The organism is Paenibacillus terreus, from assembly GCF_042138595.1.
GTDB lineage: Bacteria > Bacillota > Bacilli > Paenibacillales > Paenibacillaceae > Paenibacillus > Paenibacillus terreus.
The window spans coordinates 286,348-344,018 of the sequence record NZ_JBHIRX010000003.1 but is presented as its reverse complement, the minus strand read 5'-3'; the positions used below and the strand labels follow the sequence as shown (position 1 = coordinate 344,018).

53 protein-coding genes (2 of these 53 only partly in view) are annotated in these 57,671 nt (G+C 50.5%); 36 read left to right on the top strand and 17 right to left on the bottom strand.

What is annotated here, in order from left to right; genetic code table 11:
• The 6 genes from ACE5KN_RS08515 to ACE5KN_RS08490 all read left to right on the top strand — a co-directional run.
• A protein-coding gene (locus ACE5KN_RS08515; RefSeq protein ID WP_375525724.1) for a HipA domain-containing protein crosses the window boundary here: on the top strand, nucleotides 1-482 show its end. It extends 778 nt beyond the left edge of the window; 482 of the gene's 1,260 nt are visible here — the last part of the coding sequence; its start codon lies beyond the left edge, outside the window; it ends in the stop codon at nucleotides 480-482.
• 240 nt (nucleotides 483-722) lie between these two features.
• Nucleotides 723-1,748, top strand: coding sequence for a TIR domain-containing protein (locus ACE5KN_RS08510; RefSeq protein ID WP_375525725.1), 1,026 nt, complete (start codon nucleotides 723-725; stop codon nucleotides 1,746-1,748).
• On the top strand, nucleotides 1,745-1,957 hold the full coding sequence (locus ACE5KN_RS08505; protein ID WP_375525726.1) for a hypothetical protein: 213 nt from the start codon (nucleotides 1,745-1,747) through the stop codon (nucleotides 1,955-1,957). The genes ACE5KN_RS08510 and ACE5KN_RS08505 overlap by 4 nt, the downstream gene beginning before the upstream one ends.
• A 359-nt stretch (nucleotides 1,958-2,316) precedes the next feature.
• On the top strand, nucleotides 2,317-3,693 hold the full coding sequence (locus ACE5KN_RS08500) for a helix-turn-helix domain-containing protein (RefSeq protein WP_375525727.1): 1,377 nt from the start codon (nucleotides 2,317-2,319) through the stop codon (nucleotides 3,691-3,693).
• 320 nt (nucleotides 3,694-4,013) lie between these two features.
• A complete protein-coding gene (locus ACE5KN_RS08495; protein ID WP_375525728.1) occupies nucleotides 4,014-4,202 on the top strand; it encodes an aspartyl-phosphate phosphatase Spo0E family protein in 189 nt (62 codons plus the stop codon).
• 542 nt (nucleotides 4,203-4,744) lie between these two features.
• Nucleotides 4,745-5,170 (top strand): hypothetical protein, encoded by a 426-nt coding sequence (locus ACE5KN_RS08490; RefSeq protein WP_375525729.1) that lies wholly within the window; start codon nucleotides 4,745-4,747, stop codon nucleotides 5,168-5,170.
• Nucleotides 5,171-5,315: 145 nt separating this feature from the next.
• Here ACE5KN_RS08490 and ACE5KN_RS08485 read toward each other — a convergent pair whose 3' ends face one another.
• Complete coding sequence (locus ACE5KN_RS08485; protein WP_375525730.1) at nucleotides 5,316-5,663, bottom strand: hypothetical protein; 348 nt, start codon at nucleotides 5,661-5,663, stop codon at nucleotides 5,316-5,318.
• A 461-nt stretch (nucleotides 5,664-6,124) separates the two neighbouring features.
• On the opposite strand from ACE5KN_RS08485, the gene ACE5KN_RS08480 reads away from it, so the two are divergent.
• From ACE5KN_RS08480 to ACE5KN_RS08470, 3 genes are read left to right on the top strand one after another with little or no spacing between them, the layout of a single operon-like run.
• Nucleotides 6,125-7,360, top strand: a complete 1,236-nt coding sequence (locus ACE5KN_RS08480; RefSeq protein WP_375525731.1) for an ABC transporter substrate-binding protein — start codon at nucleotides 6,125-6,127, stop codon at nucleotides 7,358-7,360.
• Between the two features lie 29 nt (nucleotides 7,361-7,389).
• Nucleotides 7,390-8,256, top strand: a complete 867-nt coding sequence (locus tag ACE5KN_RS08475) for a carbohydrate ABC transporter permease (RefSeq protein WP_375525732.1) — start codon at nucleotides 7,390-7,392, stop codon at nucleotides 8,254-8,256.
• Nucleotides 8,256-9,077 (top strand): carbohydrate ABC transporter permease, encoded by an 822-nt coding sequence (locus tag ACE5KN_RS08470; protein WP_375525733.1) that lies wholly within the window; start codon nucleotides 8,256-8,258, stop codon nucleotides 9,075-9,077. The genes ACE5KN_RS08475 and ACE5KN_RS08470 overlap by 1 nt, the downstream gene beginning before the upstream one ends.
• 123 nt (nucleotides 9,078-9,200) lie before the next feature.
• On the opposite strand, the gene ACE5KN_RS08465 is transcribed toward ACE5KN_RS08470, so the two are convergent.
• Nucleotides 9,201-10,196: an acrylyl-CoA reductase family protein gene (locus ACE5KN_RS08465; RefSeq protein WP_375525734.1), complete on the bottom strand. Its 996-nt coding sequence runs from the start codon at nucleotides 10,194-10,196 to the stop codon at nucleotides 9,201-9,203.
• A gap of 445 nt (nucleotides 10,197-10,641) precedes the next feature.
• Between ACE5KN_RS08465 and ACE5KN_RS08460 the strand changes: the two genes are divergently transcribed.
• From ACE5KN_RS08460 to ACE5KN_RS08450, 3 genes are all read left to right on the top strand, one after another.
• The gene (locus ACE5KN_RS08460; RefSeq protein ID WP_375525735.1) at nucleotides 10,642-12,048 is read left to right on the top strand and encodes an MATE family efflux transporter; all 1,407 of its coding nucleotides are present in this window, start codon (nucleotides 10,642-10,644) and stop codon (nucleotides 12,046-12,048) included.
• A 190-nt stretch (nucleotides 12,049-12,238) separates the two neighbouring features.
• Nucleotides 12,239-13,261 (top strand): LacI family DNA-binding transcriptional regulator, encoded by a 1,023-nt coding sequence (locus tag ACE5KN_RS08455; protein WP_375525736.1) that lies wholly within the window; start codon nucleotides 12,239-12,241, stop codon nucleotides 13,259-13,261.
• Between the two features lie 48 nt (nucleotides 13,262-13,309).
• Nucleotides 13,310-13,765, top strand: coding sequence for a helix-turn-helix domain-containing protein (locus ACE5KN_RS08450; protein ID WP_375525737.1), 456 nt, complete (start codon nucleotides 13,310-13,312; stop codon nucleotides 13,763-13,765).
• A 310-nt stretch (nucleotides 13,766-14,075) separates the two neighbouring features.
• Here the strand turns inward: ACE5KN_RS08450 and ACE5KN_RS08445 are convergent, their stop codons facing one another.
• The gene (locus ACE5KN_RS08445) at nucleotides 14,076-15,026 is read right to left on the bottom strand and encodes a sugar kinase (protein WP_375525738.1); all 951 of its coding nucleotides are present in this window, start codon (nucleotides 15,024-15,026) and stop codon (nucleotides 14,076-14,078) included.
• A gap of 303 nt (nucleotides 15,027-15,329) precedes the next feature.
• Here ACE5KN_RS08445 and kduI point away from each other — a divergent pair, with 303 nt between their 5' ends.
• The 12 genes from kduI (at nucleotide 15,330) to ACE5KN_RS08385 (ending at nucleotide 30,603) form a co-directional block, all read left to right on the top strand.
• A complete protein-coding gene (gene kduI, locus ACE5KN_RS08440) occupies nucleotides 15,330-16,160 on the top strand; it encodes a 5-dehydro-4-deoxy-D-glucuronate isomerase (protein WP_375525739.1) in 831 nt (276 codons plus the stop codon).
• A gap of 22 nt (nucleotides 16,161-16,182) precedes the next feature.
• Nucleotides 16,183-16,830 (top strand): bifunctional 2-keto-4-hydroxyglutarate aldolase/2-keto-3-deoxy-6-phosphogluconate aldolase, encoded by a 648-nt coding sequence (locus tag ACE5KN_RS08435; protein ID WP_375525740.1) that lies wholly within the window; start codon nucleotides 16,183-16,185, stop codon nucleotides 16,828-16,830.
• 107 nt (nucleotides 16,831-16,937) lie between these two features.
• On the top strand, nucleotides 16,938-17,714 hold the full coding sequence (gene kduD / locus ACE5KN_RS08430) for a 2-dehydro-3-deoxy-D-gluconate 5-dehydrogenase KduD (protein ID WP_375525741.1): 777 nt from the start codon (nucleotides 16,938-16,940) through the stop codon (nucleotides 17,712-17,714).
• Between the two features lie 255 nt (nucleotides 17,715-17,969).
• Nucleotides 17,970-19,376 carry a sucrose-specific PTS transporter subunit IIBC gene (locus tag ACE5KN_RS08425; protein WP_375525742.1) on the top strand — a complete coding sequence of 469 codons (1,407 nt, stop codon included), beginning with the start codon at nucleotides 17,970-17,972 and terminating at the stop codon, nucleotides 19,374-19,376.
• An 18-nt stretch (nucleotides 19,377-19,394) separates the two neighbouring features.
• On the top strand, nucleotides 19,395-21,659 hold the full coding sequence (gene bglX, locus ACE5KN_RS08420; protein ID WP_375525743.1) for a beta-glucosidase BglX: 2,265 nt from the start codon (nucleotides 19,395-19,397) through the stop codon (nucleotides 21,657-21,659).
• Nucleotides 21,652-23,025 carry a glycoside hydrolase family 32 protein gene (locus ACE5KN_RS08415; protein ID WP_375525744.1) on the top strand — a complete coding sequence of 458 codons (1,374 nt, stop codon included), beginning with the start codon at nucleotides 21,652-21,654 and terminating at the stop codon, nucleotides 23,023-23,025. Before bglX ends, ACE5KN_RS08415 begins: the two co-directional genes overlap by 8 nt.
• Nucleotides 23,026-23,218: 193 nt before the next feature.
• Nucleotides 23,219-24,043 (top strand): helix-turn-helix domain-containing protein, encoded by an 825-nt coding sequence (locus ACE5KN_RS08410; RefSeq protein WP_375525745.1) that lies wholly within the window; start codon nucleotides 23,219-23,221, stop codon nucleotides 24,041-24,043.
• 74 nt (nucleotides 24,044-24,117) lie between these two features.
• Nucleotides 24,118-25,269, top strand: a complete 1,152-nt coding sequence (locus ACE5KN_RS08405; protein WP_375525746.1) for a winged helix-turn-helix domain-containing protein — start codon at nucleotides 24,118-24,120, stop codon at nucleotides 25,267-25,269.
• Nucleotides 25,270-25,335: 66 nt separating this feature from the next.
• Entirely contained in the window at nucleotides 25,336-26,631 is a 1,296-nt protein-coding gene (locus tag ACE5KN_RS08400) for an MFS transporter (RefSeq protein WP_375525747.1), read from the top strand.
• Between the two features lie 149 nt (nucleotides 26,632-26,780).
• Nucleotides 26,781-28,292, top strand: coding sequence for a spore germination protein (locus tag ACE5KN_RS08395; protein ID WP_375525748.1), 1,512 nt, complete (start codon nucleotides 26,781-26,783; stop codon nucleotides 28,290-28,292).
• Nucleotides 28,289-29,503 carry a Ger(x)C family spore germination protein gene (locus tag ACE5KN_RS08390; protein WP_375525749.1) on the top strand — a complete coding sequence of 405 codons (1,215 nt, stop codon included), beginning with the start codon at nucleotides 28,289-28,291 and terminating at the stop codon, nucleotides 29,501-29,503. Before ACE5KN_RS08395 ends, ACE5KN_RS08390 begins: the two co-directional genes overlap by 4 nt.
• Nucleotides 29,503-30,603 (top strand): GerAB/ArcD/ProY family transporter, encoded by a 1,101-nt coding sequence (locus tag ACE5KN_RS08385; RefSeq protein WP_375525750.1) that lies wholly within the window; start codon nucleotides 29,503-29,505, stop codon nucleotides 30,601-30,603. Before ACE5KN_RS08390 ends, ACE5KN_RS08385 begins: the two co-directional genes overlap by 1 nt.
• An 87-nt stretch (nucleotides 30,604-30,690) precedes the next feature.
• On the opposite strand, the gene ACE5KN_RS08380 is transcribed toward ACE5KN_RS08385, so the two are convergent.
• From ACE5KN_RS08380 to ACE5KN_RS08360, 5 genes are all read right to left on the bottom strand, one after another.
• Nucleotides 30,691-31,572, bottom strand: coding sequence for an NmrA family NAD(P)-binding protein (locus tag ACE5KN_RS08380; RefSeq protein WP_375525751.1), 882 nt, complete (start codon nucleotides 31,570-31,572; stop codon nucleotides 30,691-30,693).
• 21 nt (nucleotides 31,573-31,593) lie between these two features.
• The gene (locus ACE5KN_RS08375; protein WP_375525752.1) at nucleotides 31,594-32,010 is read right to left on the bottom strand and encodes a nuclear transport factor 2 family protein; all 417 of its coding nucleotides are present in this window, start codon (nucleotides 32,008-32,010) and stop codon (nucleotides 31,594-31,596) included.
• Nucleotides 32,011-32,222: 212 nt separating this feature from the next.
• The gene (locus ACE5KN_RS08370) at nucleotides 32,223-33,050 is read right to left on the bottom strand and encodes a carbohydrate ABC transporter permease (protein ID WP_375525753.1); all 828 of its coding nucleotides are present in this window, start codon (nucleotides 33,048-33,050) and stop codon (nucleotides 32,223-32,225) included.
• Nucleotides 33,051-33,072: 22 nt separating this feature from the next.
• Complete coding sequence (locus ACE5KN_RS08365) at nucleotides 33,073-33,948, bottom strand: carbohydrate ABC transporter permease (RefSeq protein WP_375525754.1); 876 nt, start codon at nucleotides 33,946-33,948, stop codon at nucleotides 33,073-33,075.
• A 48-nt stretch (nucleotides 33,949-33,996) separates the two neighbouring features.
• Complete coding sequence (locus ACE5KN_RS08360; RefSeq protein WP_375525755.1) at nucleotides 33,997-35,265, bottom strand: ABC transporter substrate-binding protein; 1,269 nt, start codon at nucleotides 35,263-35,265, stop codon at nucleotides 33,997-33,999.
• A 474-nt stretch (nucleotides 35,266-35,739) separates the two neighbouring features.
• Here ACE5KN_RS08360 and ACE5KN_RS08355 point away from each other — a divergent pair, with 474 nt between their 5' ends.
• The gene (locus ACE5KN_RS08355) at nucleotides 35,740-35,892 is read left to right on the top strand and encodes a hypothetical protein (RefSeq protein WP_375525756.1); all 153 of its coding nucleotides are present in this window, start codon (nucleotides 35,740-35,742) and stop codon (nucleotides 35,890-35,892) included.
• A gap of 162 nt (nucleotides 35,893-36,054) precedes the next feature.
• Here ACE5KN_RS08355 and ACE5KN_RS08350 read toward each other — a convergent pair whose 3' ends face one another.
• A complete protein-coding gene (locus tag ACE5KN_RS08350; protein ID WP_375525757.1) occupies nucleotides 36,055-36,963 on the bottom strand; it encodes an alpha/beta hydrolase in 909 nt (302 codons plus the stop codon).
• 163 nt (nucleotides 36,964-37,126) lie between these two features.
• Between ACE5KN_RS08350 and ACE5KN_RS08345 the strand changes: the two genes are divergently transcribed.
• A complete protein-coding gene (locus ACE5KN_RS08345) occupies nucleotides 37,127-37,603 on the top strand; it encodes an Lrp/AsnC family transcriptional regulator (RefSeq protein WP_375525758.1) in 477 nt (158 codons plus the stop codon).
• 91 nt (nucleotides 37,604-37,694) lie between these two features.
• On the opposite strand, the gene ACE5KN_RS08340 is transcribed toward ACE5KN_RS08345, so the two are convergent.
• From ACE5KN_RS08340 to ACE5KN_RS08330, 3 genes are read right to left on the bottom strand one after another with little or no spacing between them, the layout of a single operon-like run.
• The gene (locus ACE5KN_RS08340) at nucleotides 37,695-39,155 is read right to left on the bottom strand and encodes a PTS transporter subunit EIIC (protein WP_375525759.1); all 1,461 of its coding nucleotides are present in this window, start codon (nucleotides 39,153-39,155) and stop codon (nucleotides 37,695-37,697) included.
• A gap of 37 nt (nucleotides 39,156-39,192) precedes the next feature.
• Nucleotides 39,193-39,699, bottom strand: a complete 507-nt coding sequence (locus tag ACE5KN_RS08335; RefSeq protein ID WP_375525760.1) for a PTS sugar transporter subunit IIA — start codon at nucleotides 39,697-39,699, stop codon at nucleotides 39,193-39,195.
• Nucleotides 39,696-40,580 (bottom strand): PRD domain-containing protein, encoded by an 885-nt coding sequence (locus tag ACE5KN_RS08330; protein ID WP_375525761.1) that lies wholly within the window; start codon nucleotides 40,578-40,580, stop codon nucleotides 39,696-39,698. Before ACE5KN_RS08330 ends, ACE5KN_RS08335 begins: the two co-directional genes overlap by 4 nt.
• 263 nt (nucleotides 40,581-40,843) lie before the next feature.
• Here ACE5KN_RS08330 and ACE5KN_RS08325 point away from each other — a divergent pair, with 263 nt between their 5' ends.
• The 5 genes from ACE5KN_RS08325 (at nucleotide 40,844) to ACE5KN_RS08305 (ending at nucleotide 46,206) form a co-directional block, all read left to right on the top strand.
• Nucleotides 40,844-41,401 (top strand): glycerol-3-phosphate responsive antiterminator, encoded by a 558-nt coding sequence (locus ACE5KN_RS08325; protein ID WP_375525762.1) that lies wholly within the window; start codon nucleotides 40,844-40,846, stop codon nucleotides 41,399-41,401.
• Nucleotides 41,402-41,606: 205 nt separating this feature from the next.
• Nucleotides 41,607-42,425, top strand: coding sequence for an MIP/aquaporin family protein (locus ACE5KN_RS08320; protein ID WP_375525763.1), 819 nt, complete (start codon nucleotides 41,607-41,609; stop codon nucleotides 42,423-42,425).
• Nucleotides 42,426-42,462: 37 nt separating this feature from the next.
• Entirely contained in the window at nucleotides 42,463-43,956 is a 1,494-nt protein-coding gene (gene glpK, locus ACE5KN_RS08315; RefSeq protein ID WP_375525764.1) for a glycerol kinase GlpK, read from the top strand.
• A 222-nt stretch (nucleotides 43,957-44,178) separates the two neighbouring features.
• Entirely contained in the window at nucleotides 44,179-45,867 is a 1,689-nt protein-coding gene (locus tag ACE5KN_RS08310; RefSeq protein WP_375525765.1) for a glycerol-3-phosphate dehydrogenase/oxidase, read from the top strand.
• 210 nt (nucleotides 45,868-46,077) lie between these two features.
• Nucleotides 46,078-46,206 carry a hypothetical protein gene (locus ACE5KN_RS08305; protein ID WP_375525766.1) on the top strand — a complete coding sequence of 43 codons (129 nt, stop codon included), beginning with the start codon at nucleotides 46,078-46,080 and terminating at the stop codon, nucleotides 46,204-46,206.
• Nucleotides 46,207-46,466: 260 nt separating this feature from the next.
• On the opposite strand, the gene ACE5KN_RS08300 is transcribed toward ACE5KN_RS08305, so the two are convergent.
• Both ACE5KN_RS08300 and ACE5KN_RS08295 read right to left on the bottom strand, forming a co-directional pair.
• Nucleotides 46,467-47,147, bottom strand: a complete 681-nt coding sequence (locus ACE5KN_RS08300) for a CidB/LrgB family autolysis modulator (protein WP_375525767.1) — start codon at nucleotides 47,145-47,147, stop codon at nucleotides 46,467-46,469.
• On the bottom strand, nucleotides 47,144-47,515 hold the full coding sequence (locus tag ACE5KN_RS08295) for a CidA/LrgA family protein (protein WP_375525768.1): 372 nt from the start codon (nucleotides 47,513-47,515) through the stop codon (nucleotides 47,144-47,146). The genes ACE5KN_RS08300 and ACE5KN_RS08295 overlap by 4 nt, the downstream gene beginning before the upstream one ends.
• A gap of 426 nt (nucleotides 47,516-47,941) precedes the next feature.
• Between ACE5KN_RS08295 and cidR the strand changes: the two genes are divergently transcribed.
• Entirely contained in the window at nucleotides 47,942-48,847 is a 906-nt protein-coding gene (cidR, locus tag ACE5KN_RS08290) for a cidABC operon transcriptional activator CidR (RefSeq protein ID WP_375525769.1), read from the top strand.
• 64 nt (nucleotides 48,848-48,911) lie between these two features.
• On the opposite strand, the gene ACE5KN_RS08285 is transcribed toward cidR, so the two are convergent.
• A complete protein-coding gene (locus ACE5KN_RS08285) occupies nucleotides 48,912-49,088 on the bottom strand; it encodes a Spo0E family sporulation regulatory protein-aspartic acid phosphatase (protein ID WP_375525770.1) in 177 nt (58 codons plus the stop codon).
• A 203-nt stretch (nucleotides 49,089-49,291) separates the two neighbouring features.
• Entirely contained in the window at nucleotides 49,292-51,148 is a 1,857-nt protein-coding gene (locus tag ACE5KN_RS08280; protein WP_375525771.1) for an LTA synthase family protein, read from the bottom strand.
• Between the two features lie 268 nt (nucleotides 51,149-51,416).
• Here ACE5KN_RS08280 and ACE5KN_RS08275 point away from each other — a divergent pair, with 268 nt between their 5' ends.
• A complete protein-coding gene (locus ACE5KN_RS08275) occupies nucleotides 51,417-53,750 on the top strand; it encodes a helicase C-terminal domain-containing protein (protein ID WP_375525772.1) in 2,334 nt (777 codons plus the stop codon).
• Nucleotides 53,740-54,288: a MarR family winged helix-turn-helix transcriptional regulator gene (locus ACE5KN_RS08270; RefSeq protein ID WP_375525773.1), complete on the top strand. Its 549-nt coding sequence runs from the start codon at nucleotides 53,740-53,742 to the stop codon at nucleotides 54,286-54,288. Before ACE5KN_RS08275 ends, ACE5KN_RS08270 begins: the two co-directional genes overlap by 11 nt.
• 655 nt (nucleotides 54,289-54,943) lie before the next feature.
• Here ACE5KN_RS08270 and ACE5KN_RS08265 read toward each other — a convergent pair.
• Nucleotides 54,944-55,600 (bottom strand): hypothetical protein, encoded by a 657-nt coding sequence (locus ACE5KN_RS08265; protein ID WP_375525774.1) that lies wholly within the window; start codon nucleotides 55,598-55,600, stop codon nucleotides 54,944-54,946.
• Nucleotides 55,601-56,215: 615 nt separating this feature from the next.
• On the opposite strand from ACE5KN_RS08265, the gene ACE5KN_RS08260 reads away from it, so the two are divergent.
• Nucleotides 56,216-57,166, top strand: a complete 951-nt coding sequence (locus ACE5KN_RS08260) for a nucleoside hydrolase (RefSeq protein WP_375525775.1) — start codon at nucleotides 56,216-56,218, stop codon at nucleotides 57,164-57,166.
• Between the two features lie 222 nt (nucleotides 57,167-57,388).
• On the top strand, nucleotides 57,389-57,671 hold the 5' portion of the coding sequence (locus ACE5KN_RS08255) for a DUF2294 domain-containing protein (protein WP_355324891.1). 62 nt of this gene lie beyond the right edge of the window; 283 of the gene's 345 nt are visible here — the first part of the coding sequence; it begins with the start codon at nucleotides 57,389-57,391; the stop codon falls past the right edge of the window.

Sequence of the window (57,671 nt, the reverse complement as noted above, 5' to 3'; positions counted from 1 at the left end):
TGAACCGGATGATTGTCGTGGATTACCTTATTGCCAATGAGGACAGGCATCAAAACAATTTCGGTGTCATTCGGAATGCGGAAACGCTGGAGTGGATCGGAGCCGCCCCGATTTACGACAGTGGCTCCTCTCTTTGGTTTACCAAGCCGCAGGCGCTCATTTCGCCGACAGCCCCATTGACCTGCAAGCCCTTCAAAAATGACCATAACGAGCAAATCAAGCTGGTTACGTCTTTTGACTGGCTAGATTTGTCTCTGCTGCAAGGGCTGGATGAAGAGTTTAGGACAATACTGCAGGATTCATTGTTTATTGAAGAGGCAAGACGCGATGCCCTTTGCTCCGCCTTGCAAAAGCGGGTAGATATGCTGGCCGGGATTGTTCATTCCCGCAAGCCCCGTTTATGGGTGGATGATCGAAGCGCCGATGTCTTGGAGAACACAGCTTACAGCGGTGCGCCATCCGCAGAAGACGGATCCGACTGAGTAGCCCCCGGAGGCCATTGTTGCCGTTTTTTTCGCTTCAATCTATTTTTTCGTCTGTTTGCTTGAAAAAAATGTTTTGTTAATTACTTAAAACCGCTTAGCAGTAGTTAAGCGGTTTTTTCAATTCGGATACGCTATTGGTTAGCAATCACCTGATTACATTTCAGAATAAACAATACTATTCATTTATTTGGTAGTATAATATTGGTTGGTAATTACGATTGCAAAGGAGCAAAGAACGTGGTAATTCCAGTCAAACCGAAAACATTTATCGGCTCATCTAGGGAAGCTATAGAATATGCAAATGCTGTTCACAACCAGTTAAAGCGTCTATCCCATGTTAATCCATGGTACGCAGGTGTATTTGGTGCAAACCAATATACGATGGAATCTCTGGAAACCGAACTGGACAATAATGATTTTGCTGTTTTTATATTTGCTCCTGACGATGTTGCACTTTATCGAGAGAAGTATGTTTTTATTACTAGGGATAATACTTTATTCGAAATGGGCCTTTTTTGGGGTAGACTGAGACGAAAACGTGTATTTGCCCTCATTCCAACCGATGTGCAGAAGCGAACTGACCTTATTGAAGGCGAACCTGTAAAGGAGCTTCACATACTTTCCGATCTACAAGGCATGACTCTGCTGGATTATGATTACAGCCAGGAAAATAAAGATGCTGCCGTTTCAACAGCCTGCCAAGCAATTCAAAAGGTTATTCAGCAGGAAGGCCATTTTGAAGATCCTTTGGAACTTCTGGCTATAAAGGAAGAAGAACTTCAACAAAAGCAGAGTATTCTACACTTTTTCTGGGAATACAATAAGAATGTATCTGTTATTGAAGGAGAGGGGAGATATAATGCCCTCAGTGAAGCTGTTCGTAATTCAATCATTCCTCCCGATAGGTTCCGTGTCACTGGAGCAGCTTTCTGGAAAAAGCAAGGGATTGATGGTCTTGCTCAAGTTGGAGGTAATGTTGGGAAGGGGCGTTTCTTTCCTTTTAATGCCAACCAGAACAAAGCAGATGGGGATCGGCTCATTTATGTTCTGGATGTTTATTTTAGTGGTAAATTTTCTTTTTTTAAAAGACAAGAAGTTGCTCAAGTATATGTGTTATGTTATCCTTTGGATCAAGAACATGTACTTTCTGTGCATTTCACTGGTCAGAAAGGTTTGGAAGAATCTGATTTGCCAGATATCATTACAATTAATGCTGAATTATTAAGTGTAATTACTCATTTAGTTGGAGGGGATTCCGTATGATACGCGATAATTTAACAGGGCGTCATGGAACCACCGAAAATGAAGTTATTAGGATAGATCGTGAGGTCGAAACTAAACTTAAAGGCGTAATTTACCATGATGTTAACAGTGGAAAAAAGTATGTTGGACCTTCTGTTGATGAAGAAGATAAAGTGTATATTAAGGTTTTAAGCGGCGATGTAGATCGGAAAAAACCATCGTTCGCATAAAATAGATAACAGTAGAATGTAGAAACGCCTCTTCTTACTGAAAATCTAAATTCATAAAAAACAAAGGCTACGGTCAGTGAACCGGGCCTTTGTTTCTTATGAAGAATAATTGTATAAGGTGAGGACCGGCATGCACCGGTTCTTTTTCATTTCATCGATAGGTCGATAAAAATTACTGATACATTGGGAACTCTATTATCTTGCCACAAAAGGCGTGGATTTTCTGCTCGGGAGATTTTTAGGTGCTAAATTTAACTCATATATGCTGTTGACCGCTGTTCAATTTGGGGTGTACTATTATCTATAAACAAACACTAAATTTTGGTTTTTGTTTGTGTGGTATAGGGGGTGAGTCTGGTTTGAAGTCAGGCGATACAATTCGTGAAACACTCAGTACATACATGCAGAAACATAATTTAAGTTTCACTCAATTTTCAAGTATTTCTAATGTGAATGCCGGTACGTTGAGTCGGATGCTTCAAGGCACAAAACCTATTTCACTCCGACAATTGGAGTCGATTACATCAGCGATGGAATTACCTGAAGATTTTTTCTTTGAATCATATGTTGAAGAATGCTTCGCTTTTTCCCCGAGCATGCGGCGGATTCGTCCCTTTATTTTTCGGTGTGCGGAACTGAACCGCTTGGATTGCATCGAACGGATTGTTCATCGATTATTGGAGGATCTCTCATACACATCCATTTTGTTTGATGTAGCGGAAGCCCTATTCGCTTCTGATCTAAGACAAGCTGCGGCTTTAATTTATACCCAGGTAAGCGAAGCGGAAAGATTCCAGCACTCAGAAAGATTGGCCATTTGCCGTTATCGGCTGTTCGAGCTCTCGTTGGGGGATGACCTGGAGGAGAATTTAAGATCGGCTATTTTATTTGAGCCGTATGTGAGCCGTTTGGATGAAGCGGATCAGCTTGATGCATTGAAAGAGTTGATTCATGTTTTGATGACCGCTCATAAGTGGAAAAAGGTAGATGAACTGGCAGTGGAAATGCTGCGAGTCGCTACGCTCCAGTATGAGCAGCCTTCAACTGAACGCAAACCAAAACAGCCATTCTATTTTTATATTTTGTATGGTTTGCTTTTTCGTTCCACTGTTTGTGAAGAATTCCAGGATTATGATGGGGCATTAAGTTATGTTTCGAAGTATGAACAAGGAGAATTGTGGGTTCGCGAGGATGACGAAGAAGCACGTCGGTACATCCACCAGTTTGCTGAATGGGCAACTGCCAATAGATTTTTGTACCGGTTACTATCTGGTCAAGCCGAGGCGTTAGGAGAATACGCAGATTTTGTAGCCACTCGTCCAGCGGAAATCTTTATTGCTTTGGGCTATATGGTCAAAGCGGCTAATCGCTTTGATTTTGATATTGATCACATATTGGAGCGTTTTACGGCGTATATTCCATCTATGGAGATGGAGGGGAAATATGGTCCGTATAACAACTCTGTAGTAAAGGAAAAACTCGCCCGATTTTTTAGTGATTTAGCAATATATCGATTCAAAAGGGGCCATGATCATGCAGTAAATTCCATACTCGAAGGTTTGCGACTATCGGTTAGAATCAACAGTATAAAGAACATTCTTAACGGTTTGACACTATTTGAAATGTACCGGGATTGGGCGAGCGAGGAAGAAAAGAAGGATTTCAAATTGCTGTCAGGTGAGGTGAATCGGATCAATGAGAAAAATAAACATTTGGTTATCTTTAGTTACGAGTAGTTTTGTAGTTATAGTTGTTACTACGATTGCATCTACATTAGGTCATGGGGCGGGCGGAGGATAAAGGAGCAGGAATGTAGTTCAGTAGGCGCCGTTCCGGATTGTGAGAAGGCTTCGCCTCCAATAAAAGCTAAAATCTGCAAAGGCATCCTCTTTTGGGGATGTTTTTTGTTTATTCAAGGCTATTTGAGAGAAGCAGCATTATGCCTGGCGGAACGGAGCGGATGACTTTGATTCCAGTAAATGGTGACATGTCTTCCCTATGCGGTTCAATTATTTGACATAAAAACCTAAAATATCACACAAGGAGGGGTGAAGCAATGACAAGCAGTTCCAAAGTAATTCTACGAATCCAAATTGAGCGGGCGCGGCAAAAATTGCATCTGCTGGTGCAGGAGTGCGGTGAACTGAGTCATCCAAGAATAATCAAGCAATCCATGCAGCTGGACGAGCTGATCAATCGGTATAATCGAACAGAGAAAGAGAAACTAAAAAAGCCGATTGCTTAAACAATCGACTTTGGGCGAGAAACTTTTGCCGGGTTCCCTCGCCCTTTTATATTATCAGATATTTGAATGCAGTGGTAATTTAATTTCATTTTTGCCATACAATTTGTACTTTCCAATGTGTAAATTTTTTATAAAAAGAGGTGTGAGCATGCTGGAATCGCTCGAATCTTTGGCAGAGCCCTTAATTCGAACGCGCATAGAGTTATTATACAATCACTTGTCTCATTCGCAGCCAGATTATCGTCAGCAGATCGAAGAATGTGATAGTTACTTTCAAGCTATTGGCCAAGCAGTACCCGACGATTTGAAGCATACGATATTGCTTTACGAAGACACCCAGTTATCCATACAGTCCTACCTGGAAAGAGAAATCTATATGCAAGGCTTCCGGGATGCACTTCAGTTAATTAATGTATTACACCGGAACCGATAATGAAAGGTGTCTTTCTCCTTGACGTTAATGAGTTCCAATAACCGGTGTTACGTCGTCTGGAAAGTCCAAGTTTTGCTGCTATTTGTTTATTATTAAGGGTGGGAGACTCATGAAGCTGATCAGCCGAATAGTAATAGGCATGGTATTTGGTGCAATAGCGTCAATTGCAGCTTCTTTGGTGGTTAATCTTCTCGGCGGAATGGTTGGATATACCAGCTTGAAATTTTTTTCTGCCATCATTCCCGCTGCCATAACATTTGCTGTTATTGGTGCAATTATAACAAAAAAACATTTTTCCAACATTACCCTGTGGGTCGTTAGTGTAATCATAGCTTGGATTTGCGTTTTTCTTATCAATACGGTAGGAACCATAATCAGAAGCTACCTTGATTTTGGTAGCTGGATAACGGATCCGCGATTCTTAATTCCTTATGCTTTACTCATGGCAACGATAATGCTTCCAGTCACTGGACCGCTAACAAGGTACTCCATTTATCTACTTAATCGCTTGCTTCACTGGCTTAGAATTGCATAATGACTTGAGTTACTCAAAAATGGAACAGCTATACAGCGGTCAGGTACTGCCGCCGCAGCAACCTGCTTATGCTCCGTACATGGTCTTGTAAAATGAAACAAGGTGCCCCATACGAAAATGGAGCACCTTGTCAACAGGATCGAAATTATTCAGCAGTTTTGATAAACACACCGTATTCCTTGATAATCTGCTTGGTGTTTGGTTTAACCTCCTGCTTATCATACACCGTTTCTTCGGCAGGAATAGAGGGATCTTCAGACTCTACACGATAAAATTCGCCGTAATGAGTACCAATACTTTCAACTTTACTAAGTAGTGTGTCCATTTCTTCCTCAGATAACACTTTCCCCTCATCAAAGCCGCTAACCCCCGGCAGAATGGTTCCCTCATGTTGTCTGTCGGTATCAGCAAAGGACACTGACTTCACAGCAACGGTTGTCCCAATTAAGGCCACTGCGACTAACGATAAAACAACTAATTCTTTCTTTTTCAAAAAAATGCCTCCTTATTGATAGTAAGCACGTACATACCCATTCCCGGTGGTTTTTCTTGTCTCGCGCTGCTTTCCACGTAATGCACAAGGTAACTATACCCACGGCAATACTCACCAGCTTATCGCTGATCTCCAGGAAATTCTGCACTAATGCAAGAAGTGACACGGTGCCACCCCCTCTCGGGTTAGCTTCACCGTGTCTTTACCCACCGGTTACTCTGTCCTTCCAATTATACCATTATTTCCAGCTATTAAGCTATTTGAATACAAAAGCATATAGTATTGAATTCGTTATTACATGAACTCTTTTTTCGTTGTCTTCCATGGGGGAATACCAAACTGACATCGTTTGGATGTCTATTATTTTGGACATAATTTCTAATTACTGATTGGTTTCTTATATTACGGAATTGGGTAATTGTTTTTGGAAACCGGGAGTCGGAAGGACAGGAGGAATGAGGATGAGAAGAATAGGCAAAATGCCGGCTGTTCTGGCCGCACTGCTGCTCTTGACAACGCTGCTTGCTGCTTGTGGGCAGGATCGGGCAGCGAACGGCAAGGTGCAGGTGGAGTTTTTCCAGAACAAACCCGAGGCGAAAGCATCGTTTGACAAGCTGATTGCCCAATTCAATCAGGAAAATCCCGATGTCGAAGTGACACAGGTGAATCCGCCGGATGCGGAGACGGTGCTCATGACGCGGGTGGTCAAAGAAGACGTGCCTGATGTTATCGCGCTTGGCGCGACAGATACATATTCGGTGCTGGCCAACAGCGGGATTTTTGCGGACCTGACTGCCAGCCCGCTCGTGGACAAGGTTGAACCGGCTTATGTGCAGATGCTGAAGGATGTTACCGGCATGCAGGAAATTACAGGCATTCCTTTCGCGGCAAATGCAAATGGCGTCATGTACAACAAGGCGCTGTTTCGTGACATGGGGCTGAGCGTTCCACGCACCTGGGACGAGCTGATCACCACGGCGCAGAAGATCAAGGATGCGGGGAAAATCCCTTTTTATTATACATACAAGGATGACTGGCAGACGAACCTGCCCTTCAACCAGCTTGCCCCGAACCTGGTCGGGATTGATTTCTTTCTGAAGCGCAGGGAGAACCAGGTCACATTTCAGGAGAAATTCCACGAAATTGCGGAGAAGCAGCTGGAGCTGCTGCACTTCGGACACAGCGATAACTTCGGCAAGTCCTATGCGGACGGTAACCGTGCTTTTGCGAACGGGGAAGCTTACATGTACATTCAGGGCACCTGGGCGATCCCGGAAATCCGCAAGGCCAATCCGGATATTGAGCTTGGATTCTTTCCGCTCCCTACGGGAGATAACGCAGAGAAGAACAAGCTGATCTCCGGCGTGGATACACTGTTTACCATCGCGGAGGATTCGCCGCATAAGGCGGAGGCGGAGCGGTTCATTGATTTCCTGCTCGATCCGGCACACAGCAAGCAGTACATTACCGAGCAGACGATGTTTTCCGCTGTGAAGGGTGTGGTACAGGACGACCCGGCTGTAGCGGGGCTTCAGCCTTATCTGAAGAGCGGGCGGATCGTTGATTTTGCGGACCACTATATTCCGGCGGCCGTACAGCTTAACTCCATCGTCCAGGCTTTCCTGCAGGACAGGGATATCGATCATTATTTGAAAACGCTTGATACCGAATGGGATAAAGTGGCGAACCGCCGTTAATCCGGCGTGATTCCCAAGGAGGATGAAAGATGAGAAAGCGTCTGCTGCCTTTTTACTGGATGACCGTGCCTGCCGTTGTTTTATTCTTCACATTTCTGACCCTGCCCGCTTTGCAGGGCGTGTATTACTCGCTGACGAATTATAACGGCTTTGGCGATAACTACGATTTCGTCGGATTGAAGAATTACATCAATCTTTTTCAGGATAATAATGTTGGCAATGCTTACTGGTTTACGTTCAAATTTTCCGTGGTGGTTACGATCCTCATCAACATTCTAAGCCTGCTGATCGCGCTTGGCCTGAATGCCAGAATCAAGTTTCGCAATTTCTTTCGCGGCATTTATTTTCTGCCCAACATTTTGAGCGTTCTGATTGTGGGATACATATTCAACTATCTGTTCTCGAATGTGTTCACGGTGTGGGGGCAGTATCTGGGGATTGAAGCCTTATCCACCAATATCCTGGGCAGCGAAAGCCACGCCTGGATCGGGGTTGTCATCGTGGCCGTCTGGCAGGGAATCGCTTTTAATACAATTCTCTATCTGGCGGGCCTGCAGACGATACCCACCAGCCTGTATGAAGCCTCGAATCTGGACGGGGCCAGCAAATGGCGCGAGTTCTGGAGCATTACCTTTCCGCTGATTGCGCCGTTCTTCACGATTAATATGGTGCTGGCGATGAAAAACTCGCTGATGGTGTTCGACCAGATCGTCGCCCTGACGAACGGAGGACCCGGGCGCGCGACGCAGTCCATCTCGCACCTGATATTCACAGGGGGATTTGAGGGAGGGGAATTTGCCTATCAGTCGGCCAACTCGGTCATTTACTTTATCGTGATCGCACTCATCTCCTTCGCACAGCTCAGATTCCTGCAGAGAAGGGAGATGAACATGTAATGACTAGGAGACGTACAAATTGGATTGTCATGCTTCTGGTGGCGCTTGGCACCATCTTGATTCTGTTTCCATTATATATGACCGTGACGATTGCGCTGAAAAATCCGGAGCAAATGCGCCAGTCTATATTCGCCTTTCCTGCAGTGCCGCAATGGGATAACTTTGCCCGTGCCGTGGAAATGACCAACTTCTTTCAGGCCTTCGGCAACAGCGTACTCGTCACGACGGCTACCGTCATCCTGACCCTGCTGTCCAACTCGCTGGTTGCTTACGCGATTGCCCGCAATATGCAGCGGAGGTTTTTTAAGGGCTTGTACTTCTATTTCGTCAGCGCCATGTTCATCCCGTTTCCAATCATCATGCTGCCGATTGTCAAACTGGCGGCAGGACTCAACATGACGAATCTTGTAGGTCTCATACTGCTGCATACGGTATACGGTCTGGCTTTCAACGTATTCGTCTATGTGGGCTACATCCGCTCCATACCGGAAGCGCTGGAGGAGGCGGCTCGTGTGGATGGGGCCACGACGTGGGGCACCTTCTGGCGTATCATTTTCCCATTGATGGCGCCGATCAGCGCCACCGTCGGCATTCTGACCTGTTTGTCCACGTACAATGACTTTCTGCTGCCTCTGATCATCATCAGCGACCAGGAGCAGTACACGCTGCCGCTTGTACAGTACGTATTCCAGGGACAGTTCAACACCGATTTCAATCTGGCGTTCGCCTCGTATCTGATGGCGCTGCTGCCGATGATCATCGTGTACCTGTTTGCGCAGAAATGGATTATTAACGGGGTTACGCAGGGCTCGGTAAAGTAATATTGATGAAAAGGGGAGTGCCCCAATGGTCCAACGACTTGGGGCACTATTTTTTTCGTTATTGCAAGACGCTCAAAAGGCGATCTCTCGCTGTTCCGCGCATATCCTGTGCCGTGAGAAAAATTAAGAGAAGCGCACGAGCGTTCTTCCTCGCGATTGTCCCTGTAGAATACCTGCCAGGGAGCCGGGCAGAGCTTCCAGAGACACTTCCTTCTCCACAAGCAGCTCAGGCTGCTGTGGCTTCAGGTCCCCTGCCAGCCGTTCCCAAATCTGCAGCCGCGTATCATATGGGCAGAAGACGGAGTCGATGCCAAGCAGACTGACGCCGCGCAGAATGAACGGATGCACGGTGGTTGGCACGCCGCCTCCGCCTGTAAGTCCGCTGACGGCGACGGAGCCGCCATAGGCGATGCGGCTCAGGACAGCAGCGAGCGATGGGCCGCCGACCGGATCGATGGCGGCCTGCCAAAGCTGCTTGTCGAGCGCCTTGATGCGGCCGCCGTCATAGACCTCGTCCCGGGACAGCATTTCATGCGCTCCAAGAGAGCGCAAGTAGTCATGGGCATCGGCCTTGCCTGTGCTTGCGGCCACCTCATAGCCCGCCCGGGACAGCAGGGCCACGGCTGCAGCACCCACGCCGCCGGTTGCCCCGGTGACGAGCACCTTCCCTTTGCCGGGGGCCATTCCGTGCTGCTCCAGCCGGTCGATTGAGAGAGCGGCGGTAAAACCGGCAGTGCCGAAAATCATCGCCTCCCGCAGCGACAAGCCCTCAGGGAGGGGCACGACCCACTCGGCGGGAACGCGCACATACTCGCTGAAGCCGCCAAAATGGGTGACGCCCAGCCCGTAGCCGGTGACGAGCACCGCTTGCCCTTCCTCATACCGGCTATCTGTGGAGGACACGACTGTGCCCGAGCAGTCGATGCCGGGGACGAACGGATAAGAGGTGACGATTTTGCCGTCCGGTGTGCCCGCAAGCCCGTCTTTATAATTTACGCTGGAGTAAGCGGTCTTGATCAGCACCTCCCCTTCCGGCAGATCCTCAAGGGAAAGCTGGGATATGCCCATGGTGAATTTATCCTTGTTATCAACAACAAGTGCCCTGAATGTCAGAGTCATAGAACGACCTTCTTTCGTATTTTTTTCAGTGAAACGGAGAAGACCTCTACAGAGAACCAATAGTCGTTATCTATGCTAGACCACCCTTTTGCAGCAGTCAAACGATGATATCACACGTAGCCTCCGTTTTTTCAATATTTCTGAAAGTATAAACTTCCTGTCATTGGCTTTCTGAAATCACAAGAAAAACTTCCGCATAAATGCGAGTTGACTTCTTTGAAAATACGACGACAGACGCTTTTCTTACAATAGATGATCCTCAGAAAACGCGGTTCTATAGCGGCTTGTGGCAGGCTATAAACGAACATAATCATTTTTGATGAAAGTGATAAATCATATTTTATGGCTTTTTTCATCTATTTACAAAAATCTGCTGCATTTTCAATTTGGATGTGCTAACATACCCCTTGATCTAAAAATAGCTTAACAGAGAAAGGTGACATCATTGACTGCTAAAGCATTAAATAAAGGCTCGTCGCTGCCGGGGAGCCAGTTGAACATTTTCCGTTTGACCTGGCCTATTTTCCTGGAGTTGTTCCTGTTCATGCTGATGGGAAGCATGGATACCTTCATGCTCAGCTCCGTCTCCGATGATGCGGTATCCGGAGTGGGTGCGGCGAACCAGATTATTTCCATTGCCATTCTTGTCCTGGAAGTCATCGGCAACGGTGCTGCCATCGTTGTCGCACAATATATCGGTTCCAAGAAATTGATTGAAGCGGCCCGCGTCACGGGCACGGCTATTACGTTAAACCTGATGGTGGGTCTGCTGCTGAGCGCGATCTTCCTGCTGTTCGGCACGCACATGCTGCAGTGGCTGAACGTCCAGGGTGAAATTCTCGCTTACGCGCAGTCCTATATGAGCATTGTCGGCGGAGCCATCTTCCTGCAGGCGCTGATCAACGCGCTGGCGGCGACGATCCGTACGCACGGTTTTACCAAGGAAACGATGTATATTTCCGTGCTCATGAATGTCATCCACGTGGTCGGCAACTATGCGCTGATCTTTGGCAACTTCGGCGCTCCTGCGTTGGGTGTGGAAGGTGCGGCCATCTCCACCGTCGGCAGCCGCCTGATCTGTCTCTTGATCTTCTTCTGGCTGATGTACAGAGTGACGGAAGTGCGTGTTCAGCTTATTTATTATGTGAAATTGTCCAAGGATTATATTGTTAAAATATTGCGTATCGGCATTCCGTCGGCGCTGGAATCCATCACATACCAGTCCTGCCAGCTCGTGTTCACCCTCTATGTAACCTATCTGGGGGCTGAAGCGATGGCGACACGGCAGTATGCTTTGAATATTTCCAGCTACATTTATCTGTTCAGCATGGCGGTTGGTATGGGGACGGCCATTATCGTAGGCCGCTTGGTCGGAGCAAGAGAGAAGGACGCCGCTTATGCGCGTGTGCTGAAAAGCGCCAAATGGGCGCTCATCGTTACGGTGACAATTGATCTAATCGTGGTTGCTTTCCGGGTTCCGCTCATGGGGATCTTTACGGATAATCCTGAAATTATCCGTCTTGGCGCACAGGTGCTCCTGCTCAGTCTCCTGCTGGAGAGCGGACGCACCACCAACATTGTCATCATCAGCTCCCTGCGCGCAGCCGGGGATGCGAAATTCCCGGTGTTCATGGGCCTCATCTCCATGGTGTGCATGAGCCTTCCGCTCGGCTATCTGCTTGTGTTCAAGCTCAATATGGGGCTGGCGGGAGTATGGCTTGCCATCGCCGCAGATGAGTGGACTCGCGCGGTCGTCATGTACTTCCGCTGGAAAAGCCGGGTTTGGGAGAAGCATGGACTTGTTGAGCATGAATCTGCCGACAAGCCTGCAGCTGCTGCACCTGCAATTTAACACCTTGCTGCTGTCATTAATAACCTTCGTCTGTCAGAGGGAGCCTCCGATTGGCCTCCTGGCGGCGGAGGTTTTTTTGAATTATTACCCTGTTTACCAAAAATAGAATAGTAAATTTACTAAAAAAAACGTATACTCATTTACGATTATGTTTATTGAACAGGCGATAAGGCCATAAGGGGATTTAGAGATGAAGAAATTGACCATTGCGGATGTGGCACGGGAGGCGGGAGTGTCCAAAAGCACGGTTTCCCAGTTCTTGAATAAACGTTACAAATATATGAGCGATGAGACCAAGGCCAGAATCGAGCAGGTCATCAAGGAATTGAATTATCAGCCTAACGGCCTGGCCAGAAGCCTGAAGCACAATCGCACCTACATGGCAGGAGTCATCGTCGGCAATCTGGAGTATACACTGTCGATCCAAAGCATCCGTGCTATTGAAAATGAGCTGCAGCAGTACGGCATTCAAGTTATTGTCTGCAATGCGGATGAAAATCCCGATAAGGAAAGCCGGCACATTGACATGCTGCTGGCCCGTCAGGTGGACGGACTGGTCATTTTTCCGACAGGGCAGAATGCGGAGACCTACAACAGGCTTGTGGAAGAGAAGTTTCCTCTCGTATTCATCGACAGGCTGGTGGAAGGAGTCAACACGCAAAGCCTGCTTCTTGATAACGAGATGGCCGTCAAAATTGGTATCCAGGAGCTGACCGAGCATGGTCATACCCGTATCGCGCTGGTGACCCTCCCCATCGGGGAGCACAGGATCACACCAAGAGTTGAGCGGGTGAGCGGATATAAAAAAGGAATGGAGGAGCAGGGTCTTCCCCTTCGGCAGGAGTATATGCACAGTGTGCCACGGGAGGAGATTAGCGCCACGTTGGACCGGCTGTTCGCGCTGGAGGAGCCGCCGACTGCCCTGCTGGCCGGCAACGACATTGTGCTGGCCGAGATGCTTCAGTTTGTGAACGCCAGGGGGCTGAGCATTCCGGAGGATGTGTCCATTGTGGGCATCGATGATGCTCAGTTCGCACATATCTATAACCCTGCGATTACGACGATCCGCCAGCCTGCGGCGGATATCGGGAGACAGGCAGCGCGTGCCCTGATGAGCTCCATCGAAGAACGGGACAGCGCCGTACCGATCATCTACCGGTTCGTGCCGTCACTGGTGCGCGGGAAGTCTGTACGCAGCTTGAATGGTGTTTAGAGTGATCTTGCTTGAAAAACATGCTGCTTCCAAACGGGGGGTGAAGTCTTGTTCAAACACGCACTACATGTTGCAACAGATTCCCAAATGACAGATGCTACAGCTTCCGCAAAGCAGATTGAAGAATATTCCCCAGGCCAACTGGCTAAATTCTTTGGTGTTAGTGTCATGACCATCCATAATTGGCTCGATCAAGACCGATTTGTTGGATTTAAAAAAGCTGGCTCGAGAAGACATAATAAACTACCTGATGACACCGAATTTGTTACGGCATCTGGAAAAAGAGTTCTTGTTCGCGATGTCGTCAGTATGTGGCACAAGCAGGAAGCTGAAACCGTTCAAAAAGCAGAAAGTGATTTGGACTATTATACGCGGCAGATTGCCTACTACAAAAAAAAATACGGTGATGCGTTTGAACGAACACTCGGAACAAAAGCAAAATTGACACCTGAAGAAGAGACCGATGCTCAAGTTTGGCAGCACCTGCTTGAGAGGTTAGGCTAACGGTTGCCATTGCGCTTATTCGAGCGAAACAGCGTATGCTTTATTTTTAACGGTTGCAGGCGCGCTTATTTGGACGAAACCTCCTCTTTAACCGCCGAAAAAGGGGAAATAGGCTCGCTGGCAACCGTTATATTTTTTATCCTCTTGTTTTTTGCCCTATTAGCGTCGAGTACAACCGTTAGATTATTTTCGTCCTCTTATATGTTGCCTCATCCGCTGTCCCCCGGTTAAGCTACGATTTCGGTTTTGAGCCTTTTCTTTAACGAAAAAAGGGCTGCTCGAAATGAGCAGCCCTCCTTTTGTCGTCGTATCAAGCACCATGTTCCATAAAAGCCGCCAGCTGCTCACGCGTCGGCAAGCCGTCGGAGTCGCCCGGCGACATAACGGCCAGTGCCCCGATTGCGTTCCCGCGCCGTACAGCCTCTGTGAGGCTTAATCCGTCGAGCAGCCCGCTGATGACTCCAACGGCAAAGCCGTCGCCGGCACCAACGGTGTCCACCACCTGCTTCACCTTAAAGCCTTTCACCATGCCTTCCTCTTCCGCTGTTTTATAATAAGCACCTTCTGCTCCCATTTTAATCACAACAACCTTGACGCCCCGTTCCATATAAAAAGCGGCGATATCTTCTGGTTTAGTAAACCCGGTCAGTATTTTACCCTCCCCGATACCAGGCAGGAACCAGTCGCAGTAGGTGGACAGCTCATTGATCGCATTGGCCATCGTCTGTGTATCAGGCCACAGCTTGGGCCGAAGGTTCGGATCGAAGGAGATCGTTTTCCCCTTTTCCCTCATGAATTTCATGGCATGCAGGGCAAACTCGCTGCAGGATGCGGACAGCGCAGGGGAAATGCCGGTTAGATGCAGATGCCGCGCGGAGGCGAAATAGTCTTCGTCAAAATGCTCCAGGCCAAGCTGCGAAGCGGCGGAATTTTTGCGGAAATACTCTACCTCAGGGTCCCCCTCTTCCACCTTGGATTTAATGAGCATCCCGGTAGGAGCTTCATTCGTAAAGTAAACCGATTTGGTGTCAATTTTCTCCTTCTGTAATGCTTGCTCTATAAACCGGCCGAACGTATCCTGGCCGAGCCGGGTCACAAGGCCTGCGCTCAACCCCAGGCGGGACAGGCCGGTAACCACGTTGGTTTCCGCGCCTGCAAGGGCCTTCGAGAACGAAGTCACTTCATGCAAGGCACCCGTTTCGTTCGCATAAAACATCGCCATCGGCTCGCCAAAGGTTACGACATCCAGCTGTTTAGTCATATCTAAAAAGCCTCCTCATTCCATATCTAACATGATGAAAACATGCACATGTATACTGATCAAATTGAAGGTAACACATAAACCGGTTTTTAACAATAATGAAATGTGCAGCTCCCGAAAATCATGAATTTGTTCTATAATTATTCTATTTTTTGCCACGAAACCGCTTCAAAAAATAATTTTTACGTTAAAACATGCATTATTACATTGACAGGACCTCTAATACTATTTAGTATTTTGCGGTGTAAGGGGTTTTAATTAGTAAATGTAAAATAAAATTTTACCTAAATGGAGGGTTTGGTTATGGATAAGCGTTATGCCATCCATCCGGAGCATGCCAAGACATTTACGACAGAGCAGCTGCGCAGCCAGTTTTTGGTTCAGGATCTGTTCATTCCAGATGAAGTACAGCTGTGTTATACCCTGGAGGACCGTATGATGATCGGGGGGATTTATCCGGTTAACAATTCAGTCGAATTAAAAGGGTATGATGAAATCAAGGCTGACTATTTCCTGCAGCGCCGTGAAATGGGCATCTTCAACGTCGGCGGCAGTGGATCGGTCCGCGTGGACGGAGAGGTCTATAAGCTGCAGCCGAAGGACTGTCTGTATGTCGGACTTGGCAGCAAGGAGCTTGTTTTTGAAAGTGATGCCAAGGACCAGCCCGCCAAATTTTATATTGCATCTGCCCCTGCCCATAAAACCTATCCCACGCAAAAGCAGGAATTTGCGACCGTCCCGGCCGAGGAGCTCGGCTCTTCGGAAACAGCCAACAGCCGTGTTCTGCGCAGATACATCCATGAGGATGGTATTCAAAGCTGTCAGCTCGTCATGGGCATGACCTCCCTGAACAAGGGAAGTGTATGGAATTCAATGCCTACCCATACGCATGACCGCCGGATGGAAGTCTATTTCTACTTTGAGCTGGATGAGAACGCAAGAATGTTCCACATGATGGGTGAGCCGACGGAGACGCGCCATATCGTGATGAAGAACGAAGAGGCCGTCATATCCCCGCCCTGGTCCATTCACTGTGGAGCGGCCACGAGCAATTATACGTTTATCTGGGCTATGGCCGGCGAGAACTACACTTACAAGGATATGGATGCGGTAGCCATGGATGAACTCCGCTAACCCCTGAAAGGAGAAAGATTATATGATCAAAATGAAGGTGCTGCAAAACATCAAGTCACTGGGAGTCGTAGCGGTCATCCGTGCCGATGATCCTGAGTCGGCCTTTAAAATGTCGGAAGCGTGCATAGAAGGAGGCCTCACTAATATCGAGCTTACCTTTACAACACCCGAAGCGGATCAGGTTATCAAGAAGCTGAAGGCGGCGTATTCGGATAAAGCGGTAATCGGTGCCGGCACCGTGCTTGATGCGCATACAGCGCGTATATCCATCATGGCCGGGGCCGAGTTTGTGGTGAGTCCCGCATTTGATGAAGAGACGGCGAAAATGTGCAATCTGTACAGCATTCCTTATATGCCCGGCTGCATGACGATCACGGAAATGAAGGAAGCGCTGAAGCTCGGGGTGGATGTCCTGAAGCTGTTCCCGGGCAGCGCGCTCGGTCCTGATTTCGTCAAGGCTGTCAAAGGGCCGCTGCCTCATGTGCAGATCATGCCGACAGGCGGAGTGGATTTGGACAACATCGGAAAATGGCTGCAAAACGGCTGCATTGCGGTTGGAATCGGCGGCAATTTGACGGCTCCTGCCCGTGACAACCGTTATGATCTGATTACGGAAACCGCTGCCCAATATGTGGCCAAGGCGGCGCAGGTGATCGGGGAACAGAAGTAACGGAAGAAACGGATTCAATATTTTGCCTGTACCGGTGCCATCCATGGTCGGATGCAGGCAAAATATTAATCAATTATTTTAATTTCAAGATAAATGGAGGGTTTATCATGGGATTGGATGCATTTTCGCTGGATTTTTTCAGCCTGAAGGGGAAAACAGCCATTGTTACCGGCGGCAATACGGGGCTTGGACAAGGCTATGCGGTGGCGCTCGCCAAGGCGGGGGCTGATCTGTTCGTCATTACGTATGACCAGGACTGGGAGGAAACCCGCGCATTCATCGAAAAGGAAGGCTCCAAGGCCGTTTTTCACCAGGCTGATCTGACCGATAAGGAGGCCCGCACAGGCGCAGTTAAAGCCTGTATGGATGCGTACGGCAAAATCGATATTCTGGTCAACAACGCGGGTACGATCCGCAGAGCACCTTTGCTTGAATACAAAGAGGAAGACTGGAATGCCGTTATGGAAATCAATTTGAACTCGGTATATTTCCTGAGCCAGGAAGTCGCCAAAATCATGGTGGAGCAAAAGAGCGGCAAGATCGTCAACGTTGCTTCCATGCTCGCCTTCCAGGGCGGGAAGTTCGTGCCGCCATACACAGCCAGCAAACATGCCGTTGCCGGGATTACGAAAGCGTTCGCCAACGAACTGGCCATCCACAATGTGCAAATTAACGCCATCGCGCCCGGTTATATCGAGACAGCCAACACGGCGCCGATCCGCGCGAATGAAGCGCGTAATCAGGAGATTCTCTCCCGTATCCCTGCAGGGCGTTGGGGTCAGCCATTCGATCTGATGGGAGTTATGGTATTCCTGTGCAGCCGCGCTTCCGACTATATGAACGGTCATGTCCTGGCGGTCGATGGTGGCTGGCTCGTCAGATAACAACGAAATAACAAAAAATTGAAATAAAAGTTCGCCTGCACAGCCCGAAGAATTCTTCCGGGCTGTTTTTGCGTTTCACGAGCCCCAAGGCATATATTTTCCGGCCGACAAAAGAAAAGGTCAAAATTTGACCTTAATGTAGTAAAATAATCACGCTATTTGAAAGCGCCACCATGATATTCTTTAAATGCATATTTGGCCAAAATATTAAACAGTACCAAAAGAAGCGCAGCATAGAAGGAAAGGAAGAGACAGATGAGCCTTGAAAAGGAATACGTTAAAATAGCCCGGGATGTCATTAAAGGCCTTGGAGGAGAAGACAATATTATTTCTATGGCCCATTGTGCAACACGGCTAAGATTGGTAGTAAAAGACAGAGACATCATTGATGATGAGTTTATTGAAAATATCGACAAGGCCAAAGGAGTGTTCTTTACTTCCGGACAATATCAAATTATTTTTGGAACCGGTACCGTTAACAAAGTATACGAAGCCATGATCGGCCAGAATGTATCCGCTACATCCAAGGCCGAGCTGAAAGAACAGGCCTCCACGCAGGATGATAACTTTTTCAAAAGAATGATTCGGGTTTTCGGGGACGTATTTGTTCCGATTATACCTGCATTGGTAGCCACAGGGCTATTCATGGGAGTCCGAGGTTTGGTTACTCAGCCTGCGCTGCTTCAGTTATTTGGCCTTACACCGGATGATATTTCTCAAAATTTCTTGTTAATTACGCAAATTCTGACCGATACGGCATTTGCATTTTTACCCGTATTGGTATGCTGGTCGGCATTCAGGGTGTTCGGCGGGACGCCCCTGCTGGGGATTTTGCTCGGATTAATGCTGGTAAGCCCTTCACTGCCTACATCTTGGGATGTCGCACAGAAGGTTCAGGACCCCCTGCTGTTTTTCGGATTTATCAAAATTGCAGGCTATCAAGGATCCGTTCTGCCTGCGTTCATTATAGGAGTCATGGGGGCGATGCTGGAGAAGCGAATCCGGAAATCCGTTCCCGAAGCATTGGATCTGATTTTAACGCCGTTTTTGACACTGCTGGTTACACTTGTACTGGGTTTGTTCGTGATCGGACCTGTCTTTCATGAAGTGGAAGTTTTAATTTTAGCGGCGGTTACAGCGATTTTGAAATTGCCATATGGCATTGGCGGGTTTATTTATGGCGGTATCAATCAGCTTATTGTCGTTACCGGACTGCACCATGCATTGAACCTCATCGAAATCCAGATGCTGGTGGACACCGGCCGGAACATGGTAAACCCGATCAGCTCGGCGTCCATTTGCGCACAAGCGGGCGCGGCACTTGCCGTCGGTCTGAAAGCCAGAAATGTAAAAACCAAATCCATCGCCTATCCTTCCGCCATGTCTGCGTTATTAGGCATTACGGAACCGGCTATTTTCGGGGTGAATATCCGTTATGGCAAGCCGTTCATGATGGGGTTGATTGGCGGGGCGGTTGGCGGCTTTTTCGCACGTATATTTAACATTCAGGCAACAGGCATGTCGATTACGGCCATTCCGGGTATGCTGCTGTACCTGAACAAGCAGATCATCCCGTATATCGCTGTTTGTCTCATCGGCTTCGCTGTGGCCTTTGCACTCACATGGCTCTTTGGATTTAAAGAAAAAACAGAAACCAAATAAAACGATGTGGAGAGAAATATGGACAACAACTTACTGCTTGAGAAATTGGACAGCCTCTCGATTGAAGAGAAAATCGGCCAGTTGGTCCAGCTGACGGGGGACTTTTTTGAAGGAGATATGGATACCGTCGTGACGGGGCCTCTAAAAAAGTTAGGGTTGAACACCGCTTACAATGTTTACAATACAGGTTCCATATTAAACGTGACCGACCCGGATAAAATTATCCGGCTGCAAACGGACTACTTGGAGAAATCAACTCATAAAATTCCACTGCTGTTCATGGCAGATATTATCTACGGGTATCGAACTATCTTCCCGATTCCGCTTGCTCAAGCCTGCAGTTGGAACTATGAGCAGATAGAGCGTGCCGCTTCGATTGCTGCCCGGGAATGTTACGATGAAGGCATTCATGTGACTTTCTCCCCGATGGTGGATATCGTTAGAGATCCTCGCTGGGGGCGGGTGATGGAATCGCCTGGAGAGGACACATTGCTGGCGCAGAAATATGCTGAAAGCACGGTGCTGGGCATCCAGGGAGGGAATTTGGAGAGTGCCCAAGGTGCCATACCTGCTCATAAAATTGCCGCTTGTGTCAAGCATTTTGCCGCTTACGGGGCACCTGTCGCCGGACGTGAGTATAATGCCGTGGATATGTCGGAGCATATGCTGAGGGAGTATTATTTGCCAGGGTATAATGCTGCTATCGCGGCGGGGGCAAGACTTGTTATGACGGCCTTTAATACCTTGAATGGCGTCCCTGCGACAGGGAACGAATGGCTGAACCGCGACGTGCTGAGAAGGGAAATGAATTTTGACGGTGTGCTGATCTCGGATTATGCCGCTATTGAAGAGCTGATTATGCATGGTTATGCAGAGAATGAGGCTGCCGCCGCCAGACTGGCCTTGTTGGCTGGTGTGGATGTGGATATGAAGACAGCCGTATATGCCAATCAATTGGCGAAAGTAATATCCGGTGACGAGCATATGCTGGGACTGCTGAATGAAGCTGTATACCGTGTGCTGAAGCTGAAAAATGATCTGGGGCTGTTTGAGGACCCGTTCCGTGGATTACAGGAAACCTTGCAGCGGCAGAAAAGCAGTGTTCTGTCAGATGAACATAAACAAAATGCGCTATCCTTGGCTGAAGAATCCGTAGTTTTGCTGAAAAATGATCATGAATTGCTGCCCTTGTCAAAACAGGCCAAGGTTGCTCTGATCGGTCCATACGCGGAAGAAAACTCCACCTTGGGCATATGGGCCATCAAGGGGGATGAGGCGGATACCGTCAATTTGAAAACAGGGATGTTAAAGCATATTGATCCCGATCTTCTCTCGGTATGCCGTGGGGCGTACATGCTGCCTCTGGATGAGAGGCAGGCCCTTGGCAAATATGCGGACAAGCTGCCTGGTGAAACCGTCGCTGAGGAGGACCTGCTGCATGAGGCGCTTCGGGATGCGGGCGAAGCGGATGTCATCGTCCTCGCCTTGGGTGAAAGCATATATCAGAGCGGAGAAGGCGGATCGCGAACGAATCCGACGCTTCCCGAGCCGCAATTGAAGCTGCTTCATGAGTTAAGTTTATTGGGCAAAAAGCTCGTTGTGATCGTTTATAGCGGAAGACCTTTGATTCTCACCGAAGTTGCCGGCAAAGCAGATGCAATCATCCAGGCCTGGTATCCGGGAACGATGGGCGGGGAAGCGCTGGCCAATATTTTGTACGGAAAAACAAATCCGTCGGGGAAACTGGCGATGACCTTTCCGCGAAGTGTCGGACAAATTCCAGTGTATTACAATGAGCTGAATACAGGCAGGCCAAACTTACCGGAAAACGGCTCATACCGGTTCGCATCCAAATATATAGACGAAGTGAACGAACCCTTGTATCCGTTTGGTTACGGTAAATCATACACTTCATTTGAGTACAGCCTGCAGTCCGTCAGCCGGAAGGAAATGAAAGCAAATGAGCCGATTCATATCAGCATATCTGTTACCAACACCGAGATTTATGACGGGAAAGAAACGGTACAATTGTATATTCGCGATAAATCGGCAAGTGTGGCAAGGCCGGTCATGGTTTTGAAGGACTTCAAAAAAGTTTTGTTGCGAAAAGGCGAGACCCGAAGCGTACAATTTACCATCCGTGAAGAGATGCTTAAATTTTACGGAAGCCGGATGGAATACAAAAGCGAGCCGGGCGAATTTGATGTTTATATCGGCCCAAGCTCGCATGAAATTTTACTGAGCTTTAGTTTTGTTTTATTGCCGGAGGGGGAACATGAATAGAAGCGATGCTTATAATTTGAAATATCATATCACTCCGCCTTACGGTTTATTGAATGATCCGAACGGGCTTGCCTTTTTCAAGGGGCAATACCACGTGTTCCATCAATGGAATCCCAGCGGCACCGAGCATAGGAATAAATGCTGGGGCCATGCGGTGTCCAGTGATCTGGTGCATTGGCACAGGAAAGGCATCGCGCTGGAGCCTTCGGAATGGTATGACAAAGACGGCATTTATTCCGGCGGAGGTGCTGTTCATAATGACAAGCTGTATTTGTTTTATACGGGAAATGTAGTCCGGGCTGATGGAGTAAAAGAAAGCTATCAGTGCGCCGCCGTTTCCGAGGATGGGGAGAGTTTTTACAAAATTGGCCCATTGTTCGAGCATCCCACAGGTTATACGAGGCATGTCCGGGACCCGAAAGTATGGAAGGATCAGAGGGGAAACTGGTGGCTGATTGTTGGCGCGCAAAGAGAGGATTTAACGGGTGATACACTTGTATATAAATCCGAGGACCTGTCCAGCTGGACATGCCTGGGATCATTTCTGGAGCATGATGATGCGTTTGGATATATGTGGGAGTGTCCGGATGTGCTTCAATTTCCCGAAAACGATGTGTTTGTTTTTTCTCCTCAGGGTCTGTCGGAGGCGGGGGAAAATTACAAAAATCCTAACCAATCGGGATATATTAGCGGAAAAATAACGGAGACAGGGAAATTTGAGGGAAAGCTGTCCGAGTTTAAAGAGCTGGATCGTGGATTTGATTTTTATGCGCCACAATCGTTTGAGGCTGGTGGTAGAATCATTATGTTCGGGTGGATGAGCGCCATGACGGAGGAAGTGGAGAGGGCCGTCCCGACCGTTCAGGAAGGCTGGATCCATGCGCTGACTCTTCCCAGAGAAATCGAATGGACGGACGGTGTGCTGGTTCAGAAGCCATTACGGGAGTTACAAAGCTTAAGGCTGGATGGCATACAGGGAGATATTCAACAAAATGATGTATGGTTGCTGCCTTCTTTACAAGCAGAACTCCTCATAAGATTTTCAAAGCTCGCGGGAAATTTCAGAATGGTTGTAAGGGATGCGGCGCAAATTGAGTATGATCGGGAGCACAACAGTCTGACGGTCTGGCGGACCAACTGGTTGACCAACGAGCAGGAGTACAGAAAAGCAGTACTAACTCATAAGTTATCGCAACTGCAAATTTTTATTGAAAGCTCAAGTATAGAGATATTTGTGAACCAGGGTGAAGAAGTGTTTTCCTTGCGTTATTTCCTGGAGGATGGCGAACAACGCAATCTGCTGCTTGAGGCAGGCGATAACGAAGGAGAACTCAGCATGTATCGGCTGCAGGAATGTGTGGAATAAGTAAAACCATAGCTTAATCATTCGTCTGCAGAGCTTGCAGACCAGGGAGGGCTGTTCATTTCTTCGCTTGGCGGGAGGAACAGCCTTCCTTTTTGCCTTGGCTGCTGAATGGATTGCAGCTTGTCCGGGCATTTTACTATCGGTATAGTATGAGTATTAACGGATTGCTCATGGCTGACTGATGAGGTGTCATATGAAGAAAATATATGAGCATATTGAAATAGACAGAAGAAAGATGATCAACCTCTTTATGTTTCAGGCAAAAGATACGGAGAGAGTCATTCCCATGCATTTCCACAGCCATATGGAAATGATCTACTGCATTAGCGGGAGCCTGAAGGTGTGGCACGAGGGGACGGTCACCATTCTAATGAACAATGATATGCTGTTCATGAACAGCAATGTTCCGCATTCCACACAGAGCATTACGGAGAACCGGGTTCTGGTGCTGCAATTTCCGGGTTCCTTTTTTGCCAATGAACAAGTCACCATACAATTAAATACTCAAGAAAACCATATTGAGGATGCAATACTTTCCAAATTAAGAAGATTGTTAATGGATATTTATGAGCTGCATATTTCCAAGGGGGAATACGATTACATTTTGGAACAAAGCCGAATTATCGAGCTTAAATATATGCTTGTCAATCATTGCAGTCAGGCGGCAGACATTCCGCCTCAAATATTTAGTGAAAAGCAGCAGAAGATTAAGACCATCATGGACTTCATTAAAGAGCATTATACCGAAAATATCAGCTTGGCCGAAACAGCCCGCTTCTGCGGTTATTCCGAGGCTTATTTATCTCGCATGTTTCATGAATACACAGGTCAGACGTTTACCGAATACAAGCAGATTCTTGGTTTGGAAAAGGCCATCGATTTATTGGATACCACGAATAAGTCGCTTACAGACATATCCTATGAGACGGGATTTCCCAACGTAAAATCGTTTAGAAAAGCTTTTAAGGAAGTCATGGGCAAAACGCCTTATGAATACAAAAAATCAAATTCGATATAACACCTTCACCTCATGACCGTACGGAGCGGAATATGATATGCTCTGCTTATGCGGGATAGAGCGGAGGTACGGGAATGGGCGGGTTAAAATTTGAAGAAGATGGCTTTAAAGTAACGTACGGTGCGGAAAGGGAAACGCTGTTGGCCAAGGAATTTGCGCTGCTGCGTTTTTTGTACGATCACCGCAATCAGGTGTTCACCAGGGAGCAGCTGCTGGATCATGTATGGCCCTTGGAGTATCCGGTGGAGCGGACGGTGGATGATCATGTGTACAGGCTGCGCAAGAAGCTGAGCCGCTGGAGCTGGTTATCCATCCGCACCGTCAGAGGGCTGGGCTACAAGCTGGTCCTGAAACAGTCGGAGAAGAGGCTGCAGCCTTCCCTGAACGATCCGCAAATGCATGAGGCGGTACACACACTGCTGCGAAGATATCATCTGCTGGGGCAGGGGACCTCACTCCTGGCGCTTGCCGCACAGGAGGAGCAGCTCGGCTTTGAGCTGAGTCCCTGGTATCGGATGTATGCCCGGTTTGTGCAGGCGGATATTGCGTGGTTTCTGGAGGAGGAAGATATTCCTGCTGCGGAGATTCTGTTTTGGTGCCTGCTCCTTTATTGGGCTACAGGGCCGGTCACGCCTTATACAGTGCAGCAGTGTGAGCGGGCGCTCGCGACAGGCGCTCTTCCTCCACCGCATGCCAGGGAGCTGCGCCTCCTGAGCATTTTGGAAGCGCATATTGAGAACGGAGAGCCGGAACGGGCGGCCGCGCTGCTGCCTGAAACACGTAATAGTGTGGAGAAGGAGGGCTTGGACGGGTTTGTGCTTCCTGTTGCTATATTGGAAGTTTATTTGTACTTGTCCGCCGGGCAGCCCAGCAAGGTTCGCGAACAATTCGAGCGGGTTGAAGCGATGCTGGAAGAGATGCCCTACCTGCGGGAACGGGGGCGCTATACGATTTTCAAAGGGTTGTGGTATCTCTGCGAGGGTAACGCCAAAGAGGCAGAAAAGCTGATGGATGAGGGCATGGATATTCTGCACACAGCAGGGCAGGAGCTTATGAAGATCAAAGCGGTATGCCAAATCATCAGGTATTTGGAGCTGCACTGTCCACACGAACGGCTCGAACATAAATACAAACGGATCTATGAGCGGCTGGACCGGGAAAACCGGCTTTCCGTCCTGCGCCCCAAGCTGGCGTCCTGGCTGGAGCATGCTCTGGATACTGTCTGATATTCCTCTGACAATCTTCCGTTAGCATCATCTCTATCAGAAGGATACAGGAGATGAGCATTATTTATGAAAACGGAAGAAACGGTAAAACAGAACCCTCGTATCCGGAAAGCGGGCATTTGGAGCAGCCGCCCTTTCCGCCTCATGTTTGCTGCTCACGCGGCTGCTTCGTTTGGCGACTGGTTTGATGCGATTGCCATTCAGGTACTGGTAGTATACAGGTGGGGAGCCGATCCGCTGCTGGTCGCCCTGATCCCGGTTGTGATGGCGCTGCCGGGGCTCGTGCTCGGATCATTCGCCGGGGCGCTCGCCGACCGTGTCCGTCAGGCGCGCTTGATGATGGTCTGTGATCTGGCTGCTGCGCTGCTGACCCTGTTGATTTTGTTCGTGCCCGGCATTGCCTGGCTGCTGCCGCTGCTTGCTGTGCGGGCAGCAGCAGGTATTTTTCAGCTGCCTGCCCAGCAGGGCTTGACCCGCAGAGTGGTGGCGGAGGAGGAGCTTTTGCAGGCTTCGGCCTGGAACGGCCTGGTGAACCAGAGCGCGAAGGTGGCGGGACCGCTGCTGGGGGCGGCGGCGCTCGCGCTTGTGTCCCCGCAGGCCTGTATTGTGATCAACGCTCTTATGCGCCTGTCTTCCTGTGCGCTGCTCTGGCCCTTACGCCAGATTGGCGGTACCGTGGGTGTGGGCGATGGTGGACAGGAGGCCGTGAAAAAGCATTTTCTGACCGAATGGCGCGAAGGGTGGGCGTTCCTGCTGAGCAGCCGGCTGCTGCTCGCCACACTGCTGTTTGTTTTCGTCGGCATGACAGCCATTCTGATGATCGATTACCAGTTTTCTGTACTATTGCGCTTTCTCGCGCCAGGGGATGAATCGCTGACAGGCTGGCTGATTGCCGCCATTGGCGCCGGAGGCGCAGGCTGCATGCTTGTCATGAAACGTCTCGCACACGTGTCCCCCGGCTGGGGCCTGGGTGGCGGGGCGCTGCTGATCGGGAGCGGCATTGCCGCGCTGGGCTTGATGAAACCAGGCGTCGGGCTGCCTCTTTTATTGTCTGTCGGGGTGATGATCGGGATCGGGAATGGAATGAGCATGATCACGCAGACGTATACCCTGCAGACAGGTACGCCAGCAGCGATGGTGGGCCGGGTGTTCGGCATCCAGAATACGGTGATGGGAGTCATTATGGTCACCGCACCGCTGATCGGCGGTCTGTGGATACGGGAAGCCGGGGTCGGCACGGCCTTTTTCTGGATAGGCTTAACGGTGACCCTGCTGGGACTGGCCGCTTTTCTTCTCCGTTCCCGACTATGGGGGAGAGCGGGTAAGGTAGAGGCACAGAGAGAAAGAGTATCTCTCTCCTGAGATTTGACGGTCTGGAAAGGACGTGCAGTAGGGATTGTTCTCACCATGAACTGGGTGGGGGCAATCCCTTTTTGTTGGAGCAGAGCTGGCTTAATGTGCATAATTTCCCGGTCTTGGGACAGCATATCTAGTCCAAAGGAGGGACATCCATGTTCTGGGACCAATGGTTCGGCAAGCGGGGCCAGCAGGGGGCAGTAAAGTACAAGATTCAGCCTTTGTCTGATCCCGAAATTGCAACCGTGCTGAAAAAAGGGCTGTCTGACAATATCGAGACGCTGCAGCAGAGCTTCGAGCGCTGCTCGGATATCATTTATCGCAAAATCAGTATTCATGGGCATAATCGGGTTTGTCTTGTTTATATCGAAGGTATGAGTGACACCCAGATGCTGAATCAGATGCTGCTGGAGCCTCTTTTGACGGAAGGTCTGCATGATGATGCCCCGGAGGAAGGGGTTTTGCCCGCTATTCTGGAAAAGCGTCTCATTGCTGCTGCACAGATCAAGAAGGCGTTGGATTATCAGTCCTTGGAGGACGGTATACTGAGCGGCGAGATCGCGGTTCTGTTTGAAGGAGAACAGCAAGCCTTGCTTGTGAATTTTATCAAGATGGAGCAAAGGGGAATCGAAGAGCCTACTTCGGAAAGGGTAGTGCGCGGCCCGCGGGACTCCTTCACGGAAATGCTGAGCACGAACACAACGCTGCTGCGCAGGCGAATCCACAGTAGCCGCCTGAAAATGGAATCCCTGGTCCTTGGGAAGCTGACCGGAACGAGGCTGATCATTGCCTATATCGAAGGATCGGCGGACGCCGGTTTGGTGCAGGAGGTTCGGCGGAGGCTTCAGAAGATACAAACAGAGGGTATCGATGGTTCAGCGAAAATCGAGGAACAGCTCGAAGACGATCCTTATTCTCCGTTTCCTCAGGTTCAGAATACGGAACGTCCGGATGTGGCGGCCTCCAGTCTGCTGGAAGGAAAAGTGGTCATTATGATGGACCAGTCCCCATTTGTCCTGATTGTGCCGATGTCCTACTGGGCGGGTCTGCAATCGGCGGAGGATTATCATGAACGGTTCTTTTATATGACCTTCGTGCGCTGGATCCGTTATGCTTTTGTGCATATGTCTCTGCTGCTTCCTTCCCTTTATGTGGCATTAACGACATTTCATCCGCAGGTGGTCCCCACCTCTCTGCTGGTCAGCATCCTGTCGTCCCGTGAGGGGGTGCCTTTTCCCGCGGTTATTGAGGCGTTATTCATGGAGCTTGTCTTCGAGGGACTGCGGGAAGCAGGCATTCGCCTGCCGCAGCAGGTTGGCCCTACGGTCAGCATTGTCGGTGCGCTGGTGATCGGACAGGCCGCGGTGGAAGCGGGCATTATATCGGCGCCTATGGTCATTATTGTGGCTACCACGGGAATCGCCTCCTTCGTGTTCCCGCGGTATGATATGGGCACAGCGTACAGAATGCTGAGATTTCCTTTGCTCATTGTAGCGGGCTTCATCGGTTTTTATGGGATCCTGCTGTTTTTGATCGCGCTCAGCGTGCATATGGTCACTTTAAAACCGTTTGGCTTTCCTTACATGGCTCCGGTGGCACCGGCCATCAAGTCACGGTTTAAAGACGTGTATACCCGTGCCCGTTATAAAGGCGGGGAGAGCCAGTGAGGAAAGCGATAGCCAGGCTTGCGTTGGTTGCGGTGCTTTTAATCAGCTGTACAGTGACCACAGGCTGCTGGGATCGGCTGGAGCTCAACGACCGTGCCATTATGCTGGGATGGGGAATGGACCTTACCAAGGACGGCCGATATCTGGCTACAGCCAACATTGTCGTCCCTGGCAACTCCAGATCCGGTAGTACGGACGGGGAAGAGAACAGCTTCCTGATCGAGAGCGCATACGGAAAGTCGGTGCTCGATGCCGCGCAGAATATGCAGAAAAAGCTGTCACGTGTCCTTTTTCCGGGTCACCGGCGCAATATTTTTATCGGTGAGGAGCTGGCAAAGCACGGCCTGGCAGATGTGCTGGACGAGTATGTCAGAAATCCGATGGCGCGTATGCGTACCAATATTTTTGTGGTCAAGGGGGATTCGGCCCAAAGAGCGATGAGTATGACTTACAAGCTGGAGCGGAACCCGGCGGTGGCCATACAGAAGATTCAGGAAAAGATGGGTGTGCCTGAGGCCCGGTCATTGCTTGATTTCTTCATTATGCTGAACGGAGAAGGAATGCCTGTCGTGCCTTCAGTCCGGATTGTTCAGCCCATCAAACCGCCAAATGGCAAGCCTGAGAAGCCCAATGCCCCTACAGAAATTGTACAGTTCGATGGAACGGCGGTATTTGGCAGGGATTTGAAGCTGCGGGGATATATCGACTACCAGGATTACTGGGTCAGATTGTGGACCACTCAGGGTTTGAGCGGCAGGTTTTTTTTCATTAAGATGCAGGATAACCAGAATGTCGCTGTTAGAGCGGAAAATTTAAAAAGTAAAATCATACCGGACCTTCGCTCGGACCCGTTTCGCTTTCATATAGAATTGAAAGGTATGGCGGCTGTTCTCGAAAATAATACCCATCTTGATGTGGGCAGGCCGGAAAACGCCAGAAAAATAGAGCAGGCATTTAACCGTCAGGTTGAGGAGCAAGTTGAAAAAGTAATAAAGAATACGCAAAAACAGCTGGGGACGGATATCTTCGGATTGGGCCGTTCCATTCATCATCAGTACCCTTATCAGTGGAAGAAAATCAAGCCTGTATGGGATGAGGAATTTGTGCGCGCCCGGGTTACAGTACAAGTCAATGTGTCCATTATTTCAACGGGTGTGGACGGCCCTTCAATGATCCCGAAGCCTGATCACGAAGACGGGAGGGAATCCTGATGCAGATCAGCAATCGACAGCTGTGGTGGATCGTACTGATTTTGGAAATAGGCATGAATTTGCTATTGTCCCTGAAACCGGCAATCACAGAAGCGAGACAGGATGCCTGGATATCCTATCTTGCTGCCGGCTTATTCGGACTGGCAGTAGGGTATATCGCTGCACAGACGAGCCTTTTGTACCCCAAGCAGACACTTGTTGAATTCAGCATGACCATTCTGGGGAAATGGCCGGGCAAGCTGGTCGGGCTGCTTTTTCTTCTTCAGTGGTACTGGGTCATCAGCGCGATTTTGCGTGATGAATATAACTTTATCAGTGTGAGCATGCTTCCGTACACTCCGCCTTACGTCATTTTGCTTGGTATGCTTGCAGTGATCGTTTATGGTCTCCAAAAAGGGGGGATTGAGGCGATTGGCCGCTGCAGTGAGCTGTGGGGGCCGCTGCTGCTTATTATTCTGGGACTGATCTTTGCGATGACAATGCATAATTTGGATATTCATTCACTGGCTCCGGTGTATGCCGATTCGGGGCTGACTGCCATTGCCAAAGGAGCTCTGACGCCGGCCTCGCTTACAGGCGAGGTCACTTTGATCATGATGCTGTTTCCTTTCGTAGATCAGCCTGGGAGCACGACACGAAGAAGCGTTCTGAGGGGGGTGCTGCTGTCCTCGATCATCCTGCTGCTGGGCTCCATGTGGGTGATCATGACTTTTGAACCTGCGGTTGCCTCCGCGATGTATTTTCCTTTTTTTGAAATGGTCAAGATTGTATATCTGGTGGAATTTATTCAGCATGTGGATCTTTTAGCCGTTGCCGTTTGGCTGCTCAGCGTGTTCATCAAGCTGTCGGTTTATGTATTTATAGCCAGCTACGGCACCGCACAGTGGATCGGGAAGCAGGAAAACTGGCGCAGGATGGTGTGGTTTGTGGCTGTTGCCGTTTTTATCATATGCATGAGTCTGATCAGCCTTAATCCTTCCCCCGAGGAGCTGCTGAGAAGGGTGTGGATTTATTATGTGATGCCTGTACACATGGTGGCTCTGCCTTTGCTGCTGTGGATTGCGGGGAGTGTCAGGAAAAAGAAGGGCCACACGGGATGAGGAGGCATCAGTATGGCGGCTCCCCATCCGGTGTCGCGAAAGCAGACCGGTCATGCGGATCTGCCATTCGTGTGGAAATGGCCCGGTTTACAGTGATGGCGACGGATGTTCTCCGGTTGGCATCCAGACTGCTGTATGCTCGGCGACAAAGTCGGACAGCGGCTTCGGCCGTCTTCCCGTAACCCGTTTCACCGTATCCGTCACCTGATCCTCCACGCCACCCTGGCGAATCCCTTCATCCAGACTTGCGAGAAAGGCCGCATATTCTTTCGGGATGCCCGCTTTGGCAAATCCGCTGCTCAGTTCATCTACGCTGATTGGCTTGTGCCTGATGCGGATACCGGCTGCGCCCCCGATAATCCGGGCGGCATCCGCATAGCTGAGCGCTTCGGGACCTGTAATGACATGGGCCCGGTTATGCGGCTGCTCGTCAATCAGGGCACGGACGCCCACCTCGGCAATATCATCCGCATCGACAAAAGCCACCCGTCCATCCCCGGTTGCGGTAACCATGGTTCCATCGTTCCGAATCGTGGCGGCATGCTGTCCCTCGGTAAAATTTTGCATGAAATAGGAGGGCTGCAGCACTGTCCATTCCGGTGCCAATTGCCGCAAGGCCTCGTGCACTCTGCCAAATACAGGGCCTCCTTCGGGTACGGAGGCGCTGCTGAGCATCACGAATCTCTTTACCCCGGCTTGGATGGCTTTTTCCACAAAAGGAATCATGACCTCTTCCGGATGCATGACTGCGATAGGGCCAACTAAGTATATTTTATTCACGTTGTTATAAGCATTTTCGTAAGTTGTGGGGTCATTCCAATCGAAATGTACGTGCTCGGCTCCGTGTGCTCCCGGGCGGCGGCCAGCGGTCCGAACCGTGTATCCGAGCTGGTCCAGTCTGGCGGCAATGCGGCTGCCTGTCTTGCCTGTAGCGCCGAGCACCAATATTTTATCCTGCTTAGTGGTCATATTCGTGATCTCTCCTTTGTTTTAATTTACAAGCGGATTGCTTTCGCCGGCAGATTCGAGTACAACAAGCGGGTTCCAGTAATCCTTGTAGCGTATTATTTTACCGTTCTTCGTATGAATGACAGATATATAGGTCTGGTTGTAGGGCTTTTCAGAAGCGGTCATAGCCCCTTCACAGGTGAACTCGATTACGATCACGTTCGAATTTGCAGCCTCATGAATCTCTGGCCCACTGAACCGGTTGATCCGGATGAACTCGGGGAATTTCTCTACATATTCCCGGATGGTGTCCTTGCCTTCCAGCTTTTCCGGATAGCCGGGGGGAGCGAAAGGATATTCGAACACGGCCTGCTCGTCGAATAGCTCGGCAAAGCGGGCGGCGTCATGGTTCAGGATAGACTCGGTGAACTCGTGGAAAATTTTCTGTGCTTCAGTCATCTTATTACTCACCTCGGATATTTTTTGAGTGGAAGCTTCCTGACACCATCGTAACCATTCCAGACCAAATAGTCAATAAAAAAATAGACTGTTTGGTCTGGAATTTTTTTATGCAGCAGAAATAACCCTTGAACGCTCTGATTGCTCAAGGGCTGATTGTTGGAAATCGATTGGACTAAAGAGAGGCGTCTGAATGATTTTACTTGGATTTCTTAATCTTTGACGGCACCTGCGGCAATGTCGGAAATGAACTGGCGGCTGATGAACAGGAACAGAATAATCAGTGGCAGCACGGCCAGCAGAGTCCCGGAAATGACCATGGCATAATCCGTATTGTAAATTCCGTTCAGCTGGGAAAGGGCGATTTGCAGCGTGAACTTGCGCTCATCCGTCAGCACGATCAAGGGCCATAAATAATCATTCCAGGCCCCGATGAATGTGAAGGCGCCGAGAAAGGCGAAGGCCGGACGGAGAATGGGCAGGGCGACGTTCCAGTACAGCCGGAAGAAACCGCACCCGTCCATGCGCCCCGCGTCCAGCAGCTCGCTCGGAATAGATTCCTCTGCATACTGGCGAATCCAGAAGATGCCGAAAGCATTCACCATGCCGGGGATGATCAAGGCCTTGAATGTGCCGACCCAGCCGAAGGTGGCCATCATGACGAAAGAAGGGACCAGGGACAGCTGAGAGGGCACCATCATGGTGGCCAACAGGACAATAAATAAAGCTTTTTTTCCCGGGAAATCAAATTTGGCGAAGGCAAATCCGGCCAGGGAATCAAAAAACAGCACCAGCAGGGTTACCGATCCGGCTACAAACAGGGTGTTGAAAAAAGCCCCCGCAAAGTCAATCTGCTGCATAACCCGTGAAATGTTGTCCCAGAACTGACCCCCGAACCAAAGCTGTGGAGGGAAGTGGTAAATGTCCGAAGTGGTGCGTGTGGACATAACCATAAGCCAATAAAAAGGGAACATGGAAATGATCATACCGGCCAGCAGTCCGGCATATAACAGAACGGTCCTTGTTTTTGCCTGCATCATGCCGCAGGACCTCCTTTTTGTGTCATTTTTTCCCCTGCACAAGCTTCCAGTTCAGAATGGAGAACAGCGCGATGATCAGGAACATGCCCCAGCCGACCGCTGCTCCGTAACCGAAGTAGTTGTTGACGAATGATTCCCTGTATAAATACAGCACAATCGTCATGCCACTGGCTCCAGCCCCGCCGTCATTGCCCACCAGCACCTGCGGTTCGGTGAACAGCTGCATGCCGCCGATGGTCGATGTAATAACCGTGAACAAAATGACAGGGCGCAGCATGGGAATGGTAACGCGGAAGAAAGCTTGCACGCCGGTGGCTCCGTCGATTTTGGCCGCTTCATACAGCACATGCGGAATGCTCTGCAGGCCCGCCAGGTAAATGATCGCATTATAACCGGTCCATCTCCAGACGACCATGGAGGATATGGCAATCTGAATTCCCCAGGGGACATTCAGCCATTGAATCATCGGCAGCCCCAGCTGCTGCATGATGAAGTTGAGAAAACCGAAATTGTTGGCGAACAGGGCGCCGAAAATAATGGCTACGGCAACAATGGAGGTTACATTGGGCAGGAAGAAGCCGACACGCCACAAGGTTCGCAGTTTTACGAAAGGGGCATGCAGCAGGAACGCAATGACCAGGGCGAAGAAGAGCATGGGAATGGTGGAGTACACCCAGATCAGCAGCGTATTGCCGACAGCCTGCCAGAATTCATTATCAGTCACCATATAGCGGAAATTGCCCCACCCGTTATAGGTCATTGCCCCAATGCCATCCCACTTGTGGAACGCCAGATAGAGGGAGAAGGCGACAGGAAAGAGGCCGAAAACCGCAAACACGATATAAAAAGGCGAAATGGCGGCATACAAAGCCCGGTGCTTCCATATTTCTCTCAGCATGTTGATCACCCTTTTCACAAAGATTTCGCTCTTCTGGTCCTGGCGCCCCTATCGCTGCAGCTCCCGCTCAATGCGGTGCAGCGTCTCGGTCCATACCGTCTGCGGGTCGGCATTCTGTTTGGCGATATTAGCCAGCCGGCGGGTGACGATGCCGTGGATGACGGGATGGCGCTCGCCGAAGAAGACGGTTTTGACGTTGCGCGCCGATTCGGCGAACACGACACCGGTAGCCTGATTCCCGAAGAAGGGCTCAGGTTTAGCCATTGCCGGGTCCTCGAACACACCTGGTGTGGATGGAAAGAGAGCGATACTTTGATAGGCTCGCAGCTGATTTTCCGGATTTTGCAGCCAGGTCAGCACCTGGAAGGCTTCTTTGGGATGCTTGCTGGATTTGAGAATGGAGAGAAAGGAACCGCCCTGATTGCCGTCGGCTTCCGGAGCGCGCGCCACCCGCCATTTGCCCGCGGTGTCCGGGGCGGCTTCCATAAGCACCTGCTTCATCCAGACGGCGCCTACGAAGGAGGCAATCTTGCCGTTGTTCATGGCAGCATTCCATTCCGGCGTCCAGCCGTCTGCGTTGGCCAGCAGCTTGTGCTGGTGGAAGCTAACAGCCGTCTGCCAGCCGTGCTGAACCGCTTCCGATTGATCGCCGATAAAGGTGCCGTCAGGCTTGAAGTACAGCTCGGAGGCTTGCCCAAGCACCTGGTTGTAAACGTTTCCAATATTGTCAGTCAGAAATACTCCGCTTCCCAGCTTCTGCTGCAGCTGCTCGCCAGCGGCCATGTAATCGTCCCAGGTGCGGATGGAGGCGCTGACTTCTTCCGGCTCACCAGGTAATCCGGCCTGCTCGAACAGGTCCTTGCGGTAAAACAGGGCCGTCGGTCCGGTGTCCATCGGAAAAGCGATCATTTGGCCTTCAGGCGTGACGCCCTGCTGCCATTTCCATTCCAGATATTGATCCTTCAGGTCGGCTGCTCCCAGCTCATAGAGATCATAAAAGCGGTCCGCGCTTGTAAACAGCTCCGGCATCCAGTCGTTCAGCGCTACGATATCCGGTTCGCCCGTGCGGGCGGCAAGAGTGGTCTTTAGCTTGGCTTTGAAGTCTCCGCCAATCTTCTGCGCATTGATTTGGATGTTGGGGAACTGTTTTTCAGCCTCGGCAATCAGTTTATCATCGATGGAGCGGTTCCAATACCATAGTGTAAGCGTTATCTTTTTTTCGTTTGACGAGGAATCACCAGGTGAGTAAGACGGACTGCACGCGCTCAGCACACAGAGAATAAGAAACAGCAGAGCAAGAATTAAGATTAATTTCACACAACATACCCCCTTGAAGTCTGAAAATCACCATTTTCCGGTGTGTTTGTCCACGGTGCGGCGGCGAATGCGATGTATGCTGCTTATGTATTGCTATTGTATGAGCTTTGTACCGGATGATGTGCGTTATTTGTGCGTAAAAATTCAAATATGGAGTGCATAGCGGATAAAAGGGCTGTACTTTCAGACTTCCACGAAAGTTTAAGCTTTCGAGCTGATCATGCGTCTGCCTGAAATCTAACGGGTGTAGCAGCTGCTATTTTACGAAAATAAGACCTTTTCCAATTCTAACGGTCGTGATCGACGCTATTTGTCATAATCCATGCGAAAATGCTCCGCTCAAGTGAAATAAGCGACATGGCAACCGCTAGAATTTGAAATCAACGTTTTTGGATCCAATAGCGGCTGTGGCAACCATTAGAATAGTTTTGTCGTCTGAAACACGAGGGAAATGGATTACCTGAAACCTTCGCCATGTATGATCAGGATGGCAAGCTTGTACAAGAAGTCCAAACGACAGCGAATACGATGAAAAGCAAACCAATTGGCTATGACAGCGGCCAGTTGTTCTTGTTGACACCTGCTGGTGAGGGGAAGGCCCAAGTCTCTGCTGTAGATTTGAATTGACAGAGCCGCTTGTCTATGAAAATGCCCTTTAGCTCGCCCACTCACTGAAAGAGGGCCCAATCTAAAGGGCATTACTGTTCAAAGTTCAAAGCAAATCCGGGCTTACATCAGCTTCTTAATCTCATTCTTCAGGATTTCATATTTGGTTGTTAGAAGAATTAATTACTGGTTTTCAGGTTGCCGTTTTTCATAAAGCTCGTTCATGAAAACCCCGGCACTTAAAATTCCTGCTTTCGCTTCTTCAAGGAAGGAATGACAGCACAGCCAGTTATGAATCATGGCAGGCCAGGAGCTGAAGCGGATATCCACCCCTGCCAATGCCGCTTGTGTCACGAACGTTAAAGACTCGCTCAACATGATTTCAGCTTCGCCAACCATGACGTAGATAGGGGGCAGTCCTCTAAGATCGCCGTACATAGGCGAGGCGTATGGTACAGTCGGAGAGACCCCTTTTAAGTAATTATCAGCCAACTGTTTGATTGCTTCCTTGGTATTTACCGGATCTACAGCTTCTTTGGTGATATAGGTTTCCCCGCTTTGCGCCAAATCAATCCATGGAGAAATCATGACCCCGCCTGCCGGCAAAGGTGTCTTTGTATCCCGAATACTCATCAAAAGGGCTGCAGTAAGATTGCCGCCTGCCGAATCACCGGCAATAATAATATTTTTAGGAGAGTATCCTTGGTCCAATAACCAGTCATAAGCTTTCATCGCATCTTCAATGGGGGCGGGGAAAGGGTGTTCTGGCGCCAGACGATAATTTATGGATAATGTACGGGCTTTGGCAGCTCTCCCCAATTCGCTGGATTCCCCACGGTGTGTAGCTATACTTCCATACATAAACCCGCCGCCATGCAAATACAGCAGTACACGCTCTTCTCTGGACTCCGGAACGATCTGCCACTCGCCTTTCATTCCATGAATATCTACTTCCTCTGTAATCAAGTCACTTGCTACGGGAAGCAGGGCAAACATGGCTTCTATATGTTCTCGAACCTCTTCAACGGATGCAGAATAACTTGGCAGATTGTCCTTGAATAAGCGATGTGCTTTGTGTAATGATGCCTTCATGAATCCTTCCTCCTTTGATCGTTTGCTTCTTTTTTGAGACAAGTTTATTGTATTAAGGAAATCATCTGTTTTACATGGTGCAACCATTTCATTACTTTCATTTCACTAAGAAATACTAAGAATTATGTAGACATAGCTTTGAATTTAAAGGAGGAGCACGAAAATGGATTCAACAGATAAACAAATCCTGTTTTATCTTCAGGAACAGGCGAGAATATCGATGACGGAGCTGGGGAAATGTGTGGGGCTGTCCCAACCCGCTGTAACGGAGAGAGTCAGACGCATGGAGGAAAAAGGGATTATTATGGGTTATCGTACAGTCCTTTCTCCGGAGAAAGTAGGAAAAAGCGCAGCGGCTTATATGCTTTTCCGTACCAGCAATTGCCCTGCATTCCTTGATTTCGTCCGTTCATCTCCTTACGTCAAGGAATGTCACCGCATCAGCGGAGATCACAATTATTTATTAAAAATCGTAACTGACTCCATAAGCGCTATTGAAGATTTCGGTGTTCAATGTGACAAATATGGCACTTATACCACTCTGATCATCATGTCGTCACCTTTAGATCATGCCCCTCTCATTCATTCCCTGGAAGAAGCATGCGGCGTTGCCGGCAAGAACGAGTTGGCTGACCTCTGACCTCTGACCTCATAAGAAAAAGCCCCTGGTTCGTTCGCCCTTTGAAGGGGGTACGAGCTAAGGGGCTTTTCATTTGAAACAGGTTAGAAACCTACATCAGCTTTTTAATCTCATCCTTCAGAATTTCGGATTGGGTACCAAAGATGACCTGCACGGCTCCGCCGCCGAGCCTCATAATACCGGAAGCACCAAGATTCTTAAGCGCCTGGTCGTTTACGGCTTTGTCGTTCTTGACCACAAGGCGCAGGCGGGTAATGCAGGCGTCGATGCTTTCGATATTGTCCGCGCCTCCGATCTCGGCGAGCACCTGACTGGCCTTACTGCCTGAAGCGGACGCGGCTGCAACGGCAGGGGAATCCCCGCGGGCATCGGCATCGTAGACATCATCCTCGCGTCCCGGTGTTTTCAGGTTGAACTTAACGATGATGAACCGGAACAGGAAGTAGTAGACGACCGCAAAAGCGAGGCCGACCGGAATCATGAGCAGCGGATTGGTCGACAGCTTCATGTTCACCAGATAATCGATCAGGCCAGCCGAGAAAGCGAAGCCGAGCTTAACATTCAACAGGTACATAACCAGCCCCGCCACCCCGGTCAGGACGGCGTGCACCACATACAGCAGAGGTGCGGCAAACATGAACGAGAACTCAAGCGGCTCGGTAATACCCGTTAAGAATGAGGCCAATGCCGCGCCGATAAAGATGGAAGCGACCATCTTGCGTTTTTCAGGCCGGGCAGTATGAATAAAGGCAAGTGCTGCCGCCGGCAGAGCGAACATCATGATCGGGAAGAAGCCGGACATGAACATGCCTGCAGTAGGGTCGCCGGCGAAGAAGCGAGTCAGGTCGCCATGTACGACTTCCCCGGACGCATTGGTGTAATCTCCGATCTGGAACCAGGCGATGGAGTTGATGACATGATGCAGGCCGAGCGGAATGAGCAGGCGGTTGGCGATCATGAACACCATGGAGCCAACGCCGCCGAAACCAACAATCCAGGCACCGAAAGCGCCGATTGCATCCTGTACCGGGCTCCAGATCATGCCGATCAGGATGGCCAGGATCAGCATGGAGCCGGCGGTGACCATCGGCACAAAGCGTTTGCCGGAGAAGAAGCCAAGCCAGTCGGGCAGCTTGATATTGTGATATCTTTTATACATGTAGGCTGCAAGCAGCCCGGCAAAGATACCGCCCAAGACGCCCATATCCAGCTTGACGTCGTCCGGAATATAGCCGAATACGCCTGGAACCGCGCCCAGAATCCGTGTCAGTACCATATAAGCGATCAGGGCGGAAAGCGCGGCAACCGCATCCCCGGCCAACCCGATCGCCACACCGACGGCGAAGATGAGTGCGAGATTGCCAAAGATCGCACCCGCCCCCTCATTCAGGAACGGGGCTACATACTGATTGAGAAATCCCCCTACCACGGGTCCGAGCGGAATATCCTTTTCATAATTCAGCAGGCCGAAGCCTTGAAGAATCCCGGCTGCAGGCAGTGTAGCCACAGGCAGCATCAGGGATCTTCCCAGTTTTTGCAATGCTTTCAGCATATGTATCTTCCTTTCTGTTCCTTATTATTGGTCTATATTATTTGGCCAAGGTGATTTTCATGATGGAGCCCTGACCCGCTTCCTTGCTGCCGTAGACCGGCTGCATCTCCCACGGCTGTTCAGCCGCATTCGCAACGAGAACGGGAGTGATGACGGGATATCCGGCGGAAGCGATTTCATTCAAATCGAAGTCGATTAAGGTCTGGCCGACCGTCACCCGGTCCCCGGTCTGTACCCGGGGAGCAAAGCCCTGTCCCTTCAGGCTGACGGTATTGATGCCGACATGCAGCAAGAGCTGCAGCCCGGAGCTGTGCTCGATCATCACGGCATGGTGCGATTTGATCAGGTGCACCACGGTTCCGTCGATCGGTGCGACCAGTCTGCCTGCCGTCGGGATGACAGCGGCTCCCGGTCCCATCAGGCCCTGCGCGAATGCCTCGTCAGGCACCTCCGCAAGGCTGACGCAGGTTCCGGTAAGCGGGGAGGCGACAGATATGGCTTCAGATGCGTTAGAAGATTTGTTGTTTTTCCATTTCCAGATCATTGCGTGTTGTCCTTCCCGTTGTGTAATTTGGCGTGTGTCTGATAGAGACGATATAAATGCATGGCGAGAAAAGCGGTTTCTTCTTCAGGTACCTCCGTACCCAGATCCTCTGCCATGACTGCGCTAAGCTTCTTCGCCAGCTGATATTCGGACGGATACTCGTTGCGTACATACTCGGCGAAAGTCGGAGCCGTCATGGGCTGTTGGTACAGACGCTCCATGGAAAAGCGCAGGTGAATCATGAGCCTTGCCTGGCTAAGGCTGCCCTGGGCAAAGCGGATGCCTCCTTCCTCTTCAATGATGGACTGCAGCTTGCTGATCACATTCGACACCTTCACCAGCTGTCCGACAGGCACGTGGTTGACGGAGGAATACACATGATATGTCAGGAAACCCGCTTCATCCTCCGGAACTTCAACGCCAAAGGCTTCCCCGATCATGGCCGCGGCTTCCGAGGCAATCTCGAATTCCTTGGGAAAGCTGAGCTTCGTCTCCAGCAGGAAAGGGTTCAGAATTTCCATGCCATTGCGGAGCCTGTATAAGGTAAATTGAATGTGACTGGGCAGAGCAAGGTAGATTTTGTCATTCAGCTTGCCGGGAAACTGCTCGGCAATCAGGCGGATAATCCGGTCGGAGATGTCAATTACCTTGGGGTCAAGGTCCTTCATCAGCTCTTGTGCCTGGTTCCATTCTTCCCGGTCCTCCAGCCGGAATCTTTTCTCGATCCGCGGGTCATCGGCCTGAACGGTACTCTCCCCCTTGAATGCAAATCCCAGCCCTTTGCCGATCAGCACATATTCTTTGGTATTCTGCCGTGACCGGGCCAGAACAATGTTGCTGCCGACAACCCGTTCTACCTGCAGCAGCATTCCTTCACTCACGGTTCACCGCCTCCTTGCTTTTTAAATTGAATGCCTATGCTATTATGAACGGCAAAAAGAGCCAAGAAGCGAGTATATTCTCATGTTCGCTTCTTGGCTCATGCCCTCTGGGATGGTAACACGCCAATTAATATATAGTACGTTCTTCCTACATCATATAGAAGCCTATCTGACACCGTCAACCCCAATTTTGTTATTCCCTCATTCGTCGGTTAATATATGATTAATATCACACAGAAAAGAAAACCTGAACGGAGGCGGACATGGCTTTTTACGGACAGCAGATTTTACCGGCTGCTAAGAATATGAAGCAATTTGACTCGATATTGGAGAGCAGCTACAACTATGGCGTATTTCTCGATACGCATGTGGCGCAGCTGCGCAGTCTGTACCAGATGGCCCGCGGCAGGGAGAAGAATATGCTGCTGCATGCCGATCTGGTGCATGGACTGAAGAATGACGAATTTGCGGCACAGTATCTGTGCCAGGAGATTAAGCCGTTCGGCATCATTTCCACCCGCGCAGGCGTCATTGCCACAGCGAAGAAAAAGGGGATTTTAGCCATCCAGCGTCTGTTCCTGCTGGATACCATTGCCCTGGAGAAAAGCTATGCGCTGGTTGAGAAAACACAGCCGGATTTTATTGAGGTGCTGCCTGGTGTCATGCCGCACATGATTACTGAAGTCAATGAGCGGACAGGCATCCCCATTCTTGCCGGCGGGCTGATCCGCAGTGTCGAGGAAGTGGAATTGGCGCTTGCTGCCGGGGCAACGGCAGTGACCACTTCGAATAAGAACCTGTTTGACCATTATCGTCTGTGAAAAAAATCATGTTGACACCGCTTTCATGTTACGATATGATCAACTCAAGTTAATACACCGTGACGGAGACGAGGAGAGCCACACAGACATCCCATGCTGCAGCGTGGGGGGCGTTTTGTGACGGCTCTTCTCTTTTTTGTGCGGTTGAAAATTTGCATGAAGTTTACATGAAGTCAAGCAGGGAAAATAAAGGAGGTATATGAGTATGACGCCGATTTTTGCTGAATTTATTGGCACCATGATTCTGATCACTCTCGGCGCGGGAGTTTGCGCGGGGGTTACACTGAACAAATCGCTCGCGCAGAACTCCGGCTGGATCGTCATCGGCATGGGCTGGGGATTGGCGGTGGCGTTTGCGGTTTATGCGGTTGGGGGGATTAGCGGAGCGCATCTGAACCCGGCGGTTACGCTGGCGCTGGCATTCCAGGGGACATTCCCGTGGGCTGAGGTGCCTGGCTACATTATTGCCCAGGTGCTTGGGGCGATGGTAGGTGCAGCGCTGGTATATCTGCATTATCTGCCACATTGGAAGGCCACGGAGGACCCGGGTGCGAAGCTTGGCGTGTTTGCCACCGGACCGGCCATTGACCATCCGTTCGCGAATGTGCTCAGCGAGATGATCGGAACATTCATTTTTGTGCTCGCTCTGCAAGCCATGGGAGCCAATGCTTTTACTGAAGGGCTGAACCCGCTGATCGTCGGCTTTCTGGTCGTCAGCATCGGTTTGTCTCTGGGCGGAACGACAGGTTATGCTATCAACCCGGCCCGTGATTTCGGACCGCGTCTTGCCCACTTTCTGCTGCCGATTGCGGGCAAAGGAAGCTGCAACTGGAAATATGCGTGGGTTCCGATTGTCGGTCCGCTGCTGGGCGGTTCATTCGGAGGGCTCTTTTACAGTGCTGTGTTTAAAGGGGTTCTCACTCCCGCGTTCTGGGTGGTGCTTGCGCTGATCGTTGTTGTGCTCGCCATCGCTCTGCAGGCCGGACGCAAGCGCGGAGCCAGCACAGGCAAGCTGGCAGCTTAATTACAATTAATGATTAACTATATAGGAGGGCATACTCATGGAAAAATATATTTTGTCGCTGGATCAGGGAACAACCAGTTCACGGGCTATTCTTTTCAACCGTAACGGTGAAATTGTATATACGGCGCAGCAGGAATTTCCGCAATATTTTCCCCATCCGGGCTGGGTGGAGCAGAATGCCAATGAAATCTGGAGCTCCATTCTCGCGGTCATCGCGTCCTGCCTGTCCGAGTCGGGAGTCAAAGCTTCACAGATTGCCGGCATCGGCATCACCAATCAGCGTGAAACCGTTGTGGTATGGGACAAAGAAACAGGTCTGCCAGTGTATAATGTCATCGTATGGCAGTCCCGTCAGACCGCTGACATCTGCGAAGAGCTGAAAAAGCAGGATCTTAACGATGTATTCCGCCGTAAAACAGGGCTGCTGATCGACCCTTACTTCTCCGGCACGAAGGTGAAGTGGATTCTGGACCATGTGGAAGGCGCACGTGAGAAGGCCGAGCGCGGCGAGCTGCTTTTCGGAACGATTGATACGTGGCTCATCTGGAAGCTCTCCGGCGGCAAGGCGCACGTGACGGATTATACCAACGCCTCCAGAACGCTGATGTACAACATTCATGAACTGAAATGGGATGAAGAGCTGCTGGACATTCTGGGTGTACCGCAAAGCATGCTGCCACAGGTCCGTCCTTCTTCCGAAGTGTACGCTCATACGGTCGATTACCATTTCTTCGGCCAAAATGTGCCGATCGCGGGAGCAGCCGGGGACCAGCAGGCAGCTCTGTTCGGGCAGGCATGTTATGACAAAGGCATGGCCAAGAACACGTACGGCACAGGCTGCTTTATGCTGATGAACACCGGGGATCAGCCGGTCGAATCCGAGCACGGGCTGATTACCACCATCGCCTGGGGATTGGAAGAGGGCAAGGTGCAGTATGCGCTGGAGGGCAGTATTTTCGTGGCAGGCTCGGCCATTCAATGGCTGCGCGACGGACTGCGCATGTTCAAGGAAGCGAAGGACAGTGAAGCCTATGCTACTCGCGTGGAGTCGACCGACGGCGTGTACATGGTCCCTGCCTTTGTAGGGCTGGGCAGCCCGTACTGGGACAGCGATGTCCGCGGAGCCATGTTCGGATTGACACGCGGCACGACCAAGGAACATTTTATCCGGGCTACACTGGAGGCACTGGCCTATCAAACGCGGGATGTGCTGGCAGCCATGGAGAGTGATTCAGGGATCAAAATGAAGACGCTCAAGGTGGACGGCGGCGCGGTGCTGAACAACTTCCTGATGCAGTTCCAGAGCGATATCCTCGGTTCTGTCGTAGAGCGGCCTGCCGTTCATGAAACGACGGCGCTGGGTGCGGCTTCCCTGGCGGGCCTGGCCGTGGGTTTCTGGAAGGACATTGATGAGCTGCGCTCTCATATGAAGGTGGAGCGCTCCTTCGAACCGGCAATGGATGAGAATACCCGAGAAAGCCTGTATGACGGATGGAAAAAGGCGGTTCATGCCGCGATGGCCTTCAAATAATGGGCATTCAATTAAAACAGGAACGGTAATGCGGCGGATTTATCATTTATTTTTCCAAGGCAGTATGGTACGATAATCACAAGTTAATATCCTTGTCAGGAGATTGGGAGAGACCACGATGCACCCGGCATTACTGCTGCGGTGAAGTTCGTGGTCTCTTTTTTTTCGGACTATGACCTGCTTGCATGGCAGTTATCAACTAAAAAAACGGAGGGAATCGACATGACTACAGTGCAATTTGCAGGAAACGAGCGGGCCAAGCTGCTGCGGCGGATGGCAGGAGAGCATTTCGACGTGCTTGTGATCGGCGGCGGAATTACAGGAGCGGGGATTGCGCTCGACGCGGCTACACGGGGGATGAAGGTGGCGCTGGCGGAAATGCAGGATTTTGCAGCAGGAACATCCAGCCGATCCACGAAGCTTGTTCACGGCGGCTTGCGCTATTTGAAGCAGTTTGAAGTGGGAATGGTAGCTGAGGTCGGCAAAGAGCGGGCGATCGTATACGAGAACGGTCCGCATGTCACCACACCGGAACGCATGCTGCTGCCGATGCATAAAGGGGGAACATTCGGCAAGTTCACAACCTCCATCGGACTGCAGGTATACGACCGGCTGGCGGGTGTCAAGCACAGCGAGCGGCGGCGGATGCTTGATGCGCAGCAGACGCTTGCCAAAGAGCCGCTGCTGAAGCGCGAAGGCTTGAAGGGCGGCGGCTCCTACGTGGAATACCGGACGGATGATGCCCGGATGACGATCGAGGTTATGAAAAAAGCAGTCTCTTCCGGAGCGCTTGCTGTAAACTATGCCAAGGTCTCCAAGCTGCTCTATGAGAACGGCCGTGTGGCCGGGGCACATGTGACGGACCGCGTGTCGGGCGAAGGTTATGATGTCCGCGCAACGCTGGTCATCAACGCGGCTGGGCCATGGGTGGATTCGCTGCGCGAGATGGATGGGTCCAAGAAGGGCAAGACGCTGCAGCTGACCAAGGGTGTGCACCTGGTCTTCGACCAGCAGCGCTTCCCGCTGCGTCAGGCGATTTATTTCGATACACCGGATGGACGGATGGTGTTTGCGATTCCGCGGGACGGCAAAGCCTATGTCGGAACGACGGATACGGTATACAAGGCGGATACGGCCCATCCGCGCATGACTACGGCAGACCGCACTTATATTATCAATGCGATCAATTATATGTTCCCGGAAGTGAAAATTACTGCCGAGGATGTAGAGTCCAGTTGGGCGGGGGTGCGTCCGCTCATTTACGAAGAGGGCAAGGACCCGTCGGAAATTTCCCGCAAGGATGAAATCTGGGAGTCGGCTTCAGGGCTGGTCACCATTGCAGGGGGTAAGCTGACAGGCTATCGTAAAATGGCGGAAATGGTGGTAGACCGGGCAGCTGAGCTGCTGAAGGAACGCACAGGCACCTCCTATGGCGGTGCAGTGACCAGAGAGCTGACCATGTCCGGCGGTGACGTGGGCGGCTCCAAGGGCTTTGACAGCTTCGTGCGCTCGGCCGCTGATAAGGGCGCCTCTCAAGGTGTGCCGCGGCAGCTGGCGGAAGCCTGGGCCAAGCGTTATGGTTCCAATGCCGAGCGGCTGTTCACCATCGCCGCCCGTCCGAAGGAGGGGCAGACCGAGGAGTCGCTGCCGGACGAAATAAGAGTTCCGCTGCTGTACGCGTTGGAAGAGGAGATGGCGGTTACACCGGCTGATTTCTTCATCCGCCGCACCGGCGCTCTCTTCTTCAATATCGCCTGGGTGAAGCAGTGGAAGTCACAGGCGATTGCCCTCATGGCCGAACGGGCAGGCTGGAGCGCGGAGCAGCGTGAGCGGTACACGGAGGAGCTGGAAACAGAGCTGCATTATGCCGTGGTGCCTGAGGACGAGAAGAGTGCAGTGACGGTTGGTTGAATATGTATCTTGAAAGGGGGGACCGTAATATTGCGGTCTCCCAGTTTTGTAGGGAAACCCACTTGAAGCGGGGATTCACGGATAAAGAGGAAATAGTTAGGATAACAGAGAGATTAATAGCCTAGTCTTCGGGATTGATGGTATAATTGGAAGGACAGGGTAACCGGTGGGATAAGACACGGCGAAGCTAACCCGAGAGGGGGTGACGCCGTGTCACTTCTTGAAGTAGTGCAGCATTTCCTGGAAATCAGCGATAAGCTGGTGAGTATTGCCGTAGGCGTAATTGCCTTATGCAGTGCCTGGAAAGCCGCACGAGACAAGAAAAACCACCGGGAATAGGTTGGGATCCTAGAACGCCCGGTGGTTTTTCGTAATTAGTATGAAATACTCGCCGTGGTCACCCGCCGGCCTTTGTCGTAGCCGCGATGTTACAGCATCGCGGTTACTTTTATTTTACCCTGCAAAATCTATCTTCATGATACCATATTTAGTACTACTCCCACAAGGCAGCACATTTATTGTATAGCGGATAACCGGAGACCCTGGTTATCCGCTTGCTGCTATCACACAGGATATAGAGAGATTCCATAACTATGTTGTTATTGCAGTAACAGACTTACAAGAAACGGGGCGCTTGCCAATGTGAACACCGCAGCAAGCACCATGGAAATGCTCGAAATCGTGCCGGTCAGCGAGCTCAGTTCGAACGCCTTGGAGGTGCCAGTGCCGTGAGCCGCCGTACCGAACAGAACGCCGCGCGCGATCTCATTCTCAAAGCGGAACAGGCGCAGCGTAAGCGGACCGACGACCAGTCCGCTCAGACCAGTCAGGATAACAAAGACGGCCGTAATCGTCGGATTGCCGCCGATGGTCTGTGATACGTTCATCGCAATCGGTGTAGTGATGGACCGTGGAATGATGCTGTTCATGAGCGACGCATCCAGATGCAGCCAGCGGGCCAGCAGCAGCGAGGACACAACGGCGATCAGGGAACCGCTCAGCACGCTCGCCACAATTTCGCCGGAATGCTTCTTCAGCACAGGAAAATAGCGGTGCAGCGGGATGGCAAAAGCAATCGTGGCTGGCTGCAGCAGCAGGGAAAGCCAATGTCCGCCCTCATTGTACGTGCTGTAAGATACGCCTGAAAGCATGAGAATGAGAATAATAACGACAGGCGTGATCAGGAGCGGGGACAGATACACTTTGGGCAGCTTCCGGTACATTTTTTTGGCCAGCACATAGATAGCGATGGTCAGGATAAGACAGAGAAGTCCGGTCATGAAGCTTTTCGCTCCTTTCCTTTGGCAATGATCGTGGCAACAAGGCCGGTAACGGCCATGACGATAAACGTTCCTAACAGCACAATGAGTAGAATGCTCATGCCGTTATGCTCAAGCATAGGGCCGTAGTCCATAACCCCCACCGCCGATGGAATGAAGAACAGCAGCAGTTCGGCCAGCAGCCAGTTGGCTCCGGCTTCGATCCAGCTTAAGCGGACCACGCCGGTCTGCAGCAGAATGAACAGGATCACCATGCCGATGATGCTGCCCGGCACAGGCCAATGCAGCCAGTTTACCAGTGCGTTGAGCGCGGCTGAGAAGGCGAGCAGCAGAGCTATTTGAATCACGCTGCGCAACACAGTTTTCATAAACCATCGCTCCTTGTTTGTAATAGAGGTAGTTCAAAAAGTCATCTTTTGATCACGAAGGAAATCAGGAAGCAGACTCGACATCGAATCTTGAATTCAGCCGGGACTAAGCGTATGCTTACGAAGCATGTTTCCTGCGGAAACATTTCAGGTGCTCACGTACCCCAAGTACGCTCCGCTCCTCAGTCCCTAGCTTCATCCAACTCCAGCGTTTTGAAAAAACGCACTTCGGAAGCATAGGCTTCGGTGCTGAAAACCTGACTTTTTGAACACGCATTTATAGTTTGTATGCTTTATGGATCAGAATTCCTTTGCGGGAATCGCTTCGTTTTCATACTGTATTGAAATTTTACAACACATGTTTTCATGGGTAAAATGCATATTAAGAATGTTTTGTATTCCATTTAGCTATGGAAAGGAGTACCCATGGATATCCGGCATTTACAGTATTTCCTGGAGGTGGCGCGGCAGCGGAGCTTCACGAAAGCGGCCCAGTCTCTGTTCATCACTCAGCCAACGATCAGCAAGACGATCAAGGGGCTTGAGGATGAGCTTGGCGTTGTGCTGCTGGACAGGATCGGAAAAAAAGTCGAGCTGACGGATGCAGGCCGCGTTATCGAAACGCAGGCGCAAGATATTGTGAAGGCGTTTCAGAATCTTTCCTCAGAACTGGGGGATTTGATGAATTTGCGGAAAGGTCATATCCGGATCGGTCTGCCGCCCATGGTCGGGTCCAGTTTTTTTCCCATGGTCATCGGTGAATTTCACAAAGAATATCCGGAAGTCACGCTGCAGCTTTTTGAGGACGGGGCCAAGAAGGTGGAAGTCGACGTAGCTTCGGGCGCTTTGGATATCGGGGTGGTCGTGCTGCCGACGGGATCGGATGTATTCGATTCTTTTTCATTTGTGAAGGAAAAGCTGAATCTGCTTGTGCACCCGGAGCATCCGCTGGCGGGCAGACCCAGGGTGGCCTTGAGTGAGCTTGCAGAGGATGCCTTTATACTTTTTCAGGAAAATTTTGCCCTGCATGATCGTATTATTGAGGAATGTGTGCGGGCAGGCTTTCAGCCGCGGGTGGTATACGAGAGCTCGCAGTGGGATTTAATATCGGAGATGGTGGCCGCCAAGCTCGGTATCGCGCTGCTGCCGGAAACGATCTGCCGCGACATGGACCCGAGAAGGGTTAAAGTCATCCCGCTTACAGATCCCGTGATTCCCTGGCATCTGGCGATGATCTGGCGCAAAGACCGCTACCTGTCGTTTGCGGCGCGCGAGTGGATTTCCTTTACCCAGTCCATGCTCCGGAAGAGCAGCCGGGAAAGCGGCGAATAATGGTGAGCAAGGGGAAGAACCACGAAAAAAACCGCTGTCTCCCGGACAGCGGCTTTCATTATTTTTAATTCAAGGGCGGGCGGAAGGCCGCAAGCTTGGCTCGGTTGTATATATCCAGAATCCGGTCCACCTTAAGCGACTTGTCCAACACACGCTCGTCTCTGAGTCCATGCTGATTTGCCATCTGATTCAGTTCCTGACGCTCTTTTTCCAACAATTGTTCAAGTTTTTTGAGGTTCACAAGGGCACCTCCTCATAAGATGTCATGCTTTTACACTGCTGTTGATAAAAACATGTACATTATGCTTATCGGCATTTTATCATCAATTTATAATATTTTACCATAACTTATATCATTTATTTTAATTTCTTTTTAATAGAGAACCTATTATCACGCTCGCGAAGGCTGGCGTTCTGATCAGATCACCAACCCCGCTCTTGCGTTCATTCGGGGAGATCAGGCAGCTGCCGGATGTAGCTGTCCGACAGCTGCAGCAGCTTTAATGCGCGCTGATACTCGCTCTGGCTTAGCGCTCCCTGCTCCTGTGCTTCCCCGCCGCGCAGACTGTAAAAACGCCCGTCCTCATAGCCCGCTCCCGGAATAAACAGGGTGTGGTCATTCAATACGGTGCCTGAGGGCAGATAATAGCGCTGCGGCAGGAGGTTTGGTGCAGACGCGAGCAGGTCCTGGCCGAAATGCGGCTGCCCTTGCAGGGAAATGCCAAGCAGGTGGGCTGCAGTCGGCAGAATGTCAACCTGTCCGCCTGCGCGGGTAAGCTGCCGGTGCTGCAGAATACCGGGAGCGGCTATAATAAGCGGGACATTGATCATATCCGCGCTCCGGTATTCGCGGCCGTATATTTCATTCATGAGCGCCTGATCGCTACTGTCCAGCGAGTATACGGGCAGCCCCTGATGATCGCCATAAATAAAGATGATGCTGTTATCCCATACGCCGTTTTTCTTCAAGTCCTCAATAAACAGACCCAGGGCATAGTCGGCATAACTCTGGGCGCGGAGATAGTCTCCTGCCAGAGTGCCCTCGAAACGGGCGGGCAGCTTTATTTTATATTTGGACTCAGGGATGTCAAACGGGTGATGGGCTGACATGGTAATAATATGTGCATAAAATGGTTTATCCCCCCGGTCCAGCTTCGCCAGCTCGCCCGCTGTGCGGGAGTACAGGACTTCATCGGAGGCGCCGAAGGCGACGGTGTCTTCCGTGCCAAAAAACGACCTGTCATAATAACGTTCGAATCCCAGCGCCCGGTACAGCTCCTCCCTGTTCCAGAACGACACTTCATTGGTATGGAACGTGACAGCTATATAGCCATGTTCGCCCAGCAGCCGGGGCAGGCTTGGCAGCTCCTTGCCGCTGTAAACTCCAGATGCCGCTCCCCTTGGCGGAATGTACATTGAGGTATTCGTTACAAACTCGGCGTCCGACGTATTTCCCTGGCCTACCTGCTGATAAAAAGAGGGGGAATACACCTGCTCCCGGGCCAGTTTGTTCATGTTGGGTGTCACCGGCTGTCCGTCTATGGACAATCCGATCAGAAAGTTTTGGAACGATTCCATTTGAATCAGAATGACGTTCTTTCCTTTCGCCGCCTTCCAGTATGGAGAATTCCAAACTTCTGCGCTGATTCCCTTGAGCCTGTTGATATCCGCCTGCGTCACTTGCATTGCCGGGACCTGAACAGGCCCGTTGTTCATAATCACCGTAAAAGCTTCATAATTAAGAATCCCCATTTTCTCCGCTTGTTTGATTTCATTCATGCTTGCGCTGTTGGGCCATACATTCAGAAGACATACGGCGAGGGAAAGCATGAACAGCACAGGAATGCTCTTTCTGCGGAGCCTTTTGGCGCTGAGCAGGAAATAAAAGTGCCGGCGGCGGGTGAGCAGAAATCCAAGCATGGCAATGTCGGTAAAAATCAGCAGATAATACGGGTCGAGCAGGGAAAACATGCTGCTTTTAACGGAAGCAGCCAGATTCATCTGAGACAGCGCATGATATGTAACGATAACACCGTAATATTTGAAGTACATGATAGCTGCGAAAAAGATGCCGGTAAGCAGCAGGTTGACGGACATGTAATACCAAAGTCTTCTCTTGGCTGCGAACCATTCAATGAAGGAGAAAATCAGCCATATAAAAGGCAGCTCCGTCAGCATGGGCCGCCAGAGTGAAATTTCGCCGAAGATCGAATTCCAGGCCAGGCTGCTTTTGAATATCATCAGGATTGTAAACAGGATGAACGGGCTTTGCAAAAGCCGGACCAACCGCACGGACAGCAAAGCTGGAGCCTCCTCTCGGCAAATGATACTTATGGAGAACTACGTTAAACAATCATGGAGCAGTTTGCAAAAGCAGGACGGGAACAGCTGCTCACCGTCGCCGCCCTTGTTACTTCTATAATGTGGTGAATGTCTTACTTATTTACCCGTTTTTTTGAAAATTCATCACCTTGGCGTCCATCTGAAACCGGCTGGTTCATTCGGATCACTTACGTTTTCCCCCGAGGCATGGTAAAGTGAAAGGATAAAGATCGGAACGGGTGATCCCATGAAACCGAGAGCAACAGTTCATATTTCAGTTAGGCCGCTGGTTGAGTATGTATATCGGAGCGGCAGCATTATACCCGGGTTTCGCTCCGCTGGCAGCATGCAGGAAGGGACAAGGGTGCATCAAAGCATTCAGGCGCAATATAAAGAGACGGACAGAAAGGAAGTGCTGCTGAAATCGGAGCTCGTTCACGAGGATATTCTCTTCCTGGTGGAAGGACGCTGCGACGGCCTCATCGAGCTGGATGGCGTCCTGACGGTTGATGAAATCAAGTCCTTCACAGGAGCGGCCCGAGAGCTGGAAGGAGACGGGCTGCCTGTGCACTGGGCTCAGGCTATGCTGTACGCTTATATTATTGCAAAGGACGAAGGTGTACCTTCCATGCAGGTCCAGTTAACCTACGTCCAGCAGGAGAATGGAGAGACGAGGCGCTTCCGGCGGCAGCTTTCGCTACCCGAGCTGGAGGATTTCGTACGCTCTCTGCTCGCGGCCTACGCGCCTTATGCGCGCCTCCTGGCGGATCACAGGGAGCGCAGGGATGATAGCATCCGTACGCTGGAATTCCCATTTGAGCAGTACAGGGCAGGACAGCGCAAGCTGGCAGGTGCGGTGTATAAAACGATCGCCGAAGGCGTGAATCTGTTTGCGAAGGCGCCAACCGGCATCGGCAAGACGATATCCACCCTCTATCCGGCATTGAAGTCGGTGACGGAGGAAGGGATACAGCGGATTTTTTACCTGACCGCACGTACCACCACCCGCGCCGGGGCAGAGGAAGCCTTTGCCCGGATGCAGCGTCATGGCCTGCATATTCATGTCATTACTTTGACAGCCAAGGATAAAATTTGCTTCAAGGACGAGAATCAATGCGATGCCGGGGAATGCGCGATGTGCGATGGATATTATGACAGGATCAACGGTGCGGTATTGGACATTCTGGGCAATGAGACGATCATGACCCGTCCGGTTATAGAGTCCTACGCCCGCAAGCACAGAGTATGCCCCTTCGAATTCTCTCTGGACGTGGCATATGCCTCAGATGCTGTGATTTGTGATTACAACTATGTGTTCGATCCGCGAATCTCCCTGAAACGTCAGCTGGAGGAGCACAAGCGGAAGAGCGTGCTTCTGGTGGACGAGGCGCATAATCTGGTGGAGCGCGGCCGTGACATGTATTCGGCGGAGATCGGCAAAGACGCTTTCCTTGAGCTGAAGCGAGCATTCAAGACGGTGAATCCGGGGGTTGCCGCCGCAGCCGGTACAGTAAACACTTATTTCATTAATTTGCGCAAAGCTTTGAAGGAAGCCGGTTATGAGGTCTCCGAGGAGCAGCCTCATGAGCTTATCGAGGTGCTTGCCTCCTTCGCGGGGGCGGCTGAGCGGGAGCTGCTTGAGCCCGCAGGAGGGGATGCCGAAGCGCAGGCATTGCTGCTGGACACTTACTTTGCCGTGCAGAATATGATTCGGGTCTCGGGTTTGTATGATGAACGTTATGTCACCTATTCGGCGGACACGCGCGAGGACCTGACCACACGGCTGTTCTGTCTGGACCCTTCCGCTCTGATTGCTTCCGCGGTTAAAGGTTACAGATCTGCCGTCTACTTCTCGGCCACGCTGACGCCGCTCTCTTATTACCGGGACATGCTGGGCGCGGGAGAAGACGACTATACACTGCATATTCCTTCCCCGTTTTATCCAGAGCAATGGGATGTCCGCCTCCTGCCGCTTTCGATACGCTATCGGGACCGCGAGCGTTCAAGGGGACCGATTGCCGACATGCTGGAGACGCTCGCGGTGGAGAAGAAAGGCAATCTGCTCGTCTTTTTCCCGTCCTATCCTTATTTAAGAGAAGTGGCCGAAGAGTTTATGAGCCGGGATACGGACACAGAGATTCTGGTGCAGAGTCCGGGGATGCGTGAAGAGGAGCGCGATGCTTTTCTGGCTGCGTTTCAGCCTGGCCCGGAGAGGACGCGGATGGGTTTTGCGGTACTGGGAGGAGTGTTCGCTGAAGGTGTCGACCTGCCCGGAGATCGGCTGAACGGTGTAGTTATCGTTGGAGTAGGGCTGCCGCAGATCGGCGCTGAGCGCGATATTCTCCGCAGTTATTTCGAGCGTGCAGATAAGAACGGATTTAATTATGCCTATGTTTATCCCGGTATGAACAAAGTGCTGCAGGCGGGAGGCCGGCTGATTCGGACGGAAGCGGATGAAGGGGTGCTCGTGCTGGTGGATGACCGGTTTGTGAAGGAGCCTTATGCTTCGCTTCTGCCGGAGGAGTGGAGACATTATCGATTTTTGGGCAAAGGAGCGGGAAGGATACAGGATGAATTTTAATTTTCATAACGACTCTATTCGCGGGATTCTCCGCAACCTTGGACATGAAGAAGCGGATATATCGGATATTGAAACTTTCCTGGCATTTGCCAGACTGGCGAACGGGATTTTCCGCGAAATGAACAGTGATCTGGCCAAGCGTGGAGCCTCTCAGGGCAGGGTTATCGTACTTAGCCTGTTGTCCCGGAATGCTCCCCATGATATGACTCCTTCGGAGCTGGCGCAGCTGGCCGATGTAACACGCGGAACGATGACAGGGTTAATCGACGGGCTGGAACGGGACGGGATGATTGAACGGGTGGCGCACAAGGGCGATCGGAGAATGGTGACGGTACGGTTGAAGGAAGACGGGCAGGCTTTTCTGGATGATATTCTTCCCTACTATAAGAATCTGTTTAAGGAGCTGCTGTCTGATTTTACGGAGGAGGATCATGAGATGATGAGGCAGCTTCTCGCGAAAATGAAAACCAGCTTCGACCGGATATGGCAGGTTCCCGAGTGCAGAGGGCTGGTCAAGGAGGAGCCGCCTGAGAAATAGCCTGCTGCTTCATTATTAGGTGTACGGAGAATTTACTGGAGCTCTCGGAGGGGAATCGGTTTTTGAAAAATATCTGTGTATTTTTTACGGTTATTGTATTTGTCCTTCTCTTTCTTATTGTTATTCCATCGAATGTATTTAATCTTCATCGTTACTTTCCGATTTGGCTTATAAACCATTTTATAGGTATTTTAGGTGGAATAGCTTGTGTTATCCTCGCTTTCCTTCGAATTGAAAAGGAGGAATACAAAAAGCTAAATCTGTCAACAGGGGTAAAGATCTGTTTTGTATTAACCGGTGTTTTCATCTTCTTTTTTTGCTCGTACAAATCGTACGTAGGAGTGAAGGATTTAGGCCCTTATTTCACAAAGGACTATCAAATCGTCCACGGGACGGCTAACGATATTTCTAGCAGAAGTCGAGGCTTACATGATCAAGAAATTGAAATCAATGATAAGGATTTTACGAGCTATCGATATATATCTCCCTCGTACACGGGCAAGTTAATTGAAATTACATATTTACCCCACTCAAGGTATGTCCTGAAGGTCAGAGTGATGGAATAGACAGGAAATATGGGAGAACCCAACCAAAACCTTAGCTTGCCTAGGGCTTGGTTGGGTCCTTAGTAGCCACGACAGTAACAAATAAGGCTTTAAACACGGATGCGGGGATTGCTTCTGTTCAGGATTCTTTCGGGCGGTTCTTCCTGCTCTGAAGCCTGCTTTGTCCGGCCTTTCGGTCCCGGAGGAAGCAGTTGGATTACACGGCCTGCCGGTATCGGCTCAAGCGATGTCTGCGGCACGTTCCAAGCGGCCGCGTTCTCCGCTGCGGCGCGTTGCTGCATAAGGCGCTTGGCAACCTCATAACACTCGTCAACATGCCGGTTGCCAATCACACGCATAGCTGTGAAACTGAGCGTGGCGGCCAGCCCCTGACCCAGGATGGGCACGAACTTGGCGGCATGCTTGGTGGCGAAGCGCAGGCCAAGCTTTTGAAGCAGATGTAAAATGATTTCTTTTGTTACGACACGACCGATCAGACTGCTCCCTACAGAGGTGATCAATCCGTATACCATGGACTTGGTTTCCGCATCCAGGCCGGACAGGTCCTTTTCGGACAGACCGAATTTGGCGTTAATGGCAGGCAGCAGCTGCATCAGAATGCCGACATCAGCGAAGACATCCGCGCCGGGCAGCGGAATGAGAGCCGTCCCGCCTGAAGCGACGGCCCGTTTCGTTACCATGGCTCTGCATTCCTGCCGGATGCGGTCCAGATCCTCAACCGTAAGCAGTGTCGTTGTCATTCTCATTCTCATTCTCCTTTCATGGCCCTGAAGCTCTTTTTATTAAGGTAACTTGCGGCCCTGATCCTTTCGGATTTCTGCAAAAGCTTAGGTTTCTAGCAGACAGTGTGTCCGCCGGAAATCTAACGGGTGTAGAAGCTGCTATTTCGCGAAAAAAGGGTCTTTTCAAATTCTAACGGTCGTGATTGACGTTATTTACCCTAATCAAGGCGGAAATGCCCCGGGCAAGCGAAATAGGCGACATGGCAAACGCTATAATTTGAAATCAACGTTTTTGGAACCAATAGCGGTTGTGGCAACCGTTAAAGGCAGCTGTTAGAACAGTTTGGTGGTCAGAAGTGCATCCTGTCAGATTTGCTGCAACGTTACTGAAGCGATAGATGGTAATACTAAATAAATATTTAAAAGAAGCTAAACCTATGTGCCGAAAAGTGATGGTTTATAAGAAAAACGTCTATCGACGTAGTTCTCGGAAGCCAGACCGCGTTTAGCGGTAGTGAGCATGGCTGCCAAACACGGAGGGCTGCGTTTTCCAGCAGGTTCGAGTTTACTGCAAACGGCAGATGCCTCATAATTGGTTCTGACTTGCATATTTGCGCGAAGGAAGGAAGAGAATTACATATGACACTGAAAAACGTATATTTCAACCATGACGGGGGCGTAGACGATCTCGTTTCGCTGTTTATGCTGCTGCAAATGGAGGATGTGCGCCTGACAGGTGTGTCCGTTATTCCGGCAGACGGTTATTTGGAGCCTGCCACGGACGCCAGCCGCAAAATAATCGACCGCTTTGGGGATGGAACCGTCGAAGTGGCCAAATCCAACTCCCGCGGTAAAAACCCTTTCCCGGCCGCCTGGCGCATTCATTCATTCTATGTTGACGCCCTGCCGATACTGAATGAGTCGGGCTGCATGGATGCACCGCTGTCTGCACTGCCTGCCCACCGTCACCTGATTGAAAAGGTCCGTGAGACGGAAGGCAAAACCGTGCTGCTTTTTACCGGTCCGTTAACCGACCTGGCCCGTGCTCTGGATGAGGCGCCTGATATCGAAGATAGAGTTGAGAAGCTCGTCTGGATGGGGGGAACTTTCGAAAGAGGCAACGTTGAGGAGCCCGAGCATGACGGTACGGCGGAATGGAACGCGTTCTGGGATCCGGAAGCTGCGCTGCGTGTATGGCAGAGCGGGCTCGAAATCGATCTGGTCGCGCTGGAGAGCACGAACAAGGTGCCGCTTACTCCGGCCGTGCGCAGACGCTGGGCGTCGGAACGCCGCTATGAAGGTGTTGATTTCCTTGGCAACTGCTATGCAGGGTGCCCGCCGCTTGTCTATAGCGAAACCAATTCCACCTATTATCTGTGGGATGTGCTGACGACGGCTTCTGTCGGCCGACCTGATTTGGTTCGTAAGAAAACGGTCAACTGCACGGTGATTCCCGATGGGCCAAGCCAGGGCAGAACAGTTGCTGTGGAAGGTGGACGTCCGGTTCAGCTGGTGTACGACACCGAGCCTGAGGCTTTCTTTGACTATATGACCGGCCTTGCGAAAAAAGCAGCTCCACAGCGCTATTAGTCGCGTGCCCTAGGCTGATTGGAAACAACAGGGAGTTACTTCTTTTGCCCCTTGTTGAATGTGAAAAGTAGGACCCATTTCATCATTTTTCGACATATTGTTCGTCTTTCACGCAGAAAAGTTACATTTGTCGTGCCGCGGGTTGCCATTTCACGAAAGTTTATGTATAATTCAAGTTGCTGGTGTTGAAAATGTACGGTAGTCCTTGATGAGGGTGGGTTCATGAAGCTGCTGGACAGTAATGAGAGTAAGAAACGTTTATACCGGATTTACAATGATATTTCGAAGGATTTGTTCGGATTCGGCACCACGCTGTTGCGGGCAACCGTTGACGACAATCTGATTACCCTCGTTGCGAAGCATCGGCGTTCTCCGCGGTCTGAAGCCCTGGAAGGGGAAGCCCCCGGCTTGAAGCTGGAAGTGGATTTCCGTATGTCCTTGCTCTATAAGAAGAGGCTGCGCGAGAAGCTGGAAGAAGAATTAGGGCTTGATATTGAGGTCCTGC

Excerpts from the sequence above, each read along its gene's own strand:
- ACE5KN_RS08505 (WP_375525726.1), top strand. The coding sequence starts at position 1,745 with ATGATACGCGATAATTTAACAGGGCGTCATGGAACCACCGAAAATGAA.
- ACE5KN_RS08495 (WP_375525728.1), top strand. The coding sequence starts at position 4,014 with ATGACAAGCAGTTCCAAAGTAATTCTACGAATCCAAATTGAGCGGGCG.
- ACE5KN_RS08490 (WP_375525729.1), top strand. The coding sequence starts at position 4,745 with ATGAAGCTGATCAGCCGAATAGTAATAGGCATGGTATTTGGTGCAATA.
- ACE5KN_RS08480 (WP_375525731.1), top strand. The coding sequence starts at position 6,125 with ATGAGAAGAATAGGCAAAATGCCGGCTGTTCTGGCCGCACTGCTGCTC.
- ACE5KN_RS08475 (WP_375525732.1), top strand. The coding sequence starts at position 7,390 with ATGAGAAAGCGTCTGCTGCCTTTTTACTGGATGACCGTGCCTGCCGTT.
- ACE5KN_RS08470 (WP_375525733.1), top strand. The coding sequence starts at position 8,256 with ATGACTAGGAGACGTACAAATTGGATTGTCATGCTTCTGGTGGCGCTT.
- ACE5KN_RS08465 (WP_375525734.1), bottom strand. The coding sequence starts at position 10,196 with ATGACTCTGACATTCAGGGCACTTGTTGTTGATAACAAGGATAAATTC.
- ACE5KN_RS08455 (WP_375525736.1), top strand. The coding sequence starts at position 12,239 with ATGAAGAAATTGACCATTGCGGATGTGGCACGGGAGGCGGGAGTGTCC.
- ACE5KN_RS08445 (WP_375525738.1), bottom strand. The coding sequence starts at position 15,026 with ATGACTAAACAGCTGGATGTCGTAACCTTTGGCGAGCCGATGGCGATG.
- kduI (WP_375525739.1), top strand. The coding sequence starts at position 15,330 with ATGGATAAGCGTTATGCCATCCATCCGGAGCATGCCAAGACATTTACG.
- ACE5KN_RS08435 (WP_375525740.1), top strand. The coding sequence starts at position 16,183 with ATGATCAAAATGAAGGTGCTGCAAAACATCAAGTCACTGGGAGTCGTA.
- kduD (WP_375525741.1), top strand. The coding sequence starts at position 16,938 with ATGGGATTGGATGCATTTTCGCTGGATTTTTTCAGCCTGAAGGGGAAA.
- ACE5KN_RS08425 (WP_375525742.1), top strand. The coding sequence starts at position 17,970 with ATGAGCCTTGAAAAGGAATACGTTAAAATAGCCCGGGATGTCATTAAA.
- bglX (WP_375525743.1), top strand. The coding sequence starts at position 19,395 with ATGGACAACAACTTACTGCTTGAGAAATTGGACAGCCTCTCGATTGAA.
- ACE5KN_RS08415 (WP_375525744.1), top strand. The coding sequence starts at position 21,652 with ATGAATAGAAGCGATGCTTATAATTTGAAATATCATATCACTCCGCCT.
- ACE5KN_RS08410 (WP_375525745.1), top strand. The coding sequence starts at position 23,219 with ATGAAGAAAATATATGAGCATATTGAAATAGACAGAAGAAAGATGATC.
- ACE5KN_RS08405 (WP_375525746.1), top strand. The coding sequence starts at position 24,118 with ATGGGCGGGTTAAAATTTGAAGAAGATGGCTTTAAAGTAACGTACGGT.
- ACE5KN_RS08400 (WP_375525747.1), top strand. The coding sequence starts at position 25,336 with ATGAAAACGGAAGAAACGGTAAAACAGAACCCTCGTATCCGGAAAGCG.
- ACE5KN_RS08395 (WP_375525748.1), top strand. The coding sequence starts at position 26,781 with ATGTTCTGGGACCAATGGTTCGGCAAGCGGGGCCAGCAGGGGGCAGTA.
- ACE5KN_RS08385 (WP_375525750.1), top strand. The coding sequence starts at position 29,503 with ATGCAGATCAGCAATCGACAGCTGTGGTGGATCGTACTGATTTTGGAA.
- ACE5KN_RS08380 (WP_375525751.1), bottom strand. The coding sequence starts at position 31,572 with ATGACCACTAAGCAGGATAAAATATTGGTGCTCGGCGCTACAGGCAAG.
- ACE5KN_RS08375 (WP_375525752.1), bottom strand. The coding sequence starts at position 32,010 with ATGACTGAAGCACAGAAAATTTTCCACGAGTTCACCGAGTCTATCCTG.
- ACE5KN_RS08370 (WP_375525753.1), bottom strand. The coding sequence starts at position 33,050 with ATGATGCAGGCAAAAACAAGGACCGTTCTGTTATATGCCGGACTGCTG.
- ACE5KN_RS08365 (WP_375525754.1), bottom strand. The coding sequence starts at position 33,948 with ATGCTGAGAGAAATATGGAAGCACCGGGCTTTGTATGCCGCCATTTCG.
- ACE5KN_RS08355 (WP_375525756.1), top strand. The coding sequence starts at position 35,740 with ATGTATGATCAGGATGGCAAGCTTGTACAAGAAGTCCAAACGACAGCG.
- ACE5KN_RS08350 (WP_375525757.1), bottom strand. The coding sequence starts at position 36,963 with ATGAAGGCATCATTACACAAAGCACATCGCTTATTCAAGGACAATCTG.
- ACE5KN_RS08345 (WP_375525758.1), top strand. The coding sequence starts at position 37,127 with ATGGATTCAACAGATAAACAAATCCTGTTTTATCTTCAGGAACAGGCG.
- ACE5KN_RS08340 (WP_375525759.1), bottom strand. The coding sequence starts at position 39,155 with ATGCTGAAAGCATTGCAAAAACTGGGAAGATCCCTGATGCTGCCTGTG.
- ACE5KN_RS08335 (WP_375525760.1), bottom strand. The coding sequence starts at position 39,699 with ATGATCTGGAAATGGAAAAACAACAAATCTTCTAACGCATCTGAAGCC.
- ACE5KN_RS08325 (WP_375525762.1), top strand. The coding sequence starts at position 40,844 with ATGGCTTTTTACGGACAGCAGATTTTACCGGCTGCTAAGAATATGAAG.
- ACE5KN_RS08320 (WP_375525763.1), top strand. The coding sequence starts at position 41,607 with ATGACGCCGATTTTTGCTGAATTTATTGGCACCATGATTCTGATCACT.
- glpK (WP_375525764.1), top strand. The coding sequence starts at position 42,463 with ATGGAAAAATATATTTTGTCGCTGGATCAGGGAACAACCAGTTCACGG.
- ACE5KN_RS08310 (WP_375525765.1), top strand. The coding sequence starts at position 44,179 with ATGACTACAGTGCAATTTGCAGGAAACGAGCGGGCCAAGCTGCTGCGG.
- ACE5KN_RS08300 (WP_375525767.1), bottom strand. The coding sequence starts at position 47,147 with ATGACCGGACTTCTCTGTCTTATCCTGACCATCGCTATCTATGTGCTG.
- ACE5KN_RS08295 (WP_375525768.1), bottom strand. The coding sequence starts at position 47,515 with ATGAAAACTGTGTTGCGCAGCGTGATTCAAATAGCTCTGCTGCTCGCC.
- cidR (WP_375525769.1), top strand. The coding sequence starts at position 47,942 with ATGGATATCCGGCATTTACAGTATTTCCTGGAGGTGGCGCGGCAGCGG.
- ACE5KN_RS08275 (WP_375525772.1), top strand. The coding sequence starts at position 51,417 with ATGAAACCGAGAGCAACAGTTCATATTTCAGTTAGGCCGCTGGTTGAG.
- ACE5KN_RS08270 (WP_375525773.1), top strand. The coding sequence starts at position 53,740 with ATGAATTTTAATTTTCATAACGACTCTATTCGCGGGATTCTCCGCAAC.
- ACE5KN_RS08265 (WP_375525774.1), bottom strand. The coding sequence starts at position 55,600 with ATGAGAATGACAACGACACTGCTTACGGTTGAGGATCTGGACCGCATC.
- ACE5KN_RS08260 (WP_375525775.1), top strand. The coding sequence starts at position 56,216 with ATGACACTGAAAAACGTATATTTCAACCATGACGGGGGCGTAGACGAT.